We start from the raw sequence: 57,671 nt of genomic DNA, 5'->3' as shown, positions 1-57,671 counted from the left end.
GGGGAGCGCGGTCCGGAGGGGTCCGGGGAGCGTGCCCCGGAGAGGTCGGCGGAGCGCGGTCTGGCGGAGTGCGGCCCCGGGGTGCCGGCGGGGTGCGGCGTGGCGGGGAGGGCGGTGACCGGGTCGGGGACGGCGGCCGGGTCCACCGGGTACCAGACGGTGACCGGCAGGGGGCGAGGGCCGTCCGGGTCGATGGTGAACTGCCGCATCCCCACCGCGTACGGGTGCTCCGGCGCGGTCCGGACGCCGGCCGGGACCGGGCCGGTGGTGGCGACCGCCGCCCCGCAGCCGGCCAGCAGCGCCGTCGTCAACACGGCCACCAGCCGCCGCCCCGTCATGCCTGCACGGTAGGCAGCCGAGCGGGCCGACCGCGCCCGCCGTCCGGGCGGGTGCCCCCGCCACCCGGCCGGGCCACGCCTCCGCCACCCGGCCGGGGTTTGCCCGCCCCGGCCGCCCGGGCAGGCCGACTCCGGCCCGGCGGGACACTGGCGGGCGGTGGGCTTCGCTAGGGTCACCCGCATGGCTGAGAACTACACCGACCCCAGCGGCAACACCGCGCAGTTCCGCGCCTTCGTGGACACGACCGAGCCGGCCGCGGCGGCGCCCGCGCCGTCCCGGTTGCCGTTGATCGCCGGCCTCGCCGTCGCCGCCGTGGTGGTCGTCGCCCTGGTCGCCTGGGTCGCCCTGGGCTGACCCGGCCCCACGGCCGGCACGCCGTGGCGCTGGTCCACGCCGGCACGCCGTGGCGCTGGTCCACGCCGGCACGCCGTGGCGCTGGTCCACGCCAGCACGCCGTGGCGCTGTCCACGCCGGGATGCCTGTGCGTGACGTCTGACGCGCCGGGATGCCAGGGTGGCGTCGGTCGCGCCGGGATGTCTGCCTGGCGTCGGTCGCGCCGGGATGTCGGCGTGGCGTCGGACGCGCCGGACGACGGCACCTCGGCGCGGTGGCGTCGACCGTGATCAGGCGGCGAGCACCTCGCGGGTCTCCCGGGCGATCTCCCGCTCCTCGTCGGTGCCGACCACGAGCACCGCGACCTCGGCACCGGTCGGCGAGATCAGCCGGTCACCGGTGCCGTCGTTGCGGGCCGGGTCGACGGCGATGCCGAGCCGCTCCAGGCCGGCCAGCGACGCGGCCCGCACTCCGGCGGCGTGCTCGCCGACCCCGGCGGTGAACGCGATCGCATCGACGCGCCCGAGCAGCGCGTAGTACGCGCCCACGTAGCCGGTGATCCGCCGGCAGTAGACGTCGAACGCCAGCGCCGCCGCCGGGTCGTCGGCGTCCCGGCGGGCCAGCACCTCCCGCATGTCGTTGACACCGGTCAGCCCGAGCAGGCCGCTGCGGTGGTTGAGCAGGTCGTCGATCTCGTCCACGCCCATCCCCGCCTCGCGGCGCAGGTGGAAGATGACTGTCGGGTCGAGGTCGCCGCTGCGGGTGCCCATCACCAGGCCCTCCAACGGGGACATGCCCATCGAGGTGGCCACGCTGCGACCGCCCCGCACCGCGCACGCGCTCGCCCCGTTGCCCAGGTGCAGCGTGATGGTGTTCAGCTCGGCGTACGGCCGGTCGAGCAGTTCGGCGGTCCGCCGCGACACGTACGCGTGCGAGGTGCCGTGGAAACCGTAGCGGCGCACGTCGTACCGTTCGGCGGTGGCCCGGTCGATCGCGTACGTGGCGGCGGCCTCGGGAAGCGTGTGGTGGAACGCGGTGTCGAAGACGGCCACCTGCGGGGTGTCCGGCAGCGCCTCCCGGGCGACCCGGATGCCGGCCAGGTTGGCCGGGTTGTGCAGCGGGGCCAGCGGGACGAGGTCCTCGATCCCGGCGACGACCGCGTCGTCGATCAGCACCGGGGCGCTGAACCGCCGTCCGCCGTGCACCACCCGGTGCCCGACGCCGGCCAGCCCGCCGAGGTCGAGTCGCTCGATGATCTCCCGGACCGCGCTCTCGTGGTCGGCCGGCCCGCCGCCCGGCTCGCCGACCCGCTCCACGGTGCCCTTGTCGAGCACCTCGTCGCCGTCGTACAGCCGGTACTTGACCGACGAGGATCCGCTGTTGAGGACCAGGATGCGGCTCATTCCGACGCCTCCGTGGCGGCCTGGATGGCGGTGATCGCCACCGTGTTGACGATGTCCGGCACGGTCGCGCCCCGGGACAGGTCGTTGACCGGTCGGCGTAGGCCCTGCATGACCGGGCCGACCGCCACCGCGCCGGCCGAGCGCTGCACCGCCTTGTACGTGTTGTTGCCGGTGTTCAGGTCCGGGAAGATGAACACGGTGGCCCGGCCCGCCACCGGGCTGTCCGGCAGCTTGGTGGCGGCCACCTGCGGGTCGATCGCCGCGTCGTACTGGATCGGCCCCTCGACCAGCAGTTCCGGCCGGCGTTTCCGGACCAGCTCGGTGGCCGCCGCGACCTTCTCCACGTCCGCGCCCGCGCCGGAGCTGCCGGTGGAGTACGACAGCATCGCCACCCGCGGCTCGATGCCGAACCGGGCCGCGGTGTCGGCCGAGGAGAGGGCGATGTCGGCGAGCTGGGCGGCGTCCGGGTCGGGGTTGACCGCGCAGTCGCCGTAGACCAGGACCCGGTCGGCAAGCAGCATGAAGAAGACGCTCGACGCGACCGAGACGCCGGGCACGGTCCGGATGATCTCGAAGGCCGGCCGGATGGTGGCGGCCGTGGTGTGGGTGGCGCCGGAGACCATCCCGTCGGCGCGGCCGGCCTGCACCATCATGGTGCCGAAGTAGTTGGGCTGCGCCACGATGTCGTGCGCCAGCTCCGGCGTCATGCCCCGGTGGGCGCGCAGCTTCGCGTACGCGGCGGCGAACTCGTCGCGCCACTCGCTGGTCGCCGGGTCGACGAGCTGCGCGTCGCCGACGTCGACGCCCAGCTCGCGGGTTCGCCGGGCAATCTCGTCCGGCCGCCCGAGCAGCGTCAGCTCGGCGACGCCGCGGCGCAGCAGCACCTCCGCCGCGCGCAGGATGCGCTCCTCGGCGCCCTCGGGCAGCACCAGCCGGCGGCGTCGGGCCCGCGCCCGGTCGATGAGGTCGTTCTCGAACATCAGCGGGGTGACCCGCGCGGAGCGGGTGACCCGGAGCCGGGCGGCCAGGTCGTCGGTGTCCACGCAGCGCTCGAACGCGCCCAGGGCCGCCTCGACCTTGCGCGGGTTGGCGGTGCTGGGGCGGCCCTCGATCCGGCTGGACGCCTCGACCGTGTCGTAGCTGTCGCTGGTCACCGACAGCACCGCCAGCCCGGTGTTCATCCGCTCGACCAGCCGCATGGCGCGCGGGTCGGGCTGCTCGCCGAGCGTGAGCACCAGCCCGGCCAGCGACACCTGCCCGGCCACGTGGGCGGCGCCGGCGGCGACCAGCAGGTCGGCCCGGTCGCCCGGGGTGATCACCAGCGCGCCGTCGGTGAGGTGGTCCAGCAGCGTCGGCACGTGCGCCGCGCCGACCACGTAGTCGAGCACGTCGCGGTCCAGCGCGGCCCGGTCGCCGGCGAGCCGGGTGGCGTCGAGCGCGGTCGCCACCTCGGCCACCGTCGGCGCGGACACGGTCGGCACCTCCGGGATCGCGTACGCGGGGACCGGCAGCTCGGGCAGCGTCATCGGGCCGGGCACCCGGTTGGCGACCACCGCCACCACTGTCGCGCCGAGGTCGGCCAGATCGTGGTACGCGCCGCGCATCGCCGCCGCGATGGCCTCGGGCGGCTGGTCGAACCCGTCCACCACGGGCACCACGACGCTGCCGAACTCGATCGCCAGGCGGGCGTTGAAGGCCAGCTCGCGAGGGCCGGCGCCGTCCCCGTCGGCGAAGTCGCTGCCGACCACCACGACGGCGGGGCAGCGCCGCTCCACCTCCCGGTAGCGGGCCACGATCGCCGCGATCAGCTCCTCCCGCCGGCCGTTCGTGACCAGCGCGGTGGCTTCGGCGTACGTCGCGCCGTGCAGCTCGTCGACGGGCAGTTGCACCCGGTAGCGCTCGGTGAGCAGGGCCAGGATCGGGTCCGGGGTGTCACCGCCGGCGACCAGCGGCCGGAACGCGCCGATCCGCTCGACCTGCCGGGACAGCAGCTCGGCCAGGCCGAGCGCCACCGTCGACTTTCCTCCGCCGGACCCCACGCCGGTCAGGTACACGCTGCGCGCCACGACCTCACGCTACAAGATCGCCCATCCCCCCGCCCGGGTCCTTGTCCCCCGTCTTCTCCTCCCGCCGATCTTGCGGTTGCGGCCCATCGTGCGACCGGAAAGCGGCTTTTGCCGGGGCGGCAACTGCAAGATCGCGCGGGGCGGGGGGCGGGGGTGGGGGAGAAGGTGGGGTTTTTTCGTATCTATAGTTATTCGGGTGGAAGGCCCGACCGACCTGATCCCCGTCGCCCCCGAACCGCCCCCCGTCTTCGTCGACTCGACCGGGCGGCGGCGTCGGCGGCTGCGTCGCGTCGCCTACTGCGCCGGCGCGGCCGGCGTGGTCTACACGGTGCTGGTCGGGATCAGCTTCGCCGGCGGGCCGATCACCCCGGACACCGTCATCCCGTTCGTCGAGGCGACCGCCGAGGAGAAGCCGCCACCGCCCGCCCCGCCGGCGTCCCCGACCACCACGGTCACGCCGTCCGCGACAGCCGTGCCGCCGCCCGCCCGCACCGCGCCGGCACGGCCCCCGGCCCCCACCGCCAGCCCGGGTGGCAGCACCGCCCGGACCCCCACCGCCTCGCCGTCGCCGAGCGCGAACCCGACGACCACGCCCCGGGTCACGAGGCCGCCGACGACCACCCCACCGGCCACCACGGCACCGCCGACCACCACCGCGCCGACCACCACCAGCCCGCCGCCGCCCGTGGTCGACCCACCGGCCGAGCCGGCCGAGCCGGCCGGGACCACGGGTGAGTGACGAGCCCACCACCCACCTCGATCCGGGGCGGGTCGCCGCCGTCCGCCGGCAGCGCGCCGGGCAACGACCCGTCGACGCTCCCACCGTCGCGTCGGACGCCCGGGAGCTGGCCGCCGCCCGCCGGTCCCGCAGCCGGCGCATCGTGCCGCGACCGAGCTGGGCCATCCTCACCATGGTCCTGGTCATCCTCGGCGGCCTGCTCTTCGTCGAGGCGTACGCCAACGCCGCGTTCGTGCCCGGGGAACGGACCGGGCCGGGCAGCCAGCGGGAGGTGCCCACCTCCGTGGTCGAGGGCGGCCCGATCGTCAACGTCGGCGCGACCGGCCGAACCCAGTCGCACCGGCTGCCACCGCGCACCCTCGCGCTCACCTTCGACGACGGCCCGGACGCCCGGTGGACGCCGGAGGTGCTGCGCGTCCTGGACAAGTACCAGGTGAAGGCCACCTTCTTCGTCATCGGCACGCAGGTCGTCCGGAACCCCGCGCTGGCTCGCCGGATGGTGGCCGAGGGGCACGAGCTGGGCGTGCACACGTTCACCCATCCCGACCTGGCCGTCCTGCCCGGCTGGCGGCGCGAGCTGGAGTACGCGCAGACCCAGCTCGCCATCGCCAGCACCACCGGCGTCCGGACCTCGCTGCTGCGTTTCCCGTACTCGTCGAGCGCGGACGCCTACACCGACCGCGACTGGCCGATGCTGCGGCAGGCCGGCGAACTGGGCTACCTGACCGTGGTGAACGACGTCGACAGCCGGGACTGGGAGAAGCCCGCCGTCGACACGATGCTGGCCAACGCCACCCCGGCGGGCTCGGCCGGCACCATCGCGCTGTGGCACGACGCCGGCGGGGACCGGTCCGGCACGGTGGCCGCGCTGGACCGGTACATCCCGATGATGCAGCAGCGCGGCTACACGTTCACCACGGTCGGCGACGGTCTCCGCCGGACGCTCGCCGAGGCCGGCGTCACCGACCAGGTGGGCGGGCAGGTCGCCGCCCCGCGTGCCGACCGCTGGCGCGGCGACGTGCTGGTCGGCGCGGTACGCGTGGCCGACGGCATGTTCGGGCTGTTCGGCGTCTTCTTCGTGGTCGTCGGCGGGCTCACCGTCGGCCGGGCCCTGCTGCTCTTCGTGCTGGCCCTGCGGCACGCGGCGCGCCGCCGTCGACACGACTGGTCGTGGGGCCCGCCGGTCACCGACCCCGTCTCGGTGATCGTGCCCGCGTACAACGAGAAGGAGGGCATCGCGGCGGCGGTCCGCTCCCTCGCGGGCGGCGACCACCCGGGCGGCATCGAGGTCGTGGTCGTCGACGACGGGTCGACCGACGGCACCGCCGACATCGTGGCGGCGCTGCGCCTGCCGAACGTCCGGGTGGTGCGCAAGCCCAACGGCGGCAAGCCGAGCGCGTTGAACACCGGCGTCGCGCTGGCCCGGCACGAGCTGATCGTCATGGTGGACGGCGACACCGTCTTCGAGCCGGACGCGGTCCGCCGGCTGGTGCAGCCGTTCGCCGACCCCCGGGTCGGCGTGGTGGCCGGCAACGTCAAGGTCGGCAACCGGCGGAGCCTGATCGCCAAGTGGCAGCACGTCGAGTACGTCATCGGCTTCAACCTGGACCGCCGGCTCTACGAGACGCTGCGCTGCATGCCGACCGTGCCCGGCGCGATCGGCGCGTTCCGCCGGGAGGCGCTGGAGCAGGTCGGCGGCATGACCGACGAGACGCTGGCCGAGGACACCGACATCACCATGGCGCTGGGCCGCGCCGGCTGGCACATCGTGTACGAGGAGAGCGCCCGCGCCTGGACCGAGGCGCCCGCCACACTCGGCCAGTTGTGGAAGCAGCGGTACCGGTGGAGCTACGGCACCATGCAGGCGATGTGGAAGCACCGGCGCGCGGTCCTCGACCGGGGCCCGTCGGGCCGGTTCACCCGACGGTGCCTGTCGTTCCTGACCCTGTTCGGCGTGCTGCTGCCGCTGGCCGCCCCGGTGATCGACCTGCTCGCGTTGTACGGGCTGGTCTTCCTGGACCGGACCGAGACCGTGGTGGCCTGGCTGGCGATGCTCGCGGTGCAGTTCGTGACCGCGGTGGTGGCGTTCCGGCTGGACCGGGAGAAGCTCGGCGTGCTGTGGGTGCTGCCGTTGCAACAGTTCGTCTATCGGCAGTTGATGTACCTGGTGCTGATCCAGTCGGTGGTCACCGCGTTGACCGGTGGCCGGCTGGGCTGGCAGAAGCTGCGGCGTACCGGAAATCTCGACGCGACCGCGCGGCGGGCCGCCGCCTGACCGTCGGTCACGCCGGCGTGGCCGTCCGGGGCTCCGGGACGCCGGGCCCGCCGGCCGGCTCGGCGGCGAGCAGCAGCGCGTCGCTCTTCGCCACCCAGGCCGCGCCGAAGGCGAAGACGGCGAGCGTCTCGCACCACAGCACCGGTTTGAGCGTGTGTCGGACGTCGGCCGGGAGCCGCGTGCTGGCCAGCGCCAGCGCGATGGCGAGCAGGATGAGCCCGCCGCAGGCCCGGTAGAAGACCTGCGCCGCGCGCCGGGGCGGCATCCCGGCCCGGTCCGGGCGGACGAAGAGGACCAGGCAGAAGACCGCGAGCAGGGCGAAGAGCCCGGCGGCGGCGACCTGGTGCACCACGCCGGCCGTCCGGTCGACGCCGTCGACAGTGGCGGCCGGCACGCCCGTCGCGGTGGGGAAGAGTGCCACCACGATCGCCAGTACGCCGGCCCCGGTGCCCAGCAGGTCCTCCGGCCGGCGGTACCGGTAGCTGATCAGGAAGACGCCGACGGCGCACATCGCGCCGACGAAGACGTCCCGCATCTCGGAGTGGTAGTACCCGCTGAGCGAGTCCAGCAGGGTGAGGCGTCGGGTGGCGGCGATGTGGCCGACCACCAGCACGACCGGCAGCGCGAGGCCCACCGATCCGATGCCGAGGCGCAGGTGGCGTACGGTCACCGCGTCCTGCGGTGGCTTGCGGTTCCCGGGTTCCATACCTCAACAGTGGACGTCACGCAGCGGAACTAGTCAAACGCGAACCGTCACTCATCGTCCTCGTCGTCCAGGCGGGCCAGCCAGGTGGCGAACCGCTCGATCGGCGTCTCGAACTCCGGGTTCAGGTCGACGAAGTCGCGCAGGCGCTCGCCCAGCCACTCCAGGCTGACCTGCTCGTCGCCCCGACGCTCGACCAGCTCCTCGATGCCACGGTCGGTGAAGTACACGGTCGTCCTCTCGTCGTACGGCAGCGGCCCGCCCCCGGTGGAGGGACGGGCCGCTGCGTCGGGTGTCACGGGCGGGGCAGGGCCGCCTCGATCAGCGCGTTCTGCTCGACCTCGTGCATCTTCGCCGAGCCGACCGCCGGGGCGGCGGCGGACGGCCGGGAGATGCGGCGCAGCCGGACCTCGGGCAGGTGCTCCAGCAGGTTGAGCGCCACGAACGACCAGGCGCCCTGGTTGGCCGGCTCCTCCTGGACCCAGGCGAAGTCCTCGGCGTTCGGGTACTGCGCCAGTGCGGCCCGGACCTCCTCGACCGGTAGCGGGTAGAGCTGCTCCATCCGGAGGATCACGGTGTCGGTGACGCCGCGCTCCTGCCGGGCCTGGAACAGGTCGTAGTAGACCTTGCCCGAGCAGAGCAGCACGCGCTTGACCTGCTCCGGCGCCGGGGCGGCGGTGTCGGCCAGCACGGGCTGGAACGTGCCGGTGGTGAAGTCCTCCACCGACGACACGCAGAGCTTGTGCCGCAGCAGCGACTTCGGCGTGAACACCACAAGCGGCTTGCGCTTGGGCGACAGCGCCTGCCGGCGCAGCAGGTGGAAGTAGCTCGCCGGGGTGGTCGGGATGGCCACCCGCATGTTGTCCTCGGCGCAGAGCTGGAGGAAGCGCTCCGGGCGGCCGGAGGTGTGGTCCGGCCCCTGGCCCTCGTGGCCGTGCGGCAGCAGCAGGGTGACCGCGGAGCGCTGGCCCCACTTCACCTCGCCGGAGGAGATGAACTCGTCGATCACCGACTGGGCGCCGTTGACGAAGTCACCGAACTGGGCCTCCCAGGCCACCAGCGCGTTGACGTTCTCCACCGAGTAGCCGTACTCGAAGCCCATCGCGGCGTACTCGGAGAGCAGCGAGTCGTGCACGAAGAAGCGGGACCGCTCGCCGTCGGCGGTGAACGTCTTCAACGGCAGGTAGTCGTCGCCGGTGCGGGCGTCGACCACCGAGGCGTGCCGCTGGACGAACGTGCCGCGACGCGAGTCCTGCCCGGCGAGCCGGACGGTGACGCCGTCGTGCAGCAGCGCGCCGAACGCGATGATCTCGCCGAAGCCCCAGTCGATGTTGCCCTCGACGGACATCTTCCGGCGCCGCTCCAGGAGCTGCTGGATGCGCTTGTGCGGGGTGAAGCCCTCCGGCAGGTTGACGTGCGCCTCGCCGATCGCCTTGACCACGGAGGCGTCGGTCGCGGTGTCGACCTGCGGCTCCGGCTCCTCCTCCCGCTTCGGGCGGCTGAGCTGGCGCGGCGTGGTGGCCGCGTCCCGGGTGGCCTTGAAGACGCGTTCGAGCTGCGCCTGGTAGTCCCGCAGCAGCTCCTCGGCGTCCTCCACGGTGATGTCACCGCGCCCGATCAGCTCCTCGGTGTAGAGCTTCCGGACCGACCGCTTCGAGTCAATGATCTTGTACATCTGCGGGTTGGACATCGACGGGTCGTCGCCCTCGTTGTGCCCGCGCCGGCGGTAGCAGACCAGGTCGATCACGACGTCCTTGTTGAACGCCTGCCGGTACTCGAAGGCCAGCCGGGCGACCCGGACCACGGCCTCGGGGTCGTCGCCGTTGACGTGGAAGATCGGCGCCTGGATCATCCGGGCCACGTCGGTGCTGTAGAGGCTGGACCGGCTGTACTCCGGGGCGGTGGTGAAGCCGACCTGGTTGTTGACCACCACGTGCACGGTGCCGCCGGTGCGGTAGCCGCGCAGCTGGGACAGGTTGAGCGTCTCGGCGACCACGCCCTGGCCGGCGAAGGCGGCGTCACCGTGCACCGCCAGCGGCAGCACGGTGTACCCCTCCAGCTTGAGGTCGATCCGGTCCTGCTTGGCCCGGACGATGCCCTCCAGCACCGGGTCGACGGCCTCCAGGTGCGACGGGTTCGCCACCACCGACACCTTGACCGCGTGGTCGCCGTCCGGAGTGGTGAACTTGCCGTTCTGGCCGAGGTGGTACTTCACGTCGCCGGAGCCCTGCGTGGACCGCGGGTCGAGGTGCCCCTCGAACTCGGAGAAGATCTTCTCGTACGGCTTGCCGACGATGTTGGCCAGCACGTTGAGCCGGCCGCGGTGGGCCATGCCGATGACGACCTCGTCCAGCCCGGCCTCGGCGGAGGACTCCAGCACCTCACCGAGCAGCGGGATCAGCGACTCGCCGCCCTCCAGCGAGAAGCGCTTCTGGCCGACGTACTTGGTCTGGAGGAACGTCTCGAACGCCTCGGCCGCGTTGAGCCGGTTGAGCACGTGCTTCTGCTCGTCGGAGCTGGGCTTCTCGTACTTGCGCTCGACCCGCTCCTGGATCCAGCGCCGCTCCTCCGGGTCCTGGATGTGCATGTACTCGATGCCGACCCGGCGGCAGTAGGAGTCCCGCAGCACGCCGAGGATCGAACGCAGCTTCATCCGCTGCTTGCCGGCGAAACCGTTGACCGGGAAGACGCGGTCCAGGTCCCAGAGCGTGAGCCCGTGCTGGAGCACGTCCAGGTCCGGGTGCTTGCGGATCTTGAACTCGAGCGGGTCGGTGTCGGCCATCAGGTGACCGCGCACCCGGTACGCATGGATCAGCTCGTGCACCCGCGCGGTCTTGTTGATCTGGCCTTCACTGTCGACGGCCACGTCGCGCATCCAGCGCACCGGCTCGTACGGGATGCGCAGCGAGGTGAAGATCTCGTCGTAGAAGCCGTGCTCGCCGAGCAGCAGCTCGTGCATCACCTTCAGGAACTCGCCGGACTGCGCGCCCTGGATGATGCGGTGGTCGTACGTGCTGGTCAGCGTGATGACCTTGCTGACCGCGTTCTCGGCCAGGGTGGCCTCGCTCATGCCCTGGTACGGGGCCGGGTACTCCATCGCGCCGACGCCGATGATGGCGCTCTGCCCCTGCATCAGGCGCGGGATCGAGTGCACCGTGCCGATGCCGCCCGGGTTGGTCAGCGAGATGGTGGTGCCGGAGTAGTCCTCCATGGTCAGCTCGTTGCGGCGGGCGCGCCGGACCACGTCCTCGTACGCCTGCCAGAACTGCCGGAAGTCCATCTGCTCGCAGCCCTTGATGGACGGCACCACCAGGTTGCGGGAGCCGTCCGGCTTGGCCAGGTCGATGGCGATGCCCAGGTTGACGTGCTCCGGCCGGAGCATCGCCGGCTTGCCGTCGACCTCGACGAAGGAGTTGTTCATCTCCGGGTGCTCGATCAGCGCCCGGACCATCGCGTACCCGATGAGGTGGGTGAAGCTGACCTTGCCACCGCGGCCACGGGCCAGGTGGTTGTTGATCACGATGCGGTTGTCGACCAGCAGCTTCGCCGGGACCGCGCGCACGCTGGTGGCGGTCGGGACGGCGAGCGACGCGTCCATGTTCTGGACAATCTTGGCGGCGACGCCCCGCAACGGGGTGGTGCCGGCGGCGCTCGCGGCCGGCGCCTTGGCGGCGGCCGGCTTGGCCGGGGCGGCCTTCTTCGCCGGGGCCGGCTCGGGCGTCTTCGCCGCCGGCTTGGCGGCGGGCTTCTCGGCCGGCTCGGCGGGCGCGGCCTTGGCGGGGGCCGGCTGCTCGGTGACCGTGGCGACGGCCTCCTGCTGCTCGGCGGGCTCCGGCCGGGCGGCGGGCTTGGCCTGGCCGTCCGGGCGCGGGGTCGCCGCGCCCGGCGCCGGCCGGTAGTCGGCGAAGAAGTCGTGCCAGGCCGAGTCGACGCTCGACGGGTCGGCGAGGTAGCGCTGGTACATCTCCTCGACGATCCACTCGTTCGGGCCGAAACCCGCCAGTGGGTTCTCCTGCGATGTCTGCTGGGTCGACACGGCCGCTAATCGCCTCTTTCACGCGGTTGTGAATGTCACGCGGTGGGGCCCCGTGCCCGGCACTCCGGCGCACAGGGGACGGATCCCAGGCTACGCCGTGCGATTGCCACCGGCATTCTCGCCTCCGGCTGGTGGCCCGTTTCACAGAAGATGCCAGAAGTTCGGCAAACGCTGCGTGTCGTCCCGACTCCTGCTAGACGACGACGGCCCCGGCCGGTGACACGGGGTCACCGGCCGGGCCGAATCCGAACGACGGGTCAGGAGATGTCGCGCCGCCGGATGGTCAGCACGCCGATCACGCCGGTCACCACCGCGTACCCGATCAGCACCGCCGCGCCGGCCCAGCGCGGCGGGTTGCCGGGGATCTCGGCGCCGCTCACCATCAGGCCGGAGGCCAGCGACGGCACCAGCAACTGAAGCTCGTTGATCCAGTCGCCGAACCGCTCCGCCAGCAGGCCGATCGCGATGGCCGCGCCGATGGTGCCACCCAGGTAGAGCAGGATGCCGGTCACGGTGGCGCCGATCTGGCTGCGGATCAGCACGCCGAGGCCGACGCCGAGCACGGACCAGAGCAGGTAGGCCAACCCGTTGAGCGCGACCGCGCGCCAGACCGCCCCGCTGTCGAGCTGCGAGCCCACGTCCACCGCGTTCAGGATCAACGGCGCGAAGATCAGGTTGAGCACCGTGGTGACGATCCAGAAGCACAGCGCCAGTACGCCGGCGGCGGCCAGCTTGGCCAGCATCACCGCGGTGCGGTGCGGCGCGGTGAGGAACGTGGTGGTCACCGTCTGGTGGAAGAACTCGCTGGTCACCACCACGATGCCGAGCAGCATCACGATGAGCAGGCCGAAGAACTGGCCGTTGGTGTAGAGGTTGGCGGCGATGCTGTCGGCGCTGGAGACCGCCTGGATCTGGTCGGCCTGTTCACCCGATACGTCGCCCACGTTCCCACTGGTCAGGGCGTCGGTCTGCAACCAGTTGAAGCCCAGCGCCAGCGCCCACAGCGGCAGACTGATCAGCCCGAAGACCCACCAGGTGCTGGTGGTACGGATCTTGAGCAGTTCGGATCGGACCAGCGTCATCGGATCTCCGCCTTTCCGGCCGTCAGCTCCAGGAAGACCCCTTCGAGGTCGGGACGTTCGGTGGTCAGCTCGTGCAGCTCCACCTTCGCGGCCAGCGCGAGCCGGCCCACGGTCGGCGCGTCCACGCCGCTGACCAGCAGCGCGCCGTGCGGGTCGGCCTCGACCGTGGCGGACTGCTCGCGCAGCGCGGCGGTCAGCTCGTCCGCCTGCGGGGTGCGCACCCGCACCCGCGCAGCGCCGTGCGTCATCGAGCCCATCACCTGCTCGACCGGGCCCTGCCGGACCAGCTTGCCGGCCGCGATGATCACCACGTCGTCGGCGAGGAGCTGCATCTCGGAGAGCAGGTGGCTGGAGACCAGCACCGTCCGGCCCTCGGCGGCCAGGCCCTTGAGGAAGCCCCGCATCCAGCGGATGCCCTCCGGGTCCAGGCCGTTGGCCGGCTCGTCCAGGATCAGCACCTGCGGGTTGCCGAGCATCGCGGCGGCGATCCCGAGCCGCTGCTTCATGCCCAGCGAGTAGCCCTTGAACTTGCGCTTCGCCGCCGGAGAGAGCCCGACCAGGGCCAACGCCTCGTCCGCCCGCGACTTCGGCAGGCCGGCCGCCGCGCAGATCACCCGCAGGTGGTTGATGCCGGTGCGGCCCTTGTGCGCGCTGGACGCCTCCAGCACCGCGCCGACCGTACGCAGCGGGTCGGTCAGGTCGGCGTACCGGTGGCCGCCGATGGTGGCCGTGCCGGCGGTCGGCGTGACCAGGTTGAGCAACATGCGCAGCGTGGTCGTCTTACCGGCGCCGTTCGGGCCGAGGAAGCCGGTGACCCGACCCGGCTCGACCGTGAACGACAGATTGTCGACCGCGCGGACGTTCTTGTATTGCTTGGTCAAGCCGGACACGATGATCTGGCCGGTCGCGGCACTGGGGCGTGGCTGCCCGTCGGACATCATTCTCCTCTCCTGCCCCGGCGCGCTGGACGCACGCCGGTGGGACGCCGTTGCGGAGGCGCCCCGCTCAGCCTTCCAACCCGGTGCAACCGGGTCAATCAGGCGGGATGTGTACGCGCCGTCCTCCTCAGGGAGGAGATCAGCCGGCCGGGAGCGCGATCCAGGTGGCGCGCGCCCGACCGAGCAGCGCGCCGTCCGGACCGTACAGGCTGGTGTGCACCTCGGCCTTCCGCCCCTCGCCGCCGACCGCGAGCCCGGTCACCACGCACGCGTCGCCGGGCCGGGGCAGCGCGGTTACCTGCGCGGCGATCCGGCCCAGCACGTACGGGCGGCCGGCGGAGAGCACCGCCCAGCCGCCCGGGCAGTCAAGCGCCGCCCAGACCGTCGCGGGCACCACGTCGGCCGGTGCGCGGAACGGCGCGGCGGTCCGCCCGTCCGGCAGCCGGCCGGGAAAGATCCGCAGGCCGTCCGGGTGGTCCGGGCCGCAGACGAAGCAGCGGGGAAACGGGTGGTCCACCAGACCGGGGTACGCCCGCGCGGCGGCCTCGGCGGTGGCCGGGTCCACCGGCGGCACCACCGCGTCGACCGGCTCGACCCGGCGTACCTCGGCGACCAGCCGGCCCGCCGGGTCGTGGATGCCGCCGTCGGCGGCGGTCAGCGGCGTGTCCAGCGGCGGCGGCCGGCGCAGGGTGACCTGCACCGGCCCCCGGTCGTCGATCAGCGCGGCGAAGATCCCGGCGCTCCAGCCGCCGTTGCCGGAACCGTCCGGGCCGTGGAAGCGGGCCTCGACCAGCACGTGCACCTCCGGATGATGGTCCGCCGGCGTCGTCGCCGGTGGTCGCCCGGCAGCCTCGCACACCCGCCGGCCCGGGTCCGCACGCCGCCGCCGACCGGCGTTCACCGGATCGACATCCGTCCCCCCGGGTCCGGCAACCCGTAGCCCCTACACAGGACCCATGGCTGTTCTGCACGCCGCTGGCGCACCCATCACGACCAGCGGTTACACCCTGCTGATCGCCGACGACCCGACAGTGGTCGCCGCCGCGCAACGGCTGCGCCACGAGGTGTTCGCCGGCGAACTCGGCGCCACCCTGCCGCCCGACGCGGCCGGGCTCGACACCGACGGGTTCGACGCCCACTGCGACCACCTGGTGGTGCTGCGCGAGGACACCGGCGAGGTGGTCGGCACCTACCGCCTGCTGCCGCCCGGCCGCACCGACCGCCGGTACGCCGACGGCGAGTTCGACCTGACCCCACTGGCCCCGCTGCGCGACGACCTGGTCGAGGCGGGCCGCTCCTGCGTGCATCCCGACCACCGCACCGGCGCCGTGATCAACCTGATGTGGGCCGGTATCTGCCGCTACCTGCACCTGCGCGGCTCCCGCTGGCTGGGCGGCTGCGCCTCGGTGCCGGTCGCCGACGGTGGGACCGCCGCCGCCGAGGTGTGGGCGCAGGTCACCGAGCGGCACCTCGCCCCGCCGCCGCTGCGGGTGACCCCGCGCCGGCCCTGGTTCGCCGAGGCGCCGGCCGCACCCGCACCGGGGGCGCTCACCCCGGCCGAGCGCCGGGCGCTGGTCCCGCCGCTGCTCCGCGGCTACCTGCGGCTCGGCGCCTGGATCGGCGGCGAGCCGGCGTACGACCCGGACTTCGGCTGCGCCGACTTCTACGTGCTCTTCTCGCTGGACCGGATGAACCCTCGTCACCTGCGGCACTTCCTCGGCGAGGTGGCGTCGTGACACCGCTCGGCGAGGACCTGTGGCGCCCCACGTCCGGCTGCGGACCGCGGTGCCTGCCCCACGCCACCGCCCCGGACGTCTCCGCGCCGCGGCGGGTCGGCCGGCTGTTCGGCGTACTCGGCATGCTCGTGGTCGGGGCCGGCCTCGCCGCGCTGCTGCCGCTGCTGCCGGCGGCCGACCGGCGGGCCGCGCTGCGCGCCTGGGCCCGTACGACGCTGCGCGCCCTCGGGGTGCGGCTGGTGGTCCGGGGCCGGCCGCCGCGCCGCCGCGCCCTGCTGGTCGCCAACCACGTCTCCTGGCTGGACATCCTCGCCGTGCTCGCGGTGTCGCCGGCCCGGATGCTGGCCAAGCGGGAGGTGCGACACTGGCCGGTGCTGGGCGCGCTGGCCGCGGCGGCCGGCACGCTCTTCGTGGACCGGTCCCGGCCGCGCGCGTTGCCGGTCACCGTCGCCCGGGTGACCGACGCGCTGCGCGCCGGGCATCCGGTGGTGGTGTTCCCGGAGGGCACCACCTGGTGCGGCGCGCCGTCCGGCTGCCGCCCGACGCGCGGTTTCCGGCCGGCGATGTTCGAGGCCGCGGTGGTGGCCGGGGCGCCGGTGGTGCCACTGGGCATCGGCTACCGGCACGCCGGTGACGCGAGCACGCTGCCCGCCTTCCTCGGCGCGGAGACGCTCTGGGCGTCGCTGCGGCGGGTGCTGGCGGCCCGGGACCTGACCGTGTCGGTGACCGTGGCCGCCGCGCTGCACCCGGCCGACGGGGCGGACCGGCGGCTGCTGGCCCGCGCCGCCGAGGCCGCGATCCACCCGGCCCCGCCCCGACGCTCCCCGGTCCCGTTGGTGTCCCCGGTCCCGTCCCTGGTCGGTCTGGCCGCCTGAACAGCCCGTCACCGACCGGTGGGGTCGGGGACGCGACACAGTCTTGTTCAGTCGCGATGTATCGCGTTATGCTTCTCCCGTCACTCGACGTGTCGTCCGGCACGTCGGCGAGGGGAGGACGCCATGGCGAGTTGGACGGTCGACGGTCCGCGCCGGCTCACGCTCGACGAGCCGGTCACCCGGCTGGACGTGCGGCTGGTCAGCGGCCGGCTCAACGTGGTCGCCACCGAGGGTCCGGCCCGGGTCGACGTCACCCGGATCAGCCGCCGGCCGATCGTGGTCGAGCTGCGCGACGGTCGGCTGACCGTCCGGCACGAGCGGATGCCCCGCTGGCCGGGCGTGCTCTGGTGGCTCGGTCAGCTCCGCCGCCGGTTCCGCGCCGAGGTGTCGGTCGCCGTGCCGGCCCAGGCGCTCGCCGACCTGCACCTGATCGACGGCGCGCTGGTCGCCTCCGGGCTGCGCCGGGAGACCCGGGTCGACGTCACCTCGGGCCAGGTCACCCTGATGGGGCTGCGCGGACGCACCACCGCCAAGGTGGTCTCCGGCCCGGTGGAGGCGCTCGGCATCGGCGGCGAACTCGACCTGGAGACGGTCTCCGGGGAGCTGATCCTGGCCGACAGTGCGCCCGAACGGGTGCGGGCCCACGCGGTCTCCGGCTCGATCACCTGCGACCTGGACAACCCGCGGGGCAGCGAGATCCGGCTCAGCGCCATCTCCGGCAGCATCACCGTCCGGGTCCGCGAGGACAGCGACCTCAGCGTGCACCTGCACACCACCTCCGGCCGGATCACCAGCGGCTTTCCGCAGATCTGCGGCGGCCAGCACGGGTTCGGCGCGGTCAAGGACAGCCACGGCGTGCTGGGCGGGGGCGCGGGTAAGCTCTGGGCGTCCGCGACGTCCGGCAGCATCGCGCTGCTGGCCCGCCCGGTGGCGGACGCCGACGACGTGGAGGACCTGCCGTGACCGCCGTGTTCACCCACGGGCGGCTCCGGCTCTACCTGCTCAAGCTCCTCGACGACGGGCCGAAGCACGGCTACGAGCTGATCCGCCTGCTGGAGGAGCGGTTCCTCGGCCTGTACGCGCCCAGCGCCGGCACCATCTACCCCCGCCTGCAACGGCTGGAGGTGGAGGAGTTGGTCACGCACACCGCGGTGGGCGGGCGCAAGGTCTACGAGATCACCGAGGCGGGCCGCGCCGAGCTGCGCCAACGCGCCGACGAACTGGCCACGCTGGAGGCCGACATCAGCGCCTCCGTCGAGGACCTCTCCGCGCTGGCCGGTGAGATCCGCACCGAGGTACGCGGCTCGGTGCGCGACCTGAAGCGGGAGCTGCGCGAGGTGACCCGGCAGACCCGGCAGGGCCGCTGGACGCCGCCACCGGCCACCCGGCCCGGTGACCACGACGGCGCGGCCCGACCGGCGGAGGCGCCGCTGCTCGTCGAGTTCGACGAGCGGCTGGCCGCGTTCACCGTCGAGGTCGGCGCGCTGGTGCGGGCCGGGCGGCTCAGCGACAACCAGCTCCGGACCGCGATCCGGCTGCTCGACGGCGCGCTCGACGGGCTGCGGCGACTGCTCCGCTGAGCTCACAGGTTGTTTCCAGCCACCACCCAGCGCGACCGCAGCCGGAGCACGGATGATGGGGGCCATGGCGGCTACCCAGACCGAGGCTCGACTGCTCGTCGTCGAGGACGATCCCAACATCCTCGAACTGCTCTCCGCGAGCCTGCGCTTCGCGGGCTTCGACGTGGCGACCGCGACCAGCGGCAGCGCGGCGCTGCACGCCGCCAAGGACCACCGGCCCGACCTGGTCGTGCTCGACGTGATGCTGCCCGACCTCGACGGCTTCGAGGTCATCCGGATGCTCCGCGAGGGCGGGACGCGTACCCCGGTGGTGTTCCTGACCGCGCGGGACGCCACCGACGACAAGATCCGCGGGCTGACGCTGGGCGGTGACGACTACGTCACCAAGCCGTTCAGCCTGGAGGAGCTGACCGCCCGCATCCGGGCCGTGCTGCGGCGCACCGCGACCGGCGAGCAGGCGCCGTCCCGGCTCACGTTCGCCGACCTGGAACTGGACGAGGAGACCCACGAGGTGCACCGGGCCGGCCAGCGGGTGCAGCTCTCGCCGACCGAGTTCAAGCTGCTGCGCTACCTGATGCTCAACGCCAACCGGGTGCTCAGCAAGGCGCAGATCCTCGACCACGTCTGGAACTACGACTTCCGCGGCGACGACAACATCGTCGAGTCGTACATCTCCTACCTGCGCCGCAAGGTCGACAACACCCAGCCCCGGCTGATCCACACGCTGCGTGGGGTCGGCTACGTGCTGCGCAAGCCGGCGGCGTGAGCGCCCTCCACGACGCGAAGAGCTGGCTGCGCGGAATCCCGCTCCGGCTCAAGCTGGTCACCTCCGTCCTCGCGCTGGTCGCTCTGGCGCTCGTGGTGATCAGCAGCCTGACGGCGTTCCTGCTGCGCAACTACCTGATCGGGCAGGCCGACGACCAGCTCCGTGGTGGTGCCTTCAACGTGGCCCGCACCCTGGAAGAGGCGAACGGGAACCCGATCAAGGTCAACATCCCGTCGGACTACGTGGCGACCACGGCAGCGCCCGACGAGCCGCCGGACGCGCCGTCGCGCTACGAGGGTCTACGCGACGCGGAGCTGCCCCGGTTCCCCGCCGACTACGCCGGCTACAAGGAGCGGGTGGGCGACCCGTTCACGGTGCGCTCCGAGGACGGCCGGAGCCGCTGGCGGATGCTGTACACCGCTCTACCCGACGGCCGGATCATCGCGTTCGGGCAGCACCTCACCGGCGTCGACGCCGCGGTCCGGCAGCTCATCTGGATAGACCTGCTGGTGGGTGGCGCGGTGCTGATCATTCTGGCGTCGGTGGGCGCGGGCATCGTGCGTACCAGTCTCAAGCCGCTTGTGGAGATCGAGCGGACCGCGGGGGCCATCGCCGGCGGCGACCTGACCCGGCGGGTGCCCGACCCGGAGGAGGGGCGGGCCTGCCCCACCTCCGAGCTGGGTCGGCTCTCCCGGGCGTTGAACACGATGCTGGCCCAGATCGAGGCCGCGTTCACCGCGCGGGCCGCCTCCGAGGCGGCGGCGCGCAGCGCCGAGACGGGTGCCCGGGATGCCGCCGCCCTGGCGCAGGCGTCCGAGGCGCGGGCCCGCCGGTCCGAGGAACGGATGCGGCAGTTCATCGCGGACGCGTCGCACGAACTGCGGACACCGCTGACCACCATCCGGGGCTTCGCCGAGCTGTACCGGCAGGGCGCGGCCCGGGCCCCGGAGCAGACCGCCGACCTGCTGCGCCGCATCGAGGACGAGGCATCCCGGATGGGACTGCTGGTCGAGGACCTGCTGCTGCTGGCGCGGATGGACCGGGAACGGCCGATCGCGTTGGCCCCGGTGGAGCTGCCGGTGCTGGCCTCGGACGCGGTGGAGGCGGCCCGGGTGGTCGACCCGGAACGGCGGATCGAGCTGGAGCTGGAACCGGGCGCGGGCCCGCTGGTGGTGCTCGGCGACGACGCCCGGCTGCGGCAGGTGATCGGCAACCTGATGACCAACGCGCTCACCCACACCCCGCCGGACGCCGCGGTCACGCTGCGGCTGCGGGCCGAGGCGGGAAACGTCGCGGTGGTGGAGGTGGCGGACACCGGCCCCGGTCTGACCCCGGAGCAGGCCGAGCGGGTCTTCGAGCGGTTCTACCGGGTGGACGCCGCCCGGACCCGGCGGGCCGCCGGGCCGACCAGCACCGGCCTCGGCCTGGCCATCGTCGCCGCGCTGGTGGCGGCGCACCACGGCACCGTCGAGGCGGTCGCCACGCCGGGCGGCGGGGCCACGTTCCGGGTGAAACTGCCGCTGCTGCCGGAGACGCCGGAGTCGGGCGAGTGACTTACAGAAAACATTCAGGCGGATTCCAGGCTGGTGACAGTGCCACGGGGAAAGCTGTAGTCATGACCGACCACGAGACCGAGCCGCAGCGGTCGCCGGCACCTGCCGACGCCCAGCCGTCGCACCACACCGCCGAGCTGCCCCGCGTCGAGAGCGGGACATCGGACTCCACTCCGGCCGCCGCGTCGGTTCCGGCCGACTCCCCGGCCGCCGGAACCACCGCCCACGCCGACGCGCCGACCAACCCGTACGCGCCGTCGTCCGACACGCCGACCAACCCGTACGCGCCGTCGTCCGACACGCCGACCAACCCGTACGCGCCGTCGTCCGACACGCCGACCGGCCCGTACGCGCCGGGTGGCGCGTACGCCCAACCGTCCGGCAGCCCGTACGCCCAGCCCTCCGCGCCGCCGTACCCCGCCTCGGGGCAACCGCAGAACTGGTACGGGTCGCCGCAGCAGAGCGGGTGGGCGCAGCAAAGCGGCTCCGGCTACCCGTCGTCGCACGCCGGGGGGCCCGTTCCGACGTACCAGGCGCAGCCGTACCCCCCGCACCAGCCGCACCAGGCCGGGCAGCCGGTCCCGCCGTGGGGCCAGCAGCAGCCGGCGCGGCCCAGCCGGGCCGGCAAGTTCGTCGGCGCCGGCGCGTTGGCGCTGGCCCTGATGCTTGGCTCGGGCGTGGCCGGCGGCGCGTTGGCCCTCGCGTTCGACGACGGCGGCGGCGTCACCCGCACCTACTCCGCCGCTCCGGTGATCAACAGCGCCGACCTGCCCAAGATCGCGGCTGCCGTGCAGGACAGCATCGTCACGATCATGACGGACAGCGGTGAGGGCTCCGGGGTGATCCTCAGCGCCGACGGGTTCGTGCTGACCAACAACCACGTGGTCGCCTCCGCCAGCGGCGACACGGTGAAGGTGGTCTTCGCCAACGGCAAGAACGCCTCGGCGAAGATCGTCGGCACGGATCCGAAGACCGACCTCGCGGTGGTCAAGGCCAGCGGCGTGAGCGACCTGAAGGCGGCGAAGTTCGGCGACAGCGACGGCATGCAGGTCGGTGACCAGGTGCTCGCGCTGGGCAGCCCGCTCGGCCTCCAGGGCTCGGTGACCGCCGGGATCCTCAGCGCCCGCGACCGCACCATCTCCGCCGGTGAGGGCGGCCAGCAGCAGGCCCCGCAGCAGGGGGCCAGCTCGATCTCCGGCCTGTTGCAGACCGACGCCCCGATCAACCCGGGCAACTCCGGCGGCGCGCTTGTCAACACCCGGGGCGAGGTGATCGGCATCAACACCGCGATCGCCACCGCCGGGCAGGGCAGCAACGGCAACATCGGTGTCGGCTTCGCCATCCCGAGCAACAAGGCCAAGGACGTGGCCGAGAAGCTCCAGCGCGGCGAGAAGATCAGCCACCCGTCGCTCGGGGTCAGCGTGAACGCCGCGGAGGACGGCGGCGCGATGGTCGCCGCGGTCACCCCGGGCAGCGCCGCCGAGAAGGCCGGGATCCAGCGGGGTGACGTGATCACCAAGTTCGGCGACAAGGTGATCAACGATTCCAACGACCTGGTCGGCGCCGTGCAGGCCGGCAAGGTCGGCGACCGGGTCGAACTTCAGTTCAAGCGAAACGGATCCGACGAGACGGCAACCGTGACGCTCGCCGAAACGTCATAGTCCTCAAGACCTACCTCCCTCCCGGGGCGGTGGGCGACGGAGCCAAGGGGGTTGGCTTCGTCGCCCACCGCCCCTCTTCGTCTCTCACCCGGTCCGGGTGAGCCGGTCACCGGCCCGGTGACCGGTCCGGGCGCGGGCGCCGTTTACCGCGTGCCGCGTCGGGAACCCGCCGCCGATCGGGTACGCCGGGGACCAGCGGGGGAGGGACTCGTGGCCGTCGACCAGCCACCGCCTGACCGGGCGCGGGCCGGGCCGCTCCGGATCGCGATGGTGGTCCCGCCGTGGCTGTCGGTGCCGCCACCCGGCTACGGCGGGTTGGAGACGCTGGTGGCCGGGCTGGTCGACGCGCTCATCGACCGCGGGCACGCGGTGACGCTGTTCGGCGCCGGCACCGAGCACGGCACCGCCGCCGAGTTCGTCTCCACCTGCGCCGAACTCCAGTTCGACCGGTTGGGTGAGTCGCTGCCCGAGCTGGCCCACCTGGCGCACGTCGACCACCTGGTCGACCCGGCCGACTTCGACCTGGTGCACGACCACAGCACCATCGGTCCGATGGTGGCCGGCCGCCGCCGGGTGCCGACCGTGGCGACCGTGCACGGCAACCCGGTCGGCGAGTACGGCACCGTGCTCAGCAACACCGACCGGGGGGTCGGCCTGATCGCGATCTCGCACGCCCAGCGCCGGGCGAACCCGGGCCTGCCGTGGGTCGGCACGGTGCACAACGCGATGCCGCTGCGGGACTTCCCGCACAAGCGCGCGCCGGGGGCCGGGCCGGTGCTCTGGCTCGCCCGGTTCAGCCCGGACAAGGGCCCCGACGTGGCGATCCGGGCCTGCCGGGCGGCCGGGCTGCCGCTCACCCTGGCCGGCAAGTGCAACGAACCGACCGAGCGCCGCTACCTGGAGCAGGTGGTGGAACCGTTGCTGGGCGAGGACGTGACGCTTGTGGTGAACGCCGAGCGCGAGGCGGTGCTGCGGCTGCTGCTCGACGCGCGTTGCCTGATCATGCCGATCCAGTGGGCGGAGCCGTTCGGCATGGTGATGGTGGAGGCCATGGCGACCGGTACGCCGGTGGTGGCGCTGCGCCGGGGCGCGGTGCCGGAACTGGTCCGGTCCGGGGTCACCGGGCTGGTGTGTGACCACGCCGACGAGTTGCCGGCGGCGCTGCGCGCGGTCGCCGACCTGGACCCGGCCGACTGCGTCGCGCACGTCGCCGAGAGCTTCTCGGTGGAGCGGATGGCCGCCGGCTACGAGGCGGTGTACCGGGGCTTCCTGGCCGGGCGGGCGACGACCGACGGCCCTCGGGCGGTCGCGCGGCTCGTCGCCGGTTGACCGGTCAGGTGCGCCCGACCACCAGCGCCGCCGCCGCGGCGTCGAGCTGCCGCGCGTACCCGGGGGTGATGCTGCCCTCCCGTCGGCGCTCGGCGATCTTGCCGCGGAGTCGCTCCACCGCGGCGGTCACCTCGTCCTCGCCGTTCGCGGCCACCGCGTTGCGCAGCAGGTTGCGCAGGTCCACGCCGACGTCGCTGCGGATCTGACCGTCGGTCAGCCCGGCCTCGATCAGCCCGTCCACCCGCTCGGCCGCGTCGGCCGGCTCGTCGGTCGGCGCGGCCGGGACGGTGGCGGCCGGCGCGCGGGTCGGCTCGGGCGGCGGTGTGGTGGTCGGGTCCCCGTCACCGGTCGGCACGCCGGTGGGTGTCTCCACCGGCCCGGCGGTCGGCAGCACCCGGGGTTCGACCGACCGATCCGGCGTCAGCGCCGGCACCAGCAACGCGGCGACGGCGACCAGCACCACCCCGGCACCCGCCAGCGCGAGGACGCGGCGTCGGCCCGGCCCACCGACCGGCGCCGGTTCGTCCGCCGGACCGGGTCCGCCCGCCGGGCCGGGCTGGGCCGCCGGGGTCGGCGGGGTCGGCTGGGCCGCCGGGGTCGGCTGGGTCGGCGGGACCGGCTGGGTCGGCGGGGCCGCCGCCCGGCTCAGCGCGGGCAGTGTCATGGTCGGCGCCAGCATGGTGGCGGCCTGCGGATCGGCGGGGAGCAACTGGTCGCGGAGCACGGCCGCCACCCGGTGTGCGGTGGGCCGGTCCCGCGGATCACGGGCGAGGCAGCGCAGGCAGATCTCCGCGACCGGTCGGGGCAGCCCGGGTACGCCGTCCAGCGTGGGCGGCGCGTGCTCCGCCAGCGCGGCGCTGAGCTGCTCCCAGGTGTCCGCCGGGTACGGCGGCTGGCCGGTCAGCGTCTCGAAGAGCAGCACGCCCAGCGAGTAGACGTCGGTGGCGGGCTGGGCCGGCGCCCCGTCCAGCCGTTCCGGCGCCACGTACGCCGGGGTGCCGAACGTGCCGCCGTCCTCGTCCTCGTCCGGCGCCCCGACCCGGGTGGCGATGCCGAAATCGAGCACCTTCGCCCCGACGCCGGTCATCATCACGTTGGCGGGGGTGACGTCGCGGTGCACGATGCCGAGCCGGTGCGCCGCGGCCAGCGCCTCGGCCACCTGCGCGCCCGTCTCCACCGCCGCCGCCCAGGGCAGCGGCCCCTCGGTCAGCCGGTGCTCCAACTCCTCGCCGCTGAGCAGCTCCATCACCACGAACGAGGTGATCGAGCCGTCCGGCGCCACCGTCTCGCCGTAGTCGTGCACGGCGGTGACGTGCGGGTGGTCGAGCTGCGCGGCCGAGCGGGCCTCCTCGCGCACCATGTCGCGGAATCGGGCGTCGGCGGCGAGCGAGGGGGCGAGCACCTTCACCGCCACCACCCGGTCGAGCACCTCGTCGCGGGCCCGCCAGATCACCGACATGCCGCCGGCGCCGATCCGGTCGATGAGCCGGTACCGCCGGGCCAGCAGACGGCCGGCTTGGAGTGTCGCCTTCACCTCGCACCTGCCTGGGCTCGGGAGCGCTACCAGGTTGCGGGAATGTGTCCGGCCTGTCAACGGGCGTCCGGAAGCCCGTCACGATCCGCGCGTCGGCCGTGGCGCACCGTGCCAGGTCGGGCACGCCGGGCCGGACCGCGCGCCCCGTGCCAGGATGAACGGCATGGCAGGCGGTCCGGTGGCGTTCGTGCTCGGTGGCGGGGGAGTGCTGGGGGCGGTCGAGGTCGGCATGCTGCGCGCCCTGTTCCGCGCCCGGATCCGGCCCGACCTGGTGCTCGGCACCTCGATCGGCGCGGTCAACGGCGCCCTGGTCGCCGCCGACCCGACCGAGGCGGTCACCGACCGGCTGGTCCGGCTCTGGGCCTCCCCGGAGGCGAGCGAGGTGTACGGCGACTCGGTCGCCCGGCAGCTCCGCCGCTTCGCCGCGCGGACCCACCTGCACTCGCCCCGCCCACTGCGCCGCCTGCTGGAGAGCGAACTGGGTGAGGCGACCACCTTCGCCGACCTGGCCGTGCCGTTCCGGTGCTGCGCGGCGAACATCGAGCGCGCCGCCGAGCACTGGTTCTCCGACGGGCCGGTGGTGCCGGCGGTGCTCGCGTCCGCCTCGGTGCCCGGGCTGCTGCCACCCGCCCAGATCGCCGGCCAGCACTACATCGACGGCGGGGTGGTCAACTCGATCCCGGTCGGCGAGGCGGTGGCGGCCGGCGCGACGCAGATCTTCGTGCTCCAGGTGGGCCGGATCGAGCGCGAGCTGAGCCCGCCGCGTCGGCCGTGGGAGGTCGCCCAGGTCGCGTTCGAGGTCGCCCGCCGGCACCGGTTCGCCCGGGAGATGGCGGCGCTGCCCGACGGCGTCGAGGTGCACGTGCTGCCGACCGGCGGGTTGGAGCCGCGCGACGACAGCCCGTGGGCGTACCGGGACATGGCGGCCGTGGGGCGGCGGATCAGTCGGGCGTACACCGCCTCCCGCCGTTACCTGGACACCGCGCTGGAGCGTTGATGCCGCTGCCACCCCGCTGGCTGCGCCGGCTGCTGCTCGGGCCCGGCGTCGTGCTGCTCGCCGTCGTCGTGGTCACCACGCTGCCCGGTTGGGCGCTGCTGGCGTTGGCCGCGTCGCCGCTGGTGCCGGGGCGGTTGCGCCCGCTGCGGCTGCTCTGGATCGGCACCGTCTACCTGGTCTGGGACGCCGCCGCGCTGCTCACCCTCTTCGTGCTCTGGCTGGCCTCCGGGTTCGGCCGGTACAAGCGGTCGCCGGCGTTCCAGCGGGCCCACTACGTGGTCGCCGGCCGCTTCCTGCGGGTGCTGTTCTGGCAGGCCCGGTGGACGCTGCGGCTGAGCATCGACGTGGTCGGCACCGACCCGGACACCGCGCTGCCCGGCCGCCCCGAGCTGGTGCTCTGCCGGCACGCCGGGCCGGGTGACTCGTTCATCCTGATCCACGCGCTGGTGAACTGGTTCCACCGGGAGCCCCGGATCGTGCTCAAGGAGAGCCTCCAGTGGGACCCGGCGATCGACGTGCTGCTCAACCGGCTGCCCAACCGGTTCATCGCGCCCGGCGCGGACGGCCGGGACTCGGCGGTACGGCAGATCAGCCACCTGGCCACCGGCCTCGACGACGACGACGCCTTCGTGATCTTCCCGGAGGGCGGCAACTTCACCCCGTCGCGCCGGCTGCGGGCGATCGCCCGGCTGCGGTCGCTCGGGTTGGAGCGGATGGCGCTGCGGGCCGAGCGGATGCAGCACGTGCTCGCCCCGCAGCCCGGTGGACTGCTGGCCGCGCTGGACGCCGCGCCGGACGCCGGGGTGATCTTCGTGGCGCACACCGGCCTGGACCAGTTGCTCACGGTCGCGGACGTGTGGCGTGAGCTGCCGATGGACAAGCGGATCGTGATGCGGTTCTGGTCCGTGCCGCCGGAGGAGATCCCCGCCGGCAAGCAGGAGCGCATCGACTGGCTGTTCGACTGGTGGGCCCGGATCGACAAGTGGATCGCCGCCACCCGGGACGGCACGGTCGACGCCTGAGTGGCTTTCGTGCCCGGTTGCGGCGGTCCGGCCCGGACGCCGCGTAGGGTGCGCTGGTGGACCAGATCTGCGTGGTGACGACGGTGGTGGACGCCCGCCGGGTGGCGGACGTGTTGGCGGCTGCGGCCGTCGCCGGCCGTCTGGCGGCGTGTGCCCAGGTCGGCGGCCCGGTGGACAGCACCTACTGGTGGCAGTCGGCGATCCAGACCACCGCCGAGTGGTCGGTGCGTTTCAAGACCACGCCGGACCGGGTGGACGCGCTCGTCGACCAGATCCGGGCCAGCCACCCGTACGAGGTGCCGGAGATCCTGGTCGCCCGGGAGGACAGCGGCAACCCGGACTACACCGCCTGGGTACGCGAACACACCCGGCCCTAGGTACCCCTACTCTGTCCGCCCGCCCCGCCACCGGCGAGGCTGACCGGGTGGAGAACACCGGCTACCCCTGCCCCGGGTGCGGCGCCCCGGCCGACCTCGTCGCCGGCTGCCGCGCCTGCGGTCGCCCGCCCTACCCGCCCGCCGCCGAGGTGGTCCGGCTGGACCGGGAGATCGCCGCGCTGACCCCGCGGGTGGACGCGGCCCGGGTCGCGTACCAGGAGCTGGCCGGCCGGCTGTCCACGGCCCGGCAGCGACGGGCGGCGCTGGCGGCGCGGATCCGCCTGGAGATCCCCGCGCCCCGGCCGGTCACCGCCGGGGTGCCGCCGCAGCCGTCGCAGCCGATGCAGCCGATGCAGCCGTCGCAGCCGTCGCGGCCGATGCAGCCGGTGCGGCCGGCGCCGCCCGTCGCCGGACCGGCCCGCGCCGGTGGCGCGGAGACGTCCGGCCGGGCGGTGCAGGGCCTGCTCTTCGTGCTCGGCGGGCTGCTGCTCGGCACCGCCGCGATCGTCTTCACCGCGGTCGCCTGGGCCGCGTTCGGGGTGGCCGGCCGGGCGCTGATCCTGCTCGCCGTCACCGTGCTGGCGCTCGCCGCGCCGCTGCTGGCCCGGGCGCGCGGGCTGCGCGGCACCGCCGAGACGATCGCCGCGGTGGGGCTGCTGCTGGTGCTCCTGGACGGGTACGCCGCCTGGTCGGTGGACCTGTTCGGGGTGGCCGGCTGGCCGGGCAGCCGGTACGCCGCCCTGGTCGCGGCCGGCAGCGCTGCCGTGGCGGCCGGCTACGGGCGACTCAGCCGGCTGACCGCGCCGTGGTTCGCGGCGTGGCTGGCGGCCCAGCCGGTGCTGCCGCTGGCGGTGGCGGCGGCCCGGCCGGCGGCGGCCGGTTGGGCGCTGGCCCTGACCGTGCTGGCGCTCGGTGACCTGGCGGTGGTGGTCGCCCTGCGCCGCCGGACCGCCCGTGCCGGCGGCGCGCGCCTGGGGGGTGGCGCCGGCACGGGCCCGGCCGGCGGCGCGGTCCGGGCCGGGCAGGTGCTGGGCTGGCTCGGGCACGGCGCGGCGCTGGCCCTGGCCGCCGGCTTCGCGCTGGTGCCGCTGGCGGTCGGCCGCGCGGCCGGCACCCCGCTGCTGGCCGGCACCCCGCTGCTGGCCGGCGGTCCGCTGCTGGTGGTGGCGCTCGCCCTGGTCGCGGGCGCGTACGCGGCCGGTGGCCGGACGTGGCGCGCGGTGGCCGCCGGGCTGCTGGTGCCGGTGCTGGCCGCCGCGCTGGTGCGTCCGGTCGCCGCCGAGCGTCCCGGGCTGCTGCTGCTCGCGGCCGGGCTCACGGTGGCGGTGCTGGCCGGCGCGGTCCGGGCGCTTCCGGCACGGTTGCGGACCGGGCCGCGGATCGGTGCGCTCGCGGTGGCCGCCGGGCTGGGACAGGTCACCGTCGTGCTGACCGGGGTGACGGCCGCGGCGGTCGCGGTCGCCGCGGTCCGGGCCCGGCCCGGCGGTTCCGTGCCGTCCTGGGGATGGCAGTTGCCGCCCGCGTTGCTGCTCGTCGCCGGCGCGGTGGCGCTGCTGACGCCCCGGGCCGCCCGGCCGCTGGTCGGGGTGGTGACCGCCGGGTTGACCGTCCTCGCCGCGCCGGCCGTGGTGGGCATGCCGTGGCCAGTGGTGCTGGTCGCCGACCTCGCGGTCGCCGCCGCGCTGCTGCTGGGCGCCGTGGCCCGGCCGCGCCGGGGCCGGGTCGTCGTCGGAGTCGCCGCGTCGGCCGGCGCGGTGCTGGTCGGGCACGCGTTGCTGGTCGGCTGCGCCGCGCCGGCCGGCGCCGTCGCGGTGCTCGCGGTGACGGCGGTGCTCGGCGTGACGGCGGCGGCGCTCGGCCGGCGCGGTGCGGGCGCCCAGCCGGTCGTCGCCGGGGTCGCGCTGGCCGTGGCGCTGCTCGCCGTACCGGCGGCGGTGGCCGTCGCGCTGTTCGGCCTGGGCGCGCCGCCCTGGTGGCAGCTGCGGGGCGGGGCGGCCGCCGTCGTGGTGCCGGTGGTCGCCGTGCTGGCGGTCCGCCGCCGGTGGCCCGACCTGACCGGGTACGCCTCGACGGCGCTCGCGGTGGCGCTCGCCGCGCTCGGCGTGGGGCCGCTTGTCGTGCCGGGCCGGGAACCGGTGGCGCTCTACGCCGCGGCGGGAGTGCTGCTGGCGCTGGCCGCCGGTGGCGGGACGACCCGGTCGGCGTACGCCCCGCGGGTGGTCGGCGTGGCGCTGGCCGGGCTGGCGGGGCTGGCCGCCGCGCCGGGCGCGCTGGCGGTGCTGGGGGAGCTGCCGGTCCGGCCCTGGTCCGGGGCGCCGGCCGGCACGGCGGCTCCGGCGGAGGCGGCCCGGGCCGGGTTGACGCTGCTGCTGCTGGGCGTCGCCGCGGCGGCGTACGCCCGGATCGGCACACCGGTCGGCCGGCGCGCGCGGGCGGCGCTGCCGTTCGGCGCGGTGGCCCTGCCGGTGCTGCTCGCGGCGGCCGGCGCGCCCTGGCCGGTGGTGCCGGCGGTGGCGTTCGGCACCGGCCTGGCAGCCCTGCTGACCGCCGCCACGGCGGGTCCGGTCCCGGCCGCCCCGGTGGGCGACGCTTCGACGTCGGCGGTGGGTCCGGTCCCGGCCGCCTCGGTGGGTGACGCTTCGACGTCGGCGGTGGGTCCGGTCCCGGCCGCCTCGGTGGGTGACGCTTCGACGTCGGCGGTGGGTCCGGGGCCGGCCGCCTCGGGGGGCGACCGTCCGGTGTCGGTGGTTGGTGCCGGTGGCGTCGGACGGCCGGCCGCCCCGGTGGGCGAGCATCCGGTGTCGACGGTGGGTGCCGGCGGCGTCGCCACGGCGGGGGCGCGTCCGGTGTCGGCCCCGGGCTGGTGGTTGCCGGTGCTGGTGCTGTCGGGGGCGGTGCTCGGCGGGTTCGGGTTCGGCGGGCTGGTCGCCACCCGGGCGGGGACATTGGCCGGGCTGGGGGCGCTGGTGGTGGCCGGCGTGGTGGTGGGCCTGGCGGGGCGGTCGGGCGCGGTCCGGCTCGCCGGCTGGCTGGGCGCGGTGGCCGCGGCCACCGGCTTCGCGGTCACCGCGCCGCTGGCCGGCGGCCTGCCGTTGCGTACCGCCGGTTTCGCGGTGCTGGCCGTCGCGGCGGTGACCCTGCACGCCGCACCGGCGCTGCGGACCACCCCCCGGTTCGTCGATCTTGGACTTGTGGTCGTTCGCAAAAGGCGCGATACCGACATCGTGGGCGCCACAACTCCAAGATCGACGAAGTGGACGGGGGCGGGAGCGGCGACGGCGGGAGCGGTGCTGGAGGGGGTGGCGCAGGTGGTGGCGCTGCTCGCGCTGCTGCTCACCGGCGGCGCGCTGCGGTACGCGGCGGCGGTCTGCGCGCTCTGGGGCGTCGTGGTGGGGGTCCGGGTGCTGCGTCGTGGTGAGACGCCGGCCCGGCGCGCCGGTCTCGCCGCGGTCGCGGGTGGCAGCGAGCTGCTCGGCGGGTGGCTGCTGCTGGCGGCCGGCGGGGTGGCGGTGCTGGAGGCGTACACGGTGCCGGCGGCGGCGCTGGCCCTCGGCGCGGGCCTGTTCGCGCTGCGGCGCCGGCCCGGGCTGACGAGCTGGCTGGCGCTCGGCCCGGGGCTCGGCGCGGCGCTGCTGCCCAGCCTGGTCTCGGTGCTGGCGGCGCCGGACCCGCAGCCGTTGCGCCGGCTGGCGCTGGGCGCGGTGGCGCTCGGCGCGGTGCTCGGCGGCGCGGTCCGGCGCTGGCAGGCGCCGGTCCTGCTGGGCGCGGCCACGCTGGTGCCGCTGGCGCTGCACGAGCTGGCCCGGAGCTGGGACCTGCTGCCCCGCTGGGTCTTCCTCGCGCTGGGGGGCCTGGCGCTGATCGGTCTGGCCGCCACGTACGAGCGACGCCGCCGCGACCTGGCCCGCCTGCGTGCCGCCGTCACCCGCCTGACCTGACCGACCGCCGTACGCCGGCCAGGGGTGGGGGCAACCCCACCGGTGGTTCGGGGGATGACGGGATTACCCAGGGCCACGAATCTCGACAGAATGATCACCGAGGGTCACGAATAGGTGTGGCCCACGGCAAGCGGGGGGATCGCGGATGACGACTTCGACGGTGGTGGCACCGGAGGGCCGGCGGGGCAGCGACTACGCGCGGCTGTCCCGCCGGGTCGCCGAGGCCGGGTTGTTCGACAGGCGGCCGGGCCGGTACGCGGTCCGCATCGCGCTCACCCTGGGCGCGTTCCTGGCCGGCTGGGCGGTGGTGGCGGTCGTCGGCGACTCCTGGTGGCAACTGCCGCTGGCGGTCGTCATGGCGGTGGCCACCACCCAGGTGGCGTTCCTCGGGCACGACGCCGGGCACCGGCAGATGTTCCGTCGGCGCGGGCCCAGCGAGGTGGCCGGTCTGGTCGCCGGCAACCTCGCCGTGGGGCTCAGCTACGGCTGGTGGGTGGACAAGCACAACCGGCACCACGCCAACCCGAACCACGCCGACGAGGACCCGGACGTCGGCGCGGGCGCGTTGGTCTGGACGTACGAGCAGGCGCAGGCGACCCGGGGACTGAGCCGGTGGCTGGCCCGGCGGCAGGCGTGGCTGTTCTTCCCGATGCTGCTGCTGGAGGGGCTGGCGCTGCACGTGGCGAGCGTCCGGGCGCTGGCCGGTCGGCAGCCGGACGGCCGGTGGCGCGTCCCGGTGCGGCACCGGGCCGTGGAGGCGACGCTGCTCGCGGCGCACACCGCCGGCTACGTCGGCCTGCTGCTGGCGGTGATGTCACCGGGCAAGGCGCTGCTCTTCGCCGCCGTGCACCAGGGACTCTGGGGGCTCTACATGGGGTGCGCGTTCGCCCCGAACCACAAGGGCATGCCGATGCCCACCGCCGACGACGACCTCGACTACCTGCGCAAGCAGGTGCTCACCGCCCGCAACGTGCGCGGCGGCCGGTTCGTCGACCTGGCGCTGGGCGGCCTCAACCACCAGATCGAGCACCACCTGTTCCCGAACCTGCCGCGCGCCAACCTGCGCCGGGCCCGCCCGCTGGTCCGGGCGTACTGCGCCGAGCAGGGCATCCCGTACGCGGAGGCCGGGCTGGTCGAGTCGTACCGGCAGGGGTTGGCGCACCTGCACGACGTGGGGCGACCGTTGCGCGCGGGCTGAGCCGGGCGGGCCGGGCAGGGGCGTCGAGGGGGTGTCCCCGCCCGGCCCGGCCGGTGGCGTGCGCCGCTTCCGGCGTGCGGGGGAACGCCGCCTGCGGACGCGGCCGGTAGGGTCGTCGCAGTGGTGGGACGGCGCGTCGCCTGGGTGACGCGCGGCCCGGTGGGCGACCGGCCCCGACCGGGTCAAGCGACGACATGGTGCGGAGCGCGGCATGAGATTCGAGATCAGCAAGGTGCTGGACGCCATCGAGGGACGGGTCTGCACCGACCCGTTGCTGGCGCGGGCCGTGGTCGACCTGGCCGAGGTGATCCGCTGGCAGAACCTGGACGGCGGGCGTCCGGCCAGCCTGCTGCGGCTCGGGATGGTGATCGACGCGTTGTCCCGGCAGATCGGCGAGGACAGCGTCCAGGTCTACGCGATCGTGCACCGGGCGCTGCTGTCCGACGCCGACCTGACCTCCAACGAGCGGATGGTGGTCCGCCGCTGGGCCGACGACGGCCTGGTGGAGGTGCTCGACCAGCCCGGCGACCGGATGCTGGAGGTGGCCGACCTGCTCGGTCTGCCGGTGCTCACCCGCGCCCGGCTGGACGGGCTCGTCGGCCGGTACCCGTGGGTCGGCCAGGCCGGCCGGGTGCTCGCGCCGGTGCCCGGCGCCGGCGGGCCGGTCTTCATCGCGCACGTCGGCGGCGGCCAGGATCCGGTCACCGGCACCCGCTCACCGGCCGGCGTCAAGCTGCTCTCCCGGCAGTGGCGCTGCCCCGAGCCGGGCTGCGCGCTGTTCGGCGGCGGCGGGGGCGGCGGCGCCTTCGCCGACCTGGCCGCGATCGACCGGACCCCGTCCGAGCAGCCGCCGCCCACGTTGCGCACCGGCGCGCCGACCTGCCCCCGGCACGGCAGCCGCCTCTCCGACGCCGGGCAGCGCCCGCGCAGCGAGGTGCTGGCGGTGCGGATCGGCGGGCTGGTGCGGAAGCGGTTCGTGCTCACCGAGGCCGAGCCGGTGGCGGTCGGCCGGGCCCCGGACGGCCCGGGCGGCGTGACGCTCGGCCAGTGGCTCAACGACGAGGCCCGCCGCTGGATCAGCCGCAGCCACGTCCGGTTCGACCTGGGGCGCGGCGGCGAGGTGGTGGTCACCGACACCAGCACCAACGGCTCCGGCATCCGGCCGGCCGGGTCGATGGTCGAGACGGAGCGGATCCCGCTGCCGCCCCAGCAGTCCCGGGCGTTGGGCGAGGGCGACCTGATCGAGCTCTACCCGGGCGTGCAGATCGGGCGGGCCGCCGAGACGGCCAGCGACGCGACGTACACGCCGAACTCGGTGATGGCCGAGGCGCCGACCATGGCGATGCGGCTGCCGCGTCCCTGACCCACGAGCGCGAAGGGCGCCGGGACCGTCGTGGTCCCGGCGCCCTTTCTCGCGTACGCCGTCAGCCGGCCAGCACGGCGGCGAGCTGCGCCACCGCGTGGTCGATCTCGTCGGCGGTGATCACCAGCGGCGGGGCGAGCCGGATGGTCGAGCCGTGGGTGTCCTTGGCCAGCACCCCGCGCTCCATCAGCCGCTCGCACGCCTGCCGGCCGCTCATCAGCGCCGGGTCGATGTCGACGCCGGCCCAGAGACCGCGCACCCGGACGGCGACCAGACCCTTGCCGAGCAGCGCCTCCAGGCCGGCCTTCAGCCGCTCGCCCAGCTCGGCCGAGCGACGCTGGAACTCGCCGGTGGCGAGCAGCCGGACCACCTCGGTGGCGACCGCGCAGGCCAGCGGGTTGCCGCCGAACGTGGAGCCGTGCTGACCCGGCTGGAGCACGCCCAGCACGTCGGCGTTCGCGGCCACCGCCGAGACCGGCACGATGCCGCCGCCGAGCGCCTTGCCCAGCAGGTACATGTCCGGGACGACGCCCTCCAGGTCGCAGGCGAACGTGGTGCCGGTGCGCCCCAGCCCGGACTGGATCTCGTCGGCGATGAACAGCACGTTCCGCTCGGTGCAGACCTCGCGTACGCCGGGCAGGTAGCCCTCCGGCGGCACCACGACGCCCTGCTCGCCCTGGATCGGCTCCAGCAGCACGGCCACCGTGTTCTCGTCGATCGCGGCGGTCAGCGCGGCCAGGTCGCCGTAGGGGACCACGGTGAAGCCCGGCGTGTACGGCCCGAAGTCGGCCCGCGCGTCCTCGTCGGTGGAGAAGCTGACGATGGTGGTCGTCCGGCCGTGGAAGTTGCCCTCCGCCACCACGATGTTGGCCTGGCCCGGCGTGACGCCCTTGACCTGGTAGCCCCACTTGCGGGCGACCTTGATGCCGGTCTCCACCGCCTCGGCGCCGGTGTTCATCGGCAGCACCAGCTCCTTGCCGCAGAGCGCGGCCAGCTCCCGGCAGAAGTCGGCGAACTGGTCGTGGATGAACGCGCGGCTGGTCAGCGTGAGCCGGTCGAGCTGGGCGTGCGCCGCCTCGATCAGCTTCGGGTGCCGGTGGCCGAAGTTCAGCGCCGAGTAGCCGGCCAGGCAGTCCAGGTAGCGGCGGCCGTCCACGTCGGTGAGCCAGGTGCCCTCCGCCGAGGAGATCACCACGGGCAGCGGGTGGTAGTTGTGCGCCGTGTGGCGCTCCGCGTCCCGGACCGCGGAGGGTGTCCGCAGCATGTCGTCGATGATCACTTGATCGCCTTTCCCTGACGGAGTCGCAACGTGCAGCACTTCGGTCCGCCGCCGGCCTTGCGAAGCTCGGACAGGTCGATCCCGATGGTCTCGTAACCCCGGTCGCGCAGCTTCGCGGCCAGGTCGGTGGCCTGCGCCGGCAGCACCACGTGCCGGCCGTCGCTGACCGCGTTCAGGCCCAGCACCTCGGCGTCGGCCATGGTCGCGTGGATCGCGTCCGGGAAGAGCCGGCGCAGCACCGCCTGGCTGCCCGGCGAGAACGCCTCCGGCAGGTACGCCACGGTCCGCTCGTCGAGCACGGTCAGCGCGGTGTCCAGGTGGTAGAAGCGGGCGTCCACCAACTGCATGGTGACCACCGGGTAGCCGAAGACCTCCTGGAGCTGCGCGTGCGACGCGTGCGCGGTGCGGAAGCCGGTGCCGGCGAGCAGGTGGTCGCCGACCAGCAGGACGTCGCCCTCGCCCTCGTTGAGGTGCTTCGGGTCGTACATCTCGAAGCCGGCGGCCTCGAACCAGGCCCGGTACGCGGGCGCCTCGTCGGCGCGCTGCGGGTCGCGGAACTGCACCGCCATGGCCTTGTCGTCGATCACGGTGCCGCCGTTGGCCGCGAACACCATGTCCGGCAGGCCGGCGACCGGGTCGATCAGCTCGACCTCGTGCCCCAGGTCGAGGTACGTCTGGTGGAGCTGCTCCCACTGCCGGATCGCCAGGTCGGCGTCGACCGGGGCGGTGGGGTCCATCCACGGGTTGATCGCGTAGTCGACGGCGAAGTACGTCGGCCGGCACATCAGGAAGCGCTGGCGGGTAACGTCCATCGTCATGTGGTGCTCCCAGGGTCGGGCGCGCCCGGCCACGGTCGGCCCACGGGCTGGCGCCGTGACTCAACCGTATGCGGCCCGGTGCGTCGACTTCCACCGCGATACCGTGCGTCGAGCAGCTAATCGTTGCGTCTAAGGGCTCTTCATCGGCCGATTGTTGCGTCCACGCACTCCGTGGCCGTCCGGTTCCCTCGCCGCCGCTCAGCGTCGGACGCCTCCGGTTTACCGCCATCACGGCGACCTGACGTCGCTCGACGCGCCTTTCCACCCTCCTCGCGCCCCGGCATCCCGCCACTCCCACCATCAGGAAAGACAGTTCCACCCGTCGAGATCCGCGGAGATCTTGGAAGGTTGCGGCCCCTCTGGGGGCCATTCCGTACCAAGATCTCGGGGCGCTCGGGGCGCTCGGGGCGCTCGGGGCGCTCGGGGCGCTCGGGGCGCTCGGGGCGGGAAAACACTTCGGGGGGCGGCGAATCGCCGCCCCCCGAAAGGGTGTTGCCCTGCCGGTGAACCACCGGAGCTGCCCGGTGAACCACCGGAGCTTTGTCGGGCTGCCGGTCGCTGCCGGCGAGTGGAACAGTGCCCTCAGAATCGATCGACAAACTGTGAATCAAGCCACTCGCGGAACCGGCCCACCCACTCGCCGTCCGTGGTCGGCCAGTCGAACTGGCCGGTCATCGCCACGATGCCGAGCACCACGGCGGCCAGGCCGACCATGATGCCGATCAGCGCGTCGGTCTTCCCGGCCACGTGCCGGCGTCGGGTGGCGATCATGCCCAGCACCGCGAGCACCGCGCCGACCGCGCCGAGCCCGATGCCGTAGCCGGCCAGCGTGCCGGACAGCACGAAGAGCGCGCCGACCACGGACACGATCAGACCGAGCGTCGCGAGCAGGCTGGCCCGCGGCTTCTTCGTCAGCTCCGGGTCGACCTCCCGGTCGGGGCGGCCGTCGCCATCCAGGTCGACGGGACGGTCCGGGCGACCGTCCCGGTCCAGGTCGACGGCACGATCCGGGCGACCGTCGCCGTCCACGTCGACGGCACGGTCCGGGCGGCCGTCCCCGTTCAGGTCGACGGTCTGCTCCCGGGCGGGTTCCGGGTCGACGGTCCGCGTGCTCCGACCCGACGGCCGGCTGGTCGCGGCCCGGGCCGCGGCGGCCCGCTGCGCCGCCCGCCGCTCCGCCTCACCGGTGCGGGGCGCGGTCTCGACGCGCGCCGCGTCGGTGACCGGTCCGGTGCCGGTGACCGTTCCGGTGCCCGGTCCGGCGTCGCCGGCCGGCCTCGGGTCGGCGACCGGTCCGGCGTCGGCGGCCCGCTCCGCCTCGGTGGCGGTCGCGCCGCTGCGGTACGTGGTCCGCACCGCGTCCCGGTCGGTCACCACCGGCCGGTCGGCCGTTCCGTCCACGGCCGGGGTGCCGTCGGCGGCGGGGGCCCCGTCGCGGGCGTCCACGACCCCGTCGCCGTTCACATCGGTACTACGCGCCGGAGAGTTCCGGCGGGACAGGATGTTCACGTTGGTACCTCCTGATGCAGGCGCGGAGGCCGCGCATGACAGTACGGAGGTACCCAGACGTGCGGAAGTCGACACCCGGTGACGGAACCGGGCCCGCCCGGCCGGCGTCCGGTCGGCGGGGACGGGCCCGGCTCCGTCACGAGGACGTCATCAGGACTGGGTACGTGACCACTGCTGGTTGGTGCCCCCGCCGCAGGTGAGCTGCTGGACGTCCGCACCGTCGCCGGTGCCGGCGTTGACCACGTCCAGGCACTTGCCGCTGTGCCGGGCCCGGAGCTGGAACCAACTGCCGGTCGCGGCCCACTGCCACTGCTGGTTCGCGCCCCCGCCGCAGGTGTACTGGATGATGTTCGCGCCGTCGGCGGTGGACGCGTCGGCGACGTCCAGACACTTGCCGCTGTTGGCGTTCACCAGGCGGAACCAGCCGCCGCCGGCGTCCTGGAAATCCCACCGCTGGTTCCCGCCGCCGTTCCACGCCCACTGCTTGACCTCGGCGTTGTTCGCGGTGGAGTTGCCGATCACGTCCAGCACCCGACCGCTGTGCCGGGCGGTGACGCGGTACGAGACCGGCGTGTCACCGGTGACCGTCCCCGCGGCCGCGTCGACGGTGACCGACGGGTACCAGGTCAGGCTCATGCTGGTGCTGGTCGGGAACGAGATCGGCAGCCACACGTACTGCGAGTCGTTGACCGGCCCGCCCCACGCCCCCGCCCACCGGTCACCCAGGTAGAGGTAGCTGGTGGTGGCGGTGCCCTGGATCGGCAGCACGAAGGCCGGCTGGGAGCTGAACGTGGTGCCGTTGCCCACGTCGGTCCAGCCGCTCCACGGCCCCGAGATGCTCGACGCGGTGGCGTACCGGGCCTGGTTCGGGCTCCAGCCCGTCGCGGCGGAGGTCAGCAGGAAGTAGGTGCCGCCCCGCTTGAACATCGCGGGTGCCTCGCGGGTCGCGCCGGGCCAGAAGTTGCCCACCAGGCCCGCGACGTTGAGATAGTCCGACGTGAGCCGGTAGATGTTCAGGTCGCGGTTCTCGTTGGCCGCCGAGATCATGTAAGCGGTGCCGTTGTCGTTGTAGAGCGTGATGTCCCGGGACATGTGCTGCCCGAGCGGCCGGAAACTGCCGTGGTACGTGTAGGCGCCGTCCACCGTGGCCGACGACGCGACGGCGGCCCGGGCCTCGCCGTAGTCGGAGCCGTTCTCCTTGTGCATCCACATCACGAACCGGCCGGTGCCGGCGTTGTAGATGACCTTCGGCCGTTCGATGTTGGCCCGCTGGAGTTCGGCCGCCGACGACTGGGTCAGCACGTTGTTGCGGAACTCCCAGGTGCGCAGGTCCGTGGAGCGGTAGACGGAGACCGCCCGGAACGTGTTGTCCGGGTTCCGGTTCTCGCCGAACCAGTAGTAGTAGTTGTCGACCTTGAGGACGCCGCCGCCGTGGGCGTGCACCACGGCGCCGCTCGTGTCGGTGAACTGCGTGCCGTTGGTGACCGTCACCGGCGCCGCCAGCGCGCCCGTGGCCGGCCCGACCATCATCGCGAGGGCCACGACCAGCGCCGTCCCGGCCGCCAGCAGGCGTCCGATCGATCCGTCCGTGGGGGACCGCATGCCGGTCACCGACCGCAGACCGGCGTGAAGCCGCTGGACCAGCCGCTGACGGCCACCATCAGCCCGAACGTCGTCGAGGCGCCCGGCGCCAGCGTCTCGTTCCAGGAGGCGTTGCGGACCGTCACGTTCTGGCCGGCGCTCTCGGCCACCCCGCCCCAGGTCGACTGGATGCGCTCGTCGCCGGACCACCGCCACGAGACCAACCAGCCGCGCGTCGGCGCGGTCCCGGTGTTGCGCACGGTGACCGTGGCGATGAAGCCGCCGTACCACCTGCTGTCGATGGTGGCGGTCGCGGCGCACGTCGACGTCGACGTGGTCCGTGCCGGCCCGCCGATGAGGTACGGATCGCGCGTGCCGTGGGTGTCGCTGAACCGGAACCAGTAGTCGGTGTCCGGGGTCAGCCCGCTGACGGTAACCGTCCCGTACCGCTCCGGCCCGGTAACGGCCTCGGCCACCGGATTGCGCCACCCGGTGGCGTCCTCGCGGCTGGTGAAGAGGCTGACGACCATCGGCGGGTCGTAGCCGCAGGGCGGGCTGAGCAGCATCGAGTAGCTGACGGTGAGGCTGGTGGCGGTGGTGCCGGTCACCTGGCCGCTGACCGGTAGCGCCGGCGGGCACACCAGTGTCGGAGTGGGCGCGGGTGTCGTCATGACGCTGGCGGGCGACCGGGCGGCGCCGGTCGAGGCGGCCAGGCCGGTCAGGGTGAGGGCGGCGGCCAGAGCCGCGCCGAGGGTACGGATCATCTGCGCTCCTGAGCTGAGCTGCGGGCCCCGCGGCGCGATCGGCGGTGGTGGCGTTCAACCGCCCCGGTGGCGCAACGGCGGCACGGCGGACTGCCGGAGAGGACTGCCCGGCGCCGGGTGGCGCACCACCCCGCGCGTCACTCTCCTGCTGGATCGAGCGGCTCGCCCCGGCTCCCGAGCGCGAACGCAGTCAGTCTGGCATTCGACGAACGTCGATTCAATGACGTCCCGTGCCGTGGTCACCCGGCTGGCGGGCGGCGCGGACTAGTCGGGCGCGATGCCGTGGGAGCGCAGAATCTGGCGTACGCGCTCACGCGTGTAACCGGTGACACGCACGATGTCGACCTGGCGCATGCCGCCCCGGGACGCCTCCACGATGGCGGTGGCGAGTTGGTCGCGTGCCTCGGTGACCTTCTCCCGATCCTCCGCCGCGCGCTGGGCGGAGGCGGCGGCGGTCGCCTGCGCCATGTGAAACGCGCGCACCGCATCCGCCAGTCGGTTGGCCATGCCACAGATGATCTCATCGGCCAAATATTGCGTAGTTTTCGCGATCAGCACTTGGCCAACCACTAACACGGAAGACTACTTGATGAGGCCAAACAAAAGCTGCTAGTTTGGCATCGAGTCGGGCGACCACAGCCACCCACGAGGAGGCGACCCGTGAGCAACCTACCCACCCTGCCCGAGTGCGGAGCACCGGCGACCGTGCGGATCGAGCTGTACACGACAGGGTCGCTGGACGCCTGCGCGTACACCTGCGCGGCGCACACCCCGCAGGCCACCGCCGCGATCGGCGGTGCCGGGCTGGACGCGTACCCGACCGGTCTGGGGCCCGGGGTGTCGCGGCCCTGCGGGCACGTGTTCGTCTATCCGACCGGTACCCTCGCCGCCCCGGACGACCTGGCCCACCCACGGTGGTGCGACCGGGACCGCTGCCGGCTCCGCGGCCGACACTGTTCTCGCGCCCGCCGGGTGGACACCAACCGCTCGGAGTCGTCAGTCGTCGAGGTCGGGCTGGTGCGGGCGCTGCATCCCGCCGCCCGGACGATGGTGAGCCTGAGCGGCGCGGCCTCCGCCGTGGTGTTGTCGACCGGGCAGGCGCGGGTGCTGCGGTACCGCCTGGCCCACCTGCTCGACCTGGCGGCGGTCAGCCGGCAGGGGTGAGAACCGCTGACTACCCTTGGCACCTGTGCCAGAGGGACACTCCATCCACCGACTCGCCGCGCGCCACGCCGAGTTGTTCGCCGGCGACAAGGTGCACGCCGACAGCCCGCAGGGGCGCTTCGCCGAGGGCGCGGCCCGGCTCACCGGCACCGTCCTGGACGGCACCGAGGCGTACGGCAAGCACCTGCTGCACCACTACGCCGGCGAGTTGACGCTGCACGTGCACCTCGGGCTGTACGGCAGGTTCGCCGACGGGCCGGGGGAGCCGCCGGCCCCGGTCGGCCAGCTCCGGCTGCGCCTGCACAGCGACCGCAACTGGTTGGAGCTGCGCGGCCCCGCCGCCTGCGAGCTGCTCACCCCGCCCGAGGTGGCGGCGCTGCGCGGCCGGCTCGGCCCGGACCCGCTGCGCGCCGACGCCGACCCGGACCGGGCGTACGCGCGGATCCGGCGCAGCCCCACCCCGCTCGCCGCGCTGCTGCTGGACCAGTCCGTGGTGGCCGGCACCGGGCTGATCTTCGTGACCGAGGCGCTGTTCCGCGCCGGGCTGCCGCCGCTGCTGCCCGGACGGGAGCTGACGCCGGCCGGCTGGGCGGAACTCTGGGCGGACCTGGTGATGCTGATGACCCGTGCGGTCGGGCGCGGCCGGATCGACACCGTGCGCGACGCGGACCTGCCGGAGGCGACCGGCCGGGCGCCGCGCGTCGACCGGCACGGCGGCGAGGTGTACGTCTACCGCCGCCCGGGCGCGCCCTGCCACGTCTGCGGCACCCCGGTGAGCCGGGGCACGCTGGCCGGTCGCAACCTCTACTGGTGCCCCACCTGCCAGGCCGGCTGAGCTGCCGCACGACGCCGGCTCGCCGCCCCGGCCGGCAGGTGGCTTCTCGGGTGACGTCGCCGGCCCGGCCCGGCCGGCGGGTGGGCGGGTCACATCTCGTCGAGCAGCCAGCGGGCCGTCTCGACGTTGCCGGGGAAGACCTGGTCACCGCCGACGCTCCAGGCCAGCGTCTGGCCGATCGCCCAGCCGCGGACCCGGGCCCGGTCCAGGCCCAGCTCGGTGCTGAGCCGGTCGAGCCGGTGCCGCACCGCCGCCGGTGAGTGCCCCAGCTCGGCGCCCCGGACCAGCGGCACGACCGCGAACTCCCGCTCGCCGACAAGTGGCTTCGGGTCGATGACCAGCCACGGCTCGCGGTCGGCCGCCAGCACGTTGCCGGCGTGCAGATCCTGGTTGACCAGCACCTGTTCGCCCTGGTCCGGAGCCAGCTCGGCGAGCAGGCCGAGGGCGGCGTCGAGCAGCCGCCGCTCGTACGGCCGGTTGGTCCGTCGCCAGTTGGCCGGCATCCGCTCGGCCCAGCCGGCCGCCTCCTCGGCGAGCGGCGTGAACGGCGGGCCGGCCGGCACCGCGAGCCGGGGCAGCAGGCCGACCGCGGCGTCGAGCGCCTCGTCGAGCGCCAGCGTGTGCAGCGGTACGCCCGGGTCGCAGCGCTCGACCAGCAGCGCGCGGCGGTCGGCGTCGTGGGCGAGCAGCCGGATCGCGCCCCGGCCCGCCCAGTGCGCCAGCGCGGTGCCCTCGTGGACGCTGTCGTCGTCCGGGTACTGAAGTTTCAGCACCGCCCGCGTGCCGTCCGGCAGCTCGGCCGGCAGGGCCAGCGAGGCGAACGCGTAGGCGAACGGCGGCCCGACGGCCGTCAGCTCCCATTGCGCCTCGCACTCCGTCAACCGGTCCGGCAGCTCCGCCAGCCAGGCCCGCCCGAGCGGCGTCCGCTCGGTCCACCGCAACCCTTCCGGGATCTCCCACCGCATCCGGCCATCCTGGCCGAGCGCGGTGATCGGCGCCGACCCGACCCGGTGCGTCGGGGCCGCGGTCACGGTCACCGCAGCCGCCGGATGTCGCCGTACGCCCGGTAGAAGCCACCCCGGCCGGACTCGCGGACCTCGCTGACCAGGTAGCGGGCGCCGGGCTCCCGGATGCCCTTGGGGAACTGGACCGACCAGTCCCGCTGGTAGCCGTCGGAGAGGACGTGGACCCGCAGCCGGCCGCCGTGCTCGACGCACTGCACCACCACGCCGTCCCGAGCGTCGGTGGTGACCTCGACCGTGGCCCAGGCGGCCGGCTCGGGCAGCCGGGCCGGTGCCTTGACGTCCACCACCTCGGGCACGTCGCCGGCCTCGGCCGCCCGGATCGCCGCCTCGTCCGCGTCGATGCAGGCCAGGTGGCCGCTGGTGGTCACCACGTAGAGCCGCTGGTCGTGATACTGCATGGAGTACGCCGAGCCGCAGCCGGTGCCGAGCTTCCACAGCCGGTTGCCGGCCTCGTCGAAGCAGTAGATCGAGGAGGCGCTGTCTCCGGCGAAGACGTACCGGCCGTCCTCGGCGGTGGCGCAGGAGAAGACCGCGGCGTCACAGCGGTACGTCCGCTCGGCCCGGCCGTCCTTGCGCAGTCGCACCACCTCCCGGGTGCCGGTGCCGGCGAACACCGTGTCGCGCTCCTGCCAACCGAAGAGCACCGCGCCGGTACGGGTGTGCCACAGCTCCCGCCCGGTGCGCCAGTCGTAGCCGGTGACCCCCTGCGAGTGGCCGTGGTAGAGCGCGTCGGCGTCGCAGCGCACCATCCAGGCGGACCGGCCACGCCCGGCCCGGCGCCAGAGGAACTCGTCCTCGTGGTCGAACGCGGCGACGCCGCCCTCGCGGTCGGAGACGCCGAGGACGCCGTCGTGGATGTCCAGCCAGTAGATGTCGATCTCCGGTGCGATCGCGTACGCCGCCCGGGGCACCTTGCCGGACAGGTCGTAGACGTTGCCGTCGTCGCAGCCGGCGTAGACCCAGGCGTCGTCGGCGACGATGCACTTCACGCCGTCGGGGAGCCGGACCTGGTTCACCATCCGGGCGTCGTGGTCCAGCGTGGTGATCACGCCGTGCTCGTTGCCGACCATGCAGTGCCGCCCGTCCACGAAGATGCCGAAGGCGGGCGCGCCCGAGGCGTACCGCCAGAGGACCGGGGCGGTGCGGGCGGTGGAGCGGGTGCTCACGATCTCCCGGCGGGAGACCGGCCGCTTCCGGCGCACGCCGGGCACTGCCGGGGCGTAGCCCTTGCGGATCTTCTCGCCGATCTTCTTCGCCGCGGCGGCCCGGGCCCGGGTGTTGTCCGGAAAAGCGTTGGTCTTCACCTGCCCCTGGTCCCCGATCCGCCCGTAGCGGACCGTCAGCACGGTGTCGTCGACCACCACCTCGTAGAACTTGTGGGCCGCACCATCCACTTCGGACAGTTCGAGGTAAGTCGTCTCCGGCGACAAGGGGACCTCCAAGGAAAGCGCCGAACCAGCAACGCGCACAAGATAACCCCACCCCCTGACAGGGAGCCGGATGTTAAGCGGGGCACCCTCCTATGCGGAAGGCGTTAAGAGGGGGCCCCTCCTTACCTCTCGGCGAGGGCGTCGACAGCCTTGCGGGCGGCGATCAGCACCGGGTCCCAGACCGGGGCGTACGGGGGCGCGTAACCCAGGTCGAGCGCGGTCATCTCGTCCACCGTCATGCCGTTCCACAGCGCCACGGCCAACGCGTCGATCCGCTTGGCCGCCTCGGACCAGCCGACGATCTGCGCCCCGAGCAGCCGCCCGCTGGGCCGTTCGGCGATCAGCTTCACGGTCATCTTCTGCGCGCCCGGGTAGTAGCCGGCCCGGTTCGTCGACTCGGCGGTCACCGTGACGAACTCGAACCCGGCCTCGGTGGCGTCCCGCTCGCGCAGCCCGGTGCGCCCGACCTCCAGCTCACAGACCTTGGTGACGGCGGTGCCGATCACGCCGGGGAACGTGGCGTACCCGCCGCCGATGTTGATCCCGGCGACCCGGCCCTGCTTGTTGGCGTGCGTGCCGAGCGGGACGTGCACCGGCATGCCGCTGACCCGGTGCAGGCTCTCCACGCAGTCGCCGGCCGCCCACACGCCGGGCACGCCGGGCACCCGCATCCGGCGGTCCACCCGGATCGCGCCGGACGGCCCGAGCGGCAGGCCGGCGGCCTCGGCGAGCCGGGTGTTGGGGCGTACGCCCAGACCCAGCACCACGACGTCGGCCGGGATCGGCCCCTCGTCGGTGACCACCGCGGCGATCCGGCCGTCCCGTTCCTCCAGGCCGGTGACGGTCGTCCCGGTGCGGATGCCGATGCCGACCTGCCGCATCGCCTCGCCGACCAGCTCGCCCATGTCCGGGTCCACGGTGGCCATCGGCTGCGCGGACTGCTCGACCAACTGGACCGTGAGCCCGCGGTGCACCAGCGCCTCGGCCATCTCGACGCCGACGTAGCCACCGCCGACCACCACCGCGTGCCGCGGCCGGGGCTCGCGTTCGAGCCAGTCGAGCACCGCGGCGCCGTCGTCGAGCGTCTGCACGCCGAACACGCCGGCCACCTCGTCGCGGGCCCACTCCGGCTGCACCGGGGTGGCGCCGGTGGCGTACACCAGCGTGTCGAAGCCGGCGCGGACCTCGCCGCCGCCGTCGAGGTCCCGGGCGACCACCTCGCGGCGGTCCAGGTCGATGGCGGTGACCTCGTGCCGGGTCCGGACGTCGATGTCGAAGTCGTCGCGGAACGCGGCCGGGGTGCGGGCGACGAGTTGGTCGCGTTCCGGCACCAGGCCGCTCACCCAGTACGGGATGCCGCAGGCCGAGTAGGACGTGAAGTGTCCCCGCTCGAACGCGACGATCTCCAGGTCCGCCCGGTCGCGGCGGCGCCGCGCCTGGGAGGCCGCCGACATGCCGGCGGCGTCCCCGCCGACGACGATCATCCGCTCCGCCACGCCGCCCATCCTGTCACGCCCCGACCGGGCCGCGGGGCGGCTCAACCACGGGTCTGCCGGGCCACGTCCGTGACCACGTCGACCAGCTTGCCGGTCTTCGCGAACACCGCCCGCTGCCGGGCCGCGCCGCTGCCGTGCCGGCGCAGCCCGTCCAGCAGCTCGGTCACCCGGTCGAGGTCGCCGTGCCGCTCCAGCTCCGGGCGGAGCCGGTCGACGAGTCGCTCCAGCAGCTCCCAGGCCGGGCGCAGCTCGCCGTCGGTCAGGTCGACGCCCTGGCCCTCCAGCCCGTCGTGGGCGGCCCGCCAGTGCGCGGCGACCAGCAGGTGATGATCGGTGTTGACGGCCCGCCGGCCGGCCGCGATGTCGGTGAGCGCGGTCGCGACCAGGCCCCGGACCAGTGCGGCCACCAGCACCGCGTCGTCCACCGACGGGCAGACGTCGCCGATCCTGATCTCCACGGTCGGGTACTTGGCGGAGAGCCGGGCGTACCAATAGAGCATTCCCTCGTCGAGCATCACGCCGCTGGCGATGAGCTGCCGGATCAGCCGCTGGTAGTGCTCGTGCGACTCCAGGTAGGGCGTGGGCGCCACGGACGGCCAGCGTTCCCACTCGATCGAGCGCCAGCTCGCGTAGCCGGTGTCCGCGCCCCGGGAGAACGGGGAGTTGGTGGTGACCGCCTGGAGGATCGGCAGCCAGGGCCGGACGTGGTTGAGCACCCGCACGCCGGTGTCCGGGTCGGGCACGCCGACGTGCACGTGCATGCCGTTGTTGCCCGGACCGGGCACCAGCAGCCGGAACCGTTCGATCATCCGGTCGAAGCGCGGCTTGTCCACCACCGCCGGCACCGGCCCGTCGACCGGCCCGGTGCCGATCGCCAGCAGGCGTACGCCGGCCCGCTCGGCCGCGTCGGCCAACTCGGCGCGGAGCATCCCCAGCGAGTGCCGGATCGAGGACAGCTCCAACCCCGGCGGGCTGCCGATCTCGATCTGGCTGGTCTGGAACTCGCGTTCCACCTGGCCGCGCAGCTCGGCCGGCACCTGCTCCATCACCAGCTCGACGGCGGGCACGGCGGTCCCGGTGTGTGGATCGGCGAGCAGGAACTCCTCCTCCACGCCGACCGTCAGCAGGTCCGTCCCGCCCTCGGCGGCGTGCCGTTCCCGCTCCGCCACTGAGCCGCTCATCGCCACCACCGTCTCTTTCCGACCGGCCGCGACACGGTGCCGCGTGGTCGACGCTCTGTTACCCACCGTGTCGATGCCCGAAAACGCGTCGGACGGCGTGTCGGCCCGATTCGCCCGGTCGGTCGTGCGCCGCCGTGCCCCGGAGGGCCGTCGGGTGACGCGACGCGGGACTACGATGAGCCGGCCCGGCGGGCGGTCGCCGGGCCGGAGGAGGTCGTGGTGACTCCGAACGGCACGTCGCGCACGGTGACCGGCGTTCGCGCCCAGGTTCCGCGCGGCTTCGCGATCCTGCTCGCGGTGATCGCGGCGGTGTGCGCGCTGGCGGCGCTGAGCAGCGCGGTGGCCGCCGACGTCCAACCGGTCCGCACCGCGATCGACGCGCTGCTGGTGCCCGCACCGGCGAACCTCGCGTACGCGGTCTTCCTCGGCGTCCTGGCCGCCGCCGCGAGGCGACGCAAGCGGCTGGCCTGGTGGGTGCTGCTTGTCTACTTCAGTCTCACGCTGGTGGTCGGCCTGACGGCCGGTGGGCTGCTGCTGATGGTGGGCGCCAACGAGCTGAACCACGCCGCCGGCCAGCGCCTCTTCGGCACGCTGGAGACGATCGGCGTCTGGGTCGGCATCGCGTTCGCCGCCGCCGCGGTGGCGCTGCTGGTGGCCGCGCGGCGGGAGTTCTACGCCCGGGTCCGGCCCGGCAGCACCTGGCGTGCGTTGGGCGTGCTCGCCGGCCTGGCCGCCGCCTTCGTCGGCCTGGGCTATCTGCTGCTCCTGGTCGAGCCGGGCAGCCTGCACACCTGGTCGGACCGGCTCGGCTACGCGGTGGAGAAGGTCTTCGGTGGCGCGATCACGCTGGACCTGACCCGTCGCGGCCAGGCGCCCGGCTGGGTCAACCTGCTGCTCGGCGCGTTCGGCGCGACGGCGTTCCTGGCCGCGCTGTTCACGCTGGTCCGCTCGCAGCGGGCCAACGCGGTGCTGCACGCCGGCGAGGAGGAACGGATCCGGGAGCTGCTGGCCCGGCACGGCGAGCGGGACTCGCTCGGCTACTTCGCCACCCGGCGGGACAAGGCCGCCGTCTTCTCGGCCAGCGGCAAGGCCGCGCTCACCTACCGGGTGGTCAACGGCGTCAGCCTGGCCAGCGGCGACCCGGTCGGCGACCCGGAGGCGTGGGGGCCGGCCATCGAGGCGTGGCTGGAGCACTCCCGGGCGTACGCGTGGACGCCGGCGGTGCTCGGCGCCAGCGAGGCCGGCGCGCGGGCCTACCGCCGGCACGGCCTGAAGGTGCTCCAGCTCGGCGACGAGGCGATCCTGCACACCCGGGAGTTCGACCTGGACGGCCGGGACATGCGACCGGTCCGGCAGGCGGTGCACCGGGTCGAGCGGGCCGGCTACACCGCCCGGGTCCGCCGGCACGCCGAGATCCCGCCGGAGGAGCTGGCCGAGGTGGCCGGGCTGGCCACCGCGTGGCGGGACACCGGGCACGAGCGCGGCTTCTCGATGGCGTTGGGCCGGCTCGGTGACCCGGCCGACGGTGACTGCGTGCTGGTCGAGGCGTGCGACGGCACGGGCCGGGTGCGCGGGCTGCTGTCGTTCAGCCCGTGGGGCACGCACGGCGTCTCGCTGGACCTGATGCGCCGGGACCGCGCCGCCGAGAACGGCGTCACCGAGTTCATGGTGGCCGCGCTGCTGGCCGCCGGCCCGCGCCTCGGCGTCGACCGGGTGTCGCTCAACTTCGCCGCGTTCCGGTCGGTGTTCGAGCAGGGCGCGCGGATCGGCGCCGGCCCGATCATCCGGGCCTGGCGGCACACGCTGCTCTTCTTCTCCCGCTGGTGGCAGCTGGAGTCGCTCTACCTCTCCAACGCGAAGTACCAGCCGCACTGGACGCCGCGCTACCTCTGCTTCGCCGAGCGCCGGGAGCTGGCCCGGGTCGGTCTCGCGGCGGCCGCCGCGGAGGGCTTCCTGGCCCTGCCGGGTGGGCGGCCCACGCCGCTGCACGGGGTGCCGCCGGCCGGCGGCGGGATCGGCTACGTGCCGCCGGCCGCCGCGGCGGTCCGGGCCGTCCCGCCGGAGCCGCCCGCCGCGCGCCGGCCGGAGCAGATCCGGGTGCGCGTGGCGAAGCTCGACCGGCTGCGGGCCGCCGGCGTCGACCCGTACCCGGTGGGTTATCCGCGCACGGCGAGCTGCGCGGCGGTGCGGGAGCGGCACGCCGGGCTGGCCCCGGACACCGGCGCCGGGGAGACGGTGGCGGTGGCCGGGCGGGTGCTGCTGGTCCGCGACCACGGGCGGGTCCTGTTCGCCACCGTCCGGGACGGCAGCGGCGATCTTCAGGTGATGCTGGAGCACGACCTGGACCGGTGGCGGTCGACCGTCGACATCGGCGACCACGTGGGCGCCACCGGCGAGGTGTACGCGACCCGACGCGGCGAGGTGTCGGTGCGGGTGTCCGGCTGGGAGCTGACCGCCAAGTGCCTGCGTCCGCTGCCGGACAAGCACCACGGGCTGGCCGATCCGGAGGCCCGGGTCCGGCAGCGGTACCTGGACCTGGCGCTGGACCCGGCGGCCCGGGAGATGGTGCGGGCCCGGAGCGCGACGCTGCACAGCCTGCGCGCCGGGCTGGCCGGGCGGGACTTCCTGGAGGTGGAGACGCCGATCCTGCAACGGGTGCACGGTGGCGCGAACGCCCGCCCGTTCGTCACCCACATCAACGCGTACGACCTGCGGTTGAGTCTGCGGATCGCGCCGGAGCTGTATCTGAAGCGGCTCGCCGTGGGCGGCATCGAGCGGGTCTACGAGTTGGGCCGGGCGTTCCGCAACGAGGGCGTGGACGCCACCCACAACCCGGAGTTCACCGTGCTGGAGGCGTACCAGGCGTACGCCGACTACCAGGACATGCGGGTGCTGGCCCGGGAGCTCATCGTGGCGGCGGCGACCGCGGTGCACGGTGCGCCGGTGGCCCGCCGGCCCGGCGGCGAGCTGGTCGACCTGGGCGGCGAGTGGCGGGCGGTCACGGTGCACGAGGCGGTCTCGGGAGCGCTGGGCGAGGAGGTCACCGCCGACACCGAGCTGGCCGCGCTGCGCAAGCTGGCCGACGCGGCCGGGGTGCCGTTCGATCCGCGCTGGTCGGCCGGCGCGGTGCTGCTGGAGCTGTACGAGCGGCTGGTCGAGGCGCGTACCGAGGTGCCCACGTTCTATCTCGACTTCCCGACCGAGGTGTCGCCGTTGACCCGGCAGCACCGGCGTGATCCCCGGTTGGCCGAGCGCTGGGACCTGGTGGCGTACGGGATGGAGCTGGGCACGGCGTACTCCGAGCTGGTCGATCCGACCGAGCAGCGGCGGCGGCTCACCGCGCAGTCGTTGCAGGCGGCCGGCGGCGACCCGGAGGCGATGGAGCTGGACGAGGACTTCCTCACCGCGCTGGAGTACGCGATGCCGCCGACCGGCGGGCTGGGGCTCGGCGTGGACCGCCTGGTGATGCTGCTGACCGGCCGTTCGATCCGGGAGACGTTGCCGTTCCCGCTGGTCCGCGAGTCCTCCTGACCGTCGCCGCCACCGGCATTCATTGAAGATTGTTGACAAATGCGGGGGCGGGCGCGTACAAATCGCTCTCAGAGAGCGCTCTCCGCCCCGTCCCCGCAGAGAGGCACCCCGATGAACCCGATTCCGGCGGCCCCGGCCGCCCCCACCACCGTGCCCCGGTCCCGCCGCCGGCTCGCCCTGGCCGCGACCGTGGTCGCCGCCACCACCGCGCTCGCCGGCGTCCAGATGACCGCGCAGGCCGCCGTGCCGTCCCCACCCGCCGGGTGGAACCTGGTGTGGAGCGACGACTTCACCGGCGCGGCCGGCACGCTGCCGTCCTCCGCCAACTGGATCGTCGACACCGGCACCAGCTACCCGGGCGGCCCGGCCAACTGGGGCACCGGCGAGATCCAGACCTACACCTCCAGCACCGCCAACCTGTCCCAGGACGGTGCCGGCAACCTGCGCATCACCCCGCTGAAGGACAGCGCCGGCCGCTGGACGTCGGCCCGGATCGAGACGGTACGCAGCAACTTCAAGCCGTCGAGCGGCGGCGTGCTGGCGATCGAGGGCCGCATCCAGATGCCCAACGTCACCGGCGCGGCGGCGGCCGGCTACTGGCCGGCGTTCTGGGCGCTCGGCTCGCCCTACCGGGGCAACTACCAGAACTGGCCCGGCATCGGCGAGTTCGACGTGATGGAGAACGTCAACGGGATCAACTCGGTCTGGGGCGTGCTGCACTGCGGCGTCGCGCCGGGCGGCCCGTGCGACGAGTTCAACGGCCGGGGCGCGTCCCGCGCCTGCCCGGGCAGCACCTGCCAGTCGGCGTTCCACACCTACCGGTTCGAGTGGGACACCTCGGTGAGCCCTGCGCAACTGCGCTGGTACGTCGACGGCCAGCTCTTCCACACCGTCACCCAGACCCAGGTCGGTGAGCCGTACTGGACCCAGATGACCAGTCACGCCGGCTACTTCCTGCTGCTCAACGTGGCGATGGGCGGCGGCTTCCCGAACGGCGTCGCCGGCTCCGCCACGCCGACCGCGTCGACCGTCTCCGGCCGGCCGATGCTCGTCGACTACGTGGCGGTCTACTCCCGGGGCGGCGGCGGCAACCCGTCGCCGACGCCGACCACGCCGCCGCCGGGCGGGGTGCGGGACGCGTACGCGACCATCCAGGCCGAGTCGTTCAACGCGCAGAACGGCGTGCAGGTGGAGACGTGCGCCGAGGGCGGGCAGGACATCGGCTTCCTGGCCAACGGTGACTGGGCCCGCTACGACAACGTCGACTTCGGCTCCACACCGCCACGGGACTTCGTGGCCCGGGTCGCGTCCGGCGCGGCGGCCGGGGTGAGCGGCCTGGTGGAGGTGCGGGTGGACAGCCCGACCGCGACGCCGATCGGCAGCTTCGCGGTCGGCAACACCGGCGGCTGGCAGACCTGGACCTCGGTGCCCGGCAACGTGGGCGCGGTGACCGGCCGGCACACCGTCTATCTCACGTTCAGCAGCGGTCAGCCGTCGGACTTCGTCAACGTCAACTGGTTCACGTTCCGCCGCTGAGTCGTCGCGGTCAGCGCCCGGTGGTCACCGACTGCCGGGCGCGCCGCCGGCGCACCTTCTTCACCGCCCAGCTCACGATCATCACGCCGAAGACCGCGAAGATCGCGTAGTTGAACCACTGGCTGTAGCGGTCGACGTCCTCCCAGCGCGAGCCGAGCAGGAAGCCGGCACCCACGATCAGCGTGTTCCACACCCCGCTGCCGAGCGTGGTGAGCAGGATGAACTCGCCCAGCGGCATGCGGTTCGCGCCGGCCGGGATCGACACCAGGCTGCGGACCACCGGCACCACCCGGCCGATCAGCACCGCCCAGCGGCCGTGCCGCTCGAACCAGCGGTCCGCCTTCTCCAGGTCCTCCAGGTCGACCAGCGGGATGTGGTCGAGCCACCGCTTGAGCCGGTCCTCGCCGAGCACCGCCCCGAGCCAGTAGAGCACCAGCGCGCCGAGCAGCGAACCGGCGGTCGCGGCCAGCACGATCACCACCACGTTGAACCGGCCCTCGGCGGACAGGTAGCCCGCCATCGCCAGCACGATCTCGCTCGGGATCGGCGGGATGATGCTCTCCAGCGCCACCAGCAGCGCCACGCCGACCGCGCCCCACGCGTCGATCACGCTCGCCACCCACCCGGTCAGCCCGGTGAACTGGTTCGGATCGACGTTCTGGGCGAGGGCCATGGCGGTCCTTCCACACGGGTGCCGGAGATCCGGAGGTAGTACCCGGGTGAGTCTTGCTCACACCCGCCGGTGACCGGGCTAACCCTCCGGGTGCAGCGCCTCGTCCGCCGCCCCCCGCCGCCAGCCGGTGAAGCGGACCAGCAGGCCGCCGTGGCTGGGCGAGCAGCAGTACGGCCCGGCCGTCGCCGACGCCGCCGGGTCGAGCGGCGCGACCCGCACCAGCCGCCACGGCTCGTCGTCGACCCGGGCGCGGACCGTCAACGCGTCGCCGGCCCGGCTCACCCGGACCGTCACCTCCCGCCCCGACCACTCCGGCACCGGCGCCACCGACCAGTCGGAGAACTCGTCGGTCACCACGGCGCCGACCTGCGGCACGCCGTCACTCACCTCGACCCCGGCCTTCGTCCACCGCCGCTCGTCCACCCGCACCAGCACGCCGGCCTGGTCGAACTGCGCGGCGTAGTCGAGCCGGAACGACACCTCCACGGCGGTGTCCCCGGCGAACGGCGCGAGCAGCGCCGAACCGTCGTCGTGCACGAAGCCGTAGCTGGTGCGCCGCCAGAAGTCGCTGCCCCCGCGCGGCTCGACAAGCAGCCCGCCGTCGACCGCCTCGGCCCGCTCCGGCGGGTTGAGCCACGTCCCGCCGGACCAGTCGGTGTCCTCGCTCATGCTGTGCTGGCTGGGCATGCCCTCACGGCCCTCGCTCCGCTCGGTGCGTTCGCTCATGCCGGCACGGTACCGGGTTTGCCAGGACGCGCGTTCGGAGAAGTAGAGCCCGCATGGGTGACAGGTGGTATCAGGAGGCGGTCGTCTACTGCCTCGACGTCGACACGTACGCGGACTCCGACGGCGACGGGGTGGGTGACTTCCAGGGGCTGATCGGCCGGCTGGACTACCTGGCCCGGCTGGGGGTGACCTGCCTCTGGCTCAACCCGATCCACCCGTCCCCCAACAAGGACGACGGGTACGACGCGACCGACTTCTACAACGTCGACCCGCGGCTCGGGACGCTCGGGGACTTCGCCGAACTGCTGCACCAGGCGCAGAACCGGGGCATCCGGGTGATCATCGACCTGGTGGTCAACCACACCTCGGACCAGCATCCGTGGTTCCAGTCCGCCCGGTCCTCGCCCGACTCGCCGTACCGCGACTGGTACGTCTGGGCCGACCACGAGCCGGACGACCGGCACCAGGGCATGGTGTTCCCGGGCGAGCAGCACGAGACCTGGACCTACGACCGGACCGCCAAGGCGTGGTTCTACCACCGGTTCTACAAGTTCCAGCCGGACCTGAACATCGAGAACCCGAAGGTCCGCGCGGAGATCAAGAAGATCACCTCGTTCTGGCTCCAGCTCGGCGTCTCCGGGTTCCGGATGGACGCCGTGCCGTTCATCATCGAGAAGACCGAGCCGGGCAACCCGAACGCGACCAAGGACTTCGAGTTCCTCACCGACCTGCGCCAGCACGTCCAGTGGCGGCGCGGCGACGCGGTGCTGCTGGCCGAGGCGAACGTCGAGCCGGACCAGTTGCCTGTCTACTTCGGCGACGGCAGCGGCTCGGGCAACCGGATCCACATGCTCTTCGACTTCATGATGAACGGCCGGCTGATGCTCGCGTTCGCCCGGGAGGACCCGGAGGCGATCATCGACGCGTTGCGCGACACCCCGAAGCTGCCGACCGGCGGCCAGTGGGCGACGTTCCTGCGCAACCACGACGAGATCGACCTGTCCCGGCTCACCGCCGACCAGCGCAACGACGTGTTGGCGAAGTTCGGCCCGGACGAGAACATGCAGCTCTACGGCCGGGGCATCCGCCGCCGGCTCGCGCCGATGCTCGGCAACGACCGCCGGCACATCGAGCTGGCGTACGCGCTCCAGTTCTCGCTGCGCGGCACGCCGGTGCTGCGCTACGGCGAGGAGATCGGCATGGGCGAGGACCTGACGCTGAAGGGGCGCGACGCGATCCGTACCCCGATGCAGTGGTCCTACAAGGAGAACGCCGGCTTCTCCACCGCCGAGCCGGAGAAGCTGGTCCGCCCCGTGATCGACAAGGGTGAGTACGGCTACCAGCAGGTCAACGTCACCGCCCAGCGCAAGGACCCGCGTTCGCTGCTCGGCTGGTTCGAGCGGATGATCCGGACGCTGCGGGAGGCTCCGGAGGTCGGGTCCGGCAGCACCACCCACATCGACGTGCCGATGCCGGCCGGGGTGCTCGCGCACCGCGCCGACGGGCGGACCGGGACCATGGTCTTCCTGCACAACCTCGGCACCGAGGACGTGGAGGTCGACCTGAGCACCCTGGCGCCGGAGGCGGACCTGCCGATCGACGTGCTGAGCGACCGCAACTACGACGAGGTGGGCAAGCTCGACCGGCTGAAGCTCAACGGCCACGGCTACCGCTGGATCCGGCTCTGCCGGGGTGGGGCGCTGTAGCCGGACGTGACGGCGGGTTAGGCTCCTCCGATCGAGCCAAGTTACCGGGAGGTAATCATGTCGGAGGAGCCCCGCGTCGCCATCGTGACCGGAGCCGCACGCGGCATCGGCGCGGCCACCGCCCGCCGGCTGGCCGCCGACGGCATGGCCGTCGCCGTGGTCGACATCGAGGAGTCGGCCACCGCGGAGACCGTCGACGGCATCGTCGCCGCCGGTGGTCGGGCGCTCGGCGTCGGCGCGGACGTGGCCGACCGGGCCCAGGTGGAGGCCGCCGTCGAGCGGGTCGCCGCCGAGCTGGGCGCGCCGACCGTGCTGGTCAACAACGCCGGCGTGCTCCGCGACAACCTGCTGTTCAAGATGACCGACGCCGACTGGGACACGGTCCTGGGCGTGCACCTGCGCGGCGCGTTCCTGTTCAGCCAGGCCACCCAGAAGCACATGGTCGAGCGGAAGTGGGGCCGGATCGTCAACCTGTCCAGCACCTCCGCGCTGGGCAACCGGGGCCAGGCGAACTACGCCGCCGCCAAGGCCGGCATGCAGGGCTTCACCAAGACGCTCGCCATCGAGTTGGGCCCGTTCGGGGTGACCGTCAACGCGGTCGCGCCGGGCTTCATCGTCACCGACATGACCGCGGCCACCGCGGCCCGGATGAAGGTCGAGTTCGCCGCGCTCCAGGAGCACGCCGCCGCCGAGATCCCGGTCCGCCGCACCGGCCGCCCGGAGGACGTCGCGCACACCATCTCGTTCCTGGCGAGCGAGGGCGCGTCCTTCGTCTCCGGCCAGGTCATCTACGTCGCCGGCGGCCCCAAGGACTGACCGCCCCTACTCCCCGGCGGATGGCCCCTCCTTCCCGGAAAGAGGGGCCATTTCGCGCTCCATGGCCACGCTTTCCGAGAAAGCGCGCCTCAGGAGGAGGGCGTGGGGCGGGTGCGGGTGCGGTAGAGCCAGAGGAGGCCCAGTGCGGGGAGTGCCAGGGGGATGTAGCCGTAGCCGCTGCCGAAGTCGGACCAGACCGTCTCGTCCGGGAACAGCTCCGGGTCGGCGATGCTCAGCACGCCCACCGCGAGCACCCCGACCAGCTCCACCGAACAACAGGCCAGCGCCACCCGGCGGCCGGCGTGCCCGGCCCGGGCCAGCCCGACCGCCGCCACGATGTAGATCAGCGCGGCCAGCGCGGAGAGCAGGTACGCCACCGGCGCCTCGTCGAACTTCGTGGCGATCTGGAGCCCGGCCCGCGACGTCGCGGCGATGGCGAAGAGGATGTAGACCGCGATCAGCAGCCGACCCGGCCCGCGGTTGGTGGCGCGTCCGGGCGCCCGGGTCTCAACCACCGACGACCTCCCAGGTCTGCTGCAACCGCACCACCACGACCGGCGTGACCAGGCAGATCGCGCAGATGATCGCCGAGCCCCAGCGGGTCGGCTCCATCCGGGCCAGCACCCAGGCCAGCGGCGGCAGACAGACCAGCGTCACCAGGTAGCCGAAGAACGCACCCGGCTCGCCCGGCCGGTCCCCACCGCCGAGGGCGACGAGCGCCACCACGGTCAGCGCCAGCAGCGCCACCTCCACCACGGCCAGGCCGGCGAACTGGATCCGGTCCGGCGGCTGCTGGCGTACGGCGGCCACCAGGGCCCAGACCGCGACCGCCAGCGACAGCACGATCGCGATCGTGGGGAGGAACCCGTCCACCGGCGAGCCCGCCGCCGCGGCGCTGGTCATCGACGCAGTGTCGTTCACCGGCCCAGCCTACTAAGTCGTGTAGTAGCCGGCCGCCGCGCGGGTCGGGGCGCGCCGGCCGGGCCGGACGACTAGCGTGGATCACGGTCCCGGCGTACGCCGGTGGCCCACGACGACGGCAGGGGGCAGGGGTGCGCTTCGGGTTGTTCGGCACCGGTCACTGGGCGGCGGAGACGCACGCCGCCGCCATCGACGCCCACCCCCGGGCCCGACTGGCCGGCGTGTGGGGGCGCAACCCGGCGAAGGCGGAGGCGCTGGCCACCCGGCACGGCGTGCCGGCCTTCACCGACGTCGACGCGCTGCTCGACGCCGTCGACGCGGTCGCCGTGGCGCTCCCGCCCGACGTGCAGGCCGACATCGCGGTCCGGGCCGCCACCGCCGGGCGGCACCTGCTGCTGGACAAGCCGCTGGCGCTGAGTCTCGCGGACGCCGACCGGGTGGTCGCCGCCGCCGAGGCGTCCGGGGTGGCCTCGGTGGTCTTCTTCACCCAGCGTTTCCACCCCAACGTCACCGGCGTCCTCGCCTCGGCCGCCGCGGCCGGCGGTTGGCAGCACGCCCGGGGGACCATGTTCGCCTCGATCTACCAGCCCGGGAACCCGTACGGCGACTCGCGGTGGCGGCGCGACCGGGGCGCGCTGTGGGACATCGGCCCGCACGCGTTGTCCCTGATCCTGCCGGTGCTCGGCCGGGTCACCCGGGTCGCCGCGATGGACGGGCCGAGCGGCCTGGTGCACCTGCTGCTCACCCACGATGGCGGCGCGACGAGCACGCTCTCCCTCACCCTCGACGCGCCGGCCGAGGCGGTCACCCGTGACGTCGTCCTGTTCGGCGCGAACG

Annotated in this window: 48 protein-coding genes (2 of these 48 only partly in view); 24 read left to right on the top strand and 24 right to left on the bottom strand. The window is 74.0% G+C overall.

Annotated elements, in window-relative coordinates; all coding sequences use genetic code 11:
- A protein-coding gene (locus ACLQ2W_RS10300) for an alpha/beta hydrolase family protein (RefSeq protein ID WP_425786215.1) crosses the window boundary here: on the bottom strand, positions 1-338 show its 5' end (the start). 769 nt of this gene lie to the left of the window's left edge; the window shows 338 of its 1,107 coding nt (coding positions 1-338); its start codon is at positions 336-338; its stop codon lies beyond the left edge, outside the window.
- Positions 339-519: 181 nt separating this feature from the next.
- Here ACLQ2W_RS10300 and ACLQ2W_RS10295 point away from each other — a divergent pair, with 181 nt between their 5' ends.
- Positions 520-693, top strand: coding sequence for a hypothetical protein (locus tag ACLQ2W_RS10295; RefSeq protein ID WP_425786214.1), 174 nt, complete (start codon positions 520-522; stop codon positions 691-693).
- A gap of 269 nt (positions 694-962) precedes the next feature.
- On the opposite strand, the gene ACLQ2W_RS10290 is transcribed toward ACLQ2W_RS10295, so the two are convergent.
- Both ACLQ2W_RS10290 and pta read right to left on the bottom strand, forming a co-directional pair.
- Positions 963-2,075, bottom strand: a complete 1,113-nt coding sequence (locus tag ACLQ2W_RS10290) for an acetate/propionate family kinase (RefSeq protein WP_425786213.1) — start codon at positions 2,073-2,075, stop codon at positions 963-965.
- Complete coding sequence (gene pta / locus ACLQ2W_RS10285; RefSeq protein ID WP_425786212.1) at positions 2,072-4,141, bottom strand: phosphate acetyltransferase; 2,070 nt, start codon at positions 4,139-4,141, stop codon at positions 2,072-2,074. Before pta ends, ACLQ2W_RS10290 begins: the two co-directional genes overlap by 4 nt.
- 196 nt (positions 4,142-4,337) lie before the next feature.
- On the opposite strand from pta, the gene ACLQ2W_RS10280 reads away from it, so the two are divergent.
- Together ACLQ2W_RS10280 and ACLQ2W_RS10275 are read left to right on the top strand one after the other, a co-directional pair.
- Entirely contained in the window at positions 4,338-4,880 is a 543-nt protein-coding gene (locus tag ACLQ2W_RS10280; RefSeq protein ID WP_425786211.1) for a hypothetical protein, read from the top strand.
- A gap of 172 nt (positions 4,881-5,052) precedes the next feature.
- On the top strand, positions 5,053-7,155 hold the full coding sequence (locus ACLQ2W_RS10275) for a bifunctional polysaccharide deacetylase/glycosyltransferase family 2 protein (RefSeq protein ID WP_425786480.1): 2,103 nt from the start codon (positions 5,053-5,055) through the stop codon (positions 7,153-7,155).
- Between the two features lie 7 nt (positions 7,156-7,162).
- Here the strand turns inward: ACLQ2W_RS10275 and ACLQ2W_RS10270 are convergent, their stop codons facing one another.
- The 6 genes from ACLQ2W_RS10270 to ACLQ2W_RS10245 form a co-directional block, all read right to left on the bottom strand.
- Positions 7,163-7,861 (bottom strand): hypothetical protein, encoded by a 699-nt coding sequence (locus ACLQ2W_RS10270; RefSeq protein ID WP_425786210.1) that lies wholly within the window; start codon positions 7,859-7,861, stop codon positions 7,163-7,165.
- 47 nt (positions 7,862-7,908) lie between these two features.
- Positions 7,909-8,088, bottom strand: coding sequence for a DUF6104 family protein (locus ACLQ2W_RS10265; RefSeq protein ID WP_089009804.1), 180 nt, complete (start codon positions 8,086-8,088; stop codon positions 7,909-7,911).
- 65 nt (positions 8,089-8,153) lie between these two features.
- Positions 8,154-11,894: a multifunctional oxoglutarate decarboxylase/oxoglutarate dehydrogenase thiamine pyrophosphate-binding subunit/dihydrolipoyllysine-residue succinyltransferase subunit gene (locus tag ACLQ2W_RS10260; protein ID WP_425786209.1), complete on the bottom strand. Its 3,741-nt coding sequence runs from the start codon at positions 11,892-11,894 to the stop codon at positions 8,154-8,156.
- A 257-nt stretch (positions 11,895-12,151) separates the two neighbouring features.
- On the bottom strand, positions 12,152-12,976 hold the full coding sequence (locus tag ACLQ2W_RS10255) for an ABC transporter permease (RefSeq protein ID WP_281937719.1): 825 nt from the start codon (positions 12,974-12,976) through the stop codon (positions 12,152-12,154).
- Entirely contained in the window at positions 12,973-13,917 is a 945-nt protein-coding gene (locus ACLQ2W_RS10250) for an ABC transporter ATP-binding protein (RefSeq protein ID WP_425786208.1), read from the bottom strand. Before ACLQ2W_RS10250 ends, ACLQ2W_RS10255 begins: the two co-directional genes overlap by 4 nt.
- Positions 13,918-14,053: 136 nt before the next feature.
- Entirely contained in the window at positions 14,054-14,710 is a 657-nt protein-coding gene (locus tag ACLQ2W_RS10245) for a hypothetical protein (RefSeq protein WP_425786479.1), read from the bottom strand.
- Positions 14,711-14,870: 160 nt separating this feature from the next.
- Here ACLQ2W_RS10245 and ACLQ2W_RS10240 point away from each other — a divergent pair, with 160 nt between their 5' ends.
- The 8 genes from ACLQ2W_RS10240 (at position 14,871) to ACLQ2W_RS10205 (ending at position 23,414) form a co-directional block, all read left to right on the top strand.
- On the top strand, positions 14,871-15,650 hold the full coding sequence (locus ACLQ2W_RS10240) for a GNAT family N-acetyltransferase (RefSeq protein ID WP_425786207.1): 780 nt from the start codon (positions 14,871-14,873) through the stop codon (positions 15,648-15,650).
- Positions 15,647-16,525, top strand: coding sequence for a lysophospholipid acyltransferase family protein (locus ACLQ2W_RS10235; protein WP_425786206.1), 879 nt, complete (start codon positions 15,647-15,649; stop codon positions 16,523-16,525). Before ACLQ2W_RS10240 ends, ACLQ2W_RS10235 begins: the two co-directional genes overlap by 4 nt.
- 123 nt (positions 16,526-16,648) lie before the next feature.
- Positions 16,649-17,488, top strand: coding sequence for a DUF4097 family beta strand repeat-containing protein (locus tag ACLQ2W_RS10230; protein WP_425786205.1), 840 nt, complete (start codon positions 16,649-16,651; stop codon positions 17,486-17,488).
- Positions 17,485-18,105 (top strand): PadR family transcriptional regulator, encoded by a 621-nt coding sequence (locus tag ACLQ2W_RS10225; protein WP_107160942.1) that lies wholly within the window; start codon positions 17,485-17,487, stop codon positions 18,103-18,105. The genes ACLQ2W_RS10230 and ACLQ2W_RS10225 overlap by 4 nt, the downstream gene beginning before the upstream one ends.
- A 64-nt stretch (positions 18,106-18,169) precedes the next feature.
- Positions 18,170-18,871: a response regulator transcription factor gene (locus ACLQ2W_RS10220; protein WP_091068807.1), complete on the top strand. Its 702-nt coding sequence runs from the start codon at positions 18,170-18,172 to the stop codon at positions 18,869-18,871.
- Positions 18,868-20,424 carry a sensor histidine kinase gene (locus ACLQ2W_RS10215; protein ID WP_425786204.1) on the top strand — a complete coding sequence of 519 codons (1,557 nt, stop codon included), beginning with the start codon at positions 18,868-18,870 and terminating at the stop codon, positions 20,422-20,424. Before ACLQ2W_RS10220 ends, ACLQ2W_RS10215 begins: the two co-directional genes overlap by 4 nt.
- A gap of 62 nt (positions 20,425-20,486) precedes the next feature.
- Positions 20,487-22,085: a trypsin-like peptidase domain-containing protein gene (locus ACLQ2W_RS10210; RefSeq protein ID WP_425786203.1), complete on the top strand. Its 1,599-nt coding sequence runs from the start codon at positions 20,487-20,489 to the stop codon at positions 22,083-22,085.
- A gap of 267 nt (positions 22,086-22,352) precedes the next feature.
- A complete protein-coding gene (locus ACLQ2W_RS10205; protein ID WP_425786478.1) occupies positions 22,353-23,414 on the top strand; it encodes a glycosyltransferase family 4 protein in 1,062 nt (353 codons plus the stop codon).
- A 4-nt stretch (positions 23,415-23,418) separates the two neighbouring features.
- Here ACLQ2W_RS10205 and ACLQ2W_RS10200 read toward each other — a convergent pair whose 3' ends face one another.
- Positions 23,419-24,948: a serine/threonine-protein kinase gene (locus tag ACLQ2W_RS10200; RefSeq protein ID WP_425786202.1), complete on the bottom strand. Its 1,530-nt coding sequence runs from the start codon at positions 24,946-24,948 to the stop codon at positions 23,419-23,421.
- Between the two features lie 163 nt (positions 24,949-25,111).
- On the opposite strand from ACLQ2W_RS10200, the gene ACLQ2W_RS10195 reads away from it, so the two are divergent.
- The 6 genes from ACLQ2W_RS10195 (at position 25,112) to ACLQ2W_RS10170 (ending at position 33,843) form a co-directional block, all read left to right on the top strand.
- Positions 25,112-25,945, top strand: coding sequence for a patatin-like phospholipase family protein (locus tag ACLQ2W_RS10195; RefSeq protein WP_405091040.1), 834 nt, complete (start codon positions 25,112-25,114; stop codon positions 25,943-25,945).
- The gene (locus ACLQ2W_RS10190) at positions 25,945-26,967 is read left to right on the top strand and encodes a 1-acyl-sn-glycerol-3-phosphate acyltransferase (RefSeq protein ID WP_425786201.1); all 1,023 of its coding nucleotides are present in this window, start codon (positions 25,945-25,947) and stop codon (positions 26,965-26,967) included. Before ACLQ2W_RS10195 ends, ACLQ2W_RS10190 begins: the two co-directional genes overlap by 1 nt.
- A 56-nt stretch (positions 26,968-27,023) precedes the next feature.
- Positions 27,024-27,344 carry a divalent-cation tolerance protein CutA gene (gene cutA, locus ACLQ2W_RS10185; RefSeq protein ID WP_107160928.1) on the top strand — a complete coding sequence of 107 codons (321 nt, stop codon included), beginning with the start codon at positions 27,024-27,026 and terminating at the stop codon, positions 27,342-27,344.
- A 47-nt stretch (positions 27,345-27,391) separates the two neighbouring features.
- Positions 27,392-31,282: an SCO7613 C-terminal domain-containing membrane protein gene (locus ACLQ2W_RS10180; protein ID WP_425786200.1), complete on the top strand. Its 3,891-nt coding sequence runs from the start codon at positions 27,392-27,394 to the stop codon at positions 31,280-31,282.
- A 145-nt stretch (positions 31,283-31,427) separates the two neighbouring features.
- Positions 31,428-32,480: a fatty acid desaturase family protein gene (locus ACLQ2W_RS10175; RefSeq protein WP_425786199.1), complete on the top strand. Its 1,053-nt coding sequence runs from the start codon at positions 31,428-31,430 to the stop codon at positions 32,478-32,480.
- Positions 32,481-32,691: 211 nt separating this feature from the next.
- Positions 32,692-33,843, top strand: coding sequence for an FHA domain-containing protein (locus ACLQ2W_RS10170; RefSeq protein WP_425786198.1), 1,152 nt, complete (start codon positions 32,692-32,694; stop codon positions 33,841-33,843).
- Positions 33,844-33,904: 61 nt separating this feature from the next.
- Here the strand turns inward: ACLQ2W_RS10170 and rocD are convergent, their stop codons facing one another.
- The 6 genes from rocD to ACLQ2W_RS10140 form a co-directional block, all read right to left on the bottom strand.
- Positions 33,905-35,119, bottom strand: a complete 1,215-nt coding sequence (gene rocD / locus ACLQ2W_RS10165) for an ornithine--oxo-acid transaminase (protein WP_425786477.1) — start codon at positions 35,117-35,119, stop codon at positions 33,905-33,907.
- A complete protein-coding gene (gene ddaH / locus ACLQ2W_RS10160) occupies positions 35,119-35,934 on the bottom strand; it encodes a dimethylargininase (protein WP_281938580.1) in 816 nt (271 codons plus the stop codon). The genes rocD and ddaH overlap by 1 nt, the downstream gene beginning before the upstream one ends.
- Positions 35,935-36,522: 588 nt before the next feature.
- Positions 36,523-37,449, bottom strand: coding sequence for a thrombospondin (locus ACLQ2W_RS10155; protein WP_425786197.1), 927 nt, complete (start codon positions 37,447-37,449; stop codon positions 36,523-36,525).
- Between the two features lie 150 nt (positions 37,450-37,599).
- A complete protein-coding gene (locus ACLQ2W_RS10150; RefSeq protein WP_425786196.1) occupies positions 37,600-39,051 on the bottom strand; it encodes an RICIN domain-containing protein in 1,452 nt (483 codons plus the stop codon).
- A gap of 5 nt (positions 39,052-39,056) precedes the next feature.
- A complete protein-coding gene (locus ACLQ2W_RS10145) occupies positions 39,057-39,794 on the bottom strand; it encodes a cellulose binding domain-containing protein (RefSeq protein WP_425786195.1) in 738 nt (245 codons plus the stop codon).
- 264 nt (positions 39,795-40,058) lie between these two features.
- Positions 40,059-40,352 (bottom strand): hypothetical protein, encoded by a 294-nt coding sequence (locus ACLQ2W_RS10140; protein WP_425786194.1) that lies wholly within the window; start codon positions 40,350-40,352, stop codon positions 40,059-40,061.
- Between the two features lie 102 nt (positions 40,353-40,454).
- Here ACLQ2W_RS10140 and ACLQ2W_RS10135 point away from each other — a divergent pair, with 102 nt between their 5' ends.
- Together ACLQ2W_RS10135 and ACLQ2W_RS10130 are read left to right on the top strand one after the other, a co-directional pair.
- Complete coding sequence (locus ACLQ2W_RS10135) at positions 40,455-40,958, top strand: hypothetical protein (RefSeq protein WP_425786193.1); 504 nt, start codon at positions 40,455-40,457, stop codon at positions 40,956-40,958.
- A gap of 25 nt (positions 40,959-40,983) precedes the next feature.
- A complete protein-coding gene (locus tag ACLQ2W_RS10130) occupies positions 40,984-41,793 on the top strand; it encodes an Fpg/Nei family DNA glycosylase (RefSeq protein ID WP_425786192.1) in 810 nt (269 codons plus the stop codon).
- 89 nt (positions 41,794-41,882) lie between these two features.
- On the opposite strand, the gene ACLQ2W_RS10125 is transcribed toward ACLQ2W_RS10130, so the two are convergent.
- The 4 genes from ACLQ2W_RS10125 to ACLQ2W_RS10110 all read right to left on the bottom strand — a co-directional run bounded on the left by ACLQ2W_RS10125 (position 41,883) and on the right by ACLQ2W_RS10110 (position 46,934).
- Positions 41,883-42,830: an aminoglycoside phosphotransferase family protein gene (locus tag ACLQ2W_RS10125; protein WP_425786191.1), complete on the bottom strand. Its 948-nt coding sequence runs from the start codon at positions 42,828-42,830 to the stop codon at positions 41,883-41,885.
- Positions 42,827-44,248 (bottom strand): WGR domain-containing protein, encoded by a 1,422-nt coding sequence (locus ACLQ2W_RS10120; RefSeq protein WP_425786190.1) that lies wholly within the window; start codon positions 44,246-44,248, stop codon positions 42,827-42,829. The genes ACLQ2W_RS10125 and ACLQ2W_RS10120 overlap by 4 nt, the downstream gene beginning before the upstream one ends.
- A gap of 122 nt (positions 44,249-44,370) precedes the next feature.
- Positions 44,371-45,744, bottom strand: coding sequence for an FAD-dependent oxidoreductase (locus tag ACLQ2W_RS10115; protein WP_425786189.1), 1,374 nt, complete (start codon positions 45,742-45,744; stop codon positions 44,371-44,373).
- Between the two features lie 41 nt (positions 45,745-45,785).
- Positions 45,786-46,934 (bottom strand): carboxylate-amine ligase, encoded by a 1,149-nt coding sequence (locus ACLQ2W_RS10110; RefSeq protein ID WP_425786188.1) that lies wholly within the window; start codon positions 46,932-46,934, stop codon positions 45,786-45,788.
- Positions 46,935-47,141: 207 nt separating this feature from the next.
- On the opposite strand from ACLQ2W_RS10110, the gene lysX reads away from it, so the two are divergent.
- Both lysX and ACLQ2W_RS10100 read left to right on the top strand, forming a co-directional pair.
- Positions 47,142-50,456: a bifunctional lysylphosphatidylglycerol synthetase/lysine--tRNA ligase LysX gene (gene lysX / locus ACLQ2W_RS10105; protein WP_425786187.1), complete on the top strand. Its 3,315-nt coding sequence runs from the start codon at positions 47,142-47,144 to the stop codon at positions 50,454-50,456.
- Positions 50,457-50,567: 111 nt separating this feature from the next.
- On the top strand, positions 50,568-51,992 hold the full coding sequence (locus ACLQ2W_RS10100; RefSeq protein WP_425786186.1) for a carbohydrate-binding protein: 1,425 nt from the start codon (positions 50,568-50,570) through the stop codon (positions 51,990-51,992).
- 10 nt (positions 51,993-52,002) lie between these two features.
- Here the strand turns inward: ACLQ2W_RS10100 and ACLQ2W_RS10095 are convergent, their stop codons facing one another.
- On the bottom strand, positions 52,003-52,665 hold the full coding sequence (locus ACLQ2W_RS10095) for a DedA family protein (RefSeq protein ID WP_425786185.1): 663 nt from the start codon (positions 52,663-52,665) through the stop codon (positions 52,003-52,005).
- 78 nt (positions 52,666-52,743) lie between these two features.
- On the bottom strand, positions 52,744-53,391 hold the full coding sequence (locus ACLQ2W_RS10090) for a DUF1349 domain-containing protein (protein WP_425786184.1): 648 nt from the start codon (positions 53,389-53,391) through the stop codon (positions 52,744-52,746).
- Between the two features lie 53 nt (positions 53,392-53,444).
- On the opposite strand from ACLQ2W_RS10090, the gene ACLQ2W_RS10085 reads away from it, so the two are divergent.
- Together ACLQ2W_RS10085 and fabG are read left to right on the top strand one after the other, a co-directional pair.
- Positions 53,445-55,097 carry an alpha-amylase family protein gene (locus tag ACLQ2W_RS10085; protein WP_405091021.1) on the top strand — a complete coding sequence of 551 codons (1,653 nt, stop codon included), beginning with the start codon at positions 53,445-53,447 and terminating at the stop codon, positions 55,095-55,097.
- Between the two features lie 57 nt (positions 55,098-55,154).
- A complete protein-coding gene (fabG, locus tag ACLQ2W_RS10080; RefSeq protein ID WP_107162571.1) occupies positions 55,155-55,913 on the top strand; it encodes a 3-oxoacyl-ACP reductase FabG in 759 nt (252 codons plus the stop codon).
- Between the two features lie 89 nt (positions 55,914-56,002).
- On the opposite strand, the gene ACLQ2W_RS10075 is transcribed toward fabG, so the two are convergent.
- The gene (locus ACLQ2W_RS10075) at positions 56,003-56,428 is read right to left on the bottom strand and encodes a hypothetical protein (RefSeq protein ID WP_425786183.1); all 426 of its coding nucleotides are present in this window, start codon (positions 56,426-56,428) and stop codon (positions 56,003-56,005) included.
- Positions 56,421-56,816, bottom strand: a complete 396-nt coding sequence (locus ACLQ2W_RS10070) for a hypothetical protein (protein ID WP_425786476.1) — start codon at positions 56,814-56,816, stop codon at positions 56,421-56,423. The genes ACLQ2W_RS10075 and ACLQ2W_RS10070 overlap by 8 nt, the downstream gene beginning before the upstream one ends.
- Before the next feature lie 149 nt (positions 56,817-56,965).
- Here ACLQ2W_RS10070 and ACLQ2W_RS10065 point away from each other — a divergent pair, with 149 nt between their 5' ends.
- On the top strand, positions 56,966-57,671 hold the 5' portion of the coding sequence (locus ACLQ2W_RS10065) for a Gfo/Idh/MocA family protein (protein WP_425786182.1). Its footprint extends 191 nt past the window's final position; the window shows 706 of its 897 coding nt (coding positions 1-706); it begins with the start codon at positions 56,966-56,968; its stop codon lies off the right edge, out of view.

Source organism: Micromonospora sp. DT227 (assembly GCF_049841835.1).
GTDB lineage: Bacteria > Actinomycetota > Actinomycetes > Mycobacteriales > Micromonosporaceae > Micromonospora.
Note: the sequence above shows the minus strand (reverse complement) of the source record. Positions and strands in the feature narration are given on the sequence as shown.

Bases quoted from the DNA above. Each gene is read 5' to 3' on its own strand.
- ACLQ2W_RS10170 (WP_425786198.1), top strand. From the start codon at position 32,692: ATGAGATTCGAGATCAGCAAGGTGCTGGACGCCATCGAGGGACGGGTC.
- ACLQ2W_RS10220 (WP_091068807.1), top strand. From the start codon at position 18,170: ATGGCGGCTACCCAGACCGAGGCTCGACTGCTCGTCGTCGAGGACGAT.
- ACLQ2W_RS10070 (WP_425786476.1), bottom strand. From the start codon at position 56,816: ATGACCAGCGCCGCGGCGGCGGGCTCGCCGGTGGACGGGTTCCTCCCC.
- ACLQ2W_RS10275 (WP_425786480.1), top strand. From the start codon at position 5,053: ATGGTCCTGGTCATCCTCGGCGGCCTGCTCTTCGTCGAGGCGTACGCC.
- ACLQ2W_RS10290 (WP_425786213.1), bottom strand. From the start codon at position 2,075: ATGAGCCGCATCCTGGTCCTCAACAGCGGATCCTCGTCGGTCAAGTAC.
- ACLQ2W_RS10090 (WP_425786184.1), bottom strand. From the start codon at position 53,391: ATGAGCGAACGCACCGAGCGGAGCGAGGGCCGTGAGGGCATGCCCAGC.
- ACLQ2W_RS10085 (WP_405091021.1), top strand. From the start codon at position 53,445: ATGGGTGACAGGTGGTATCAGGAGGCGGTCGTCTACTGCCTCGACGTC.
- ACLQ2W_RS10230 (WP_425786205.1), top strand. From the start codon at position 16,649: ATGGCGAGTTGGACGGTCGACGGTCCGCGCCGGCTCACGCTCGACGAG.
- ACLQ2W_RS10175 (WP_425786199.1), top strand. From the start codon at position 31,428: ATGACGACTTCGACGGTGGTGGCACCGGAGGGCCGGCGGGGCAGCGAC.
- ddaH (WP_281938580.1), bottom strand. From the start codon at position 35,934: ATGGACGTTACCCGCCAGCGCTTCCTGATGTGCCGGCCGACGTACTTC.
- ACLQ2W_RS10250 (WP_425786208.1), bottom strand. From the start codon at position 13,917: ATGATGTCCGACGGGCAGCCACGCCCCAGTGCCGCGACCGGCCAGATC.
- ACLQ2W_RS10210 (WP_425786203.1), top strand. From the start codon at position 20,487: ATGACCGACCACGAGACCGAGCCGCAGCGGTCGCCGGCACCTGCCGAC.
- fabG (WP_107162571.1), top strand. From the start codon at position 55,155: ATGTCGGAGGAGCCCCGCGTCGCCATCGTGACCGGAGCCGCACGCGGC.
- ACLQ2W_RS10205 (WP_425786478.1), top strand. From the start codon at position 22,353: ATGGTGGTCCCGCCGTGGCTGTCGGTGCCGCCACCCGGCTACGGCGGG.
- ACLQ2W_RS10295 (WP_425786214.1), top strand. From the start codon at position 520: ATGGCTGAGAACTACACCGACCCCAGCGGCAACACCGCGCAGTTCCGC.
- ACLQ2W_RS10150 (WP_425786196.1), bottom strand. From the start codon at position 39,051: ATGCGGTCCCCCACGGACGGATCGATCGGACGCCTGCTGGCGGCCGGG.
- ACLQ2W_RS10145 (WP_425786195.1), bottom strand. From the start codon at position 39,794: ATGATCCGTACCCTCGGCGCGGCTCTGGCCGCCGCCCTCACCCTGACC.
- ACLQ2W_RS10255 (WP_281937719.1), bottom strand. From the start codon at position 12,976: ATGACGCTGGTCCGATCCGAACTGCTCAAGATCCGTACCACCAGCACC.
- ACLQ2W_RS10270 (WP_425786210.1), bottom strand. From the start codon at position 7,861: ATGGAACCCGGGAACCGCAAGCCACCGCAGGACGCGGTGACCGTACGC.
- ACLQ2W_RS10195 (WP_405091040.1), top strand. From the start codon at position 25,112: ATGGCAGGCGGTCCGGTGGCGTTCGTGCTCGGTGGCGGGGGAGTGCTG.
- ACLQ2W_RS10190 (WP_425786201.1), top strand. From the start codon at position 25,945: ATGCCGCTGCCACCCCGCTGGCTGCGCCGGCTGCTGCTCGGGCCCGGC.
- ACLQ2W_RS10240 (WP_425786207.1), top strand. From the start codon at position 14,871: ATGGCTGTTCTGCACGCCGCTGGCGCACCCATCACGACCAGCGGTTAC.
- ACLQ2W_RS10095 (WP_425786185.1), bottom strand. From the start codon at position 52,665: ATGGCCCTCGCCCAGAACGTCGATCCGAACCAGTTCACCGGGCTGACC.
- ACLQ2W_RS10100 (WP_425786186.1), top strand. From the start codon at position 50,568: ATGAACCCGATTCCGGCGGCCCCGGCCGCCCCCACCACCGTGCCCCGG.